This is a genomic window from Elizabethkingia miricola (genome assembly GCF_001675285.1).
GTDB classification, from domain to species: Bacteria; Bacteroidota; Bacteroidia; order Flavobacteriales; family Weeksellaceae; genus Elizabethkingia; species Elizabethkingia miricola.
Map to the genome: position 1 here is coordinate 230,685 of NZ_LSGQ01000007.1, position 57,671 is coordinate 288,355.

Annotated in this window: 59 protein-coding genes (2 of these 59 cut by a window edge); 37 read left to right on the forward strand and 22 right to left on the reverse strand. The window is 36.1% G+C overall.

Annotated features, from left to right (window positions below):
* From ATE49_RS09255 to ATE49_RS09275, 5 genes are all read right to left on the reverse strand, one after another.
* Nucleotides 1–1,398 carry the 5' portion of a YfhO family protein gene (locus ATE49_RS09255; RefSeq protein ID WP_065081935.1) on the reverse strand. 1,134 nt of this gene lie to the left of the window's left edge, so 1,398 of the gene's 2,532 nt are visible here — the first part of the coding sequence; the start codon lies at nt 1,396–1,398; the stop codon falls past the left edge of the window.
* 68 nt (nt 1,399–1,466) lie between these two features.
* Nucleotides 1,467–1,697: a hypothetical protein gene (locus ATE49_RS09260; protein ID WP_065081936.1), complete on the reverse strand. Its 231-nt coding sequence runs from the start codon at nt 1,695–1,697 to the stop codon at nt 1,467–1,469.
* Between the two features lie 10 nt (nt 1,698–1,707).
* Nucleotides 1,708–2,739 (reverse strand): DUF6263 family protein, encoded by a 1,032-nt coding sequence (locus tag ATE49_RS09265; RefSeq protein ID WP_065081937.1) that lies wholly within the window; start codon nt 2,737–2,739, stop codon nt 1,708–1,710.
* Between the two features lie 13 nt (nt 2,740–2,752).
* Nucleotides 2,753–3,511: a 23S rRNA (guanosine(2251)-2'-O)-methyltransferase RlmB gene (gene rlmB, locus ATE49_RS09270; RefSeq protein ID WP_059155223.1), complete on the reverse strand. Its 759-nt coding sequence runs from the start codon at nt 3,509–3,511 to the stop codon at nt 2,753–2,755.
* Nucleotides 3,512–3,592: 81 nt separating this feature from the next.
* Nucleotides 3,593–4,063, reverse strand: coding sequence for a DinB family protein (locus ATE49_RS09275; protein ID WP_021348233.1), 471 nt, complete (start codon nt 4,061–4,063; stop codon nt 3,593–3,595).
* Nucleotides 4,064–4,225: 162 nt separating this feature from the next.
* On the opposite strand from ATE49_RS09275, the gene ATE49_RS09280 reads away from it, so the two are divergent.
* The 10 genes from ATE49_RS09280 to ATE49_RS09325 are packed head-to-tail and all read left to right on the forward strand — an operon-like array spanning nt 4,226 to nt 13,195.
* Entirely contained in the window at nt 4,226–5,230 is a 1,005-nt protein-coding gene (locus ATE49_RS09280) for an AAA family ATPase (RefSeq protein WP_059155224.1), read from the forward strand.
* 12 nt (nt 5,231–5,242) lie between these two features.
* Entirely contained in the window at nt 5,243–6,049 is an 807-nt protein-coding gene (gene dapB, locus ATE49_RS09285) for a 4-hydroxy-tetrahydrodipicolinate reductase (RefSeq protein WP_065081938.1), read from the forward strand.
* Between the two features lie 2 nt (nt 6,050–6,051).
* On the forward strand, nt 6,052–6,915 hold the full coding sequence (locus ATE49_RS09290; protein WP_059345105.1) for a DUF58 domain-containing protein: 864 nt from the start codon (nt 6,052–6,054) through the stop codon (nt 6,913–6,915).
* Nucleotides 6,916–6,920: 5 nt separating this feature from the next.
* Nucleotides 6,921–7,820, forward strand: coding sequence for a BatD family protein (locus ATE49_RS09295; protein WP_081278447.1), 900 nt, complete (start codon nt 6,921–6,923; stop codon nt 7,818–7,820).
* Nucleotides 7,813–8,832, forward strand: coding sequence for a VWA domain-containing protein (locus ATE49_RS09300; RefSeq protein WP_065081939.1), 1,020 nt, complete (start codon nt 7,813–7,815; stop codon nt 8,830–8,832). The genes ATE49_RS09295 and ATE49_RS09300 overlap by 8 nt, the downstream gene beginning before the upstream one ends.
* A complete protein-coding gene (locus tag ATE49_RS09305; RefSeq protein ID WP_065081940.1) occupies nt 8,832–9,839 on the forward strand; it encodes a VWA domain-containing protein in 1,008 nt (335 codons plus the stop codon). Before ATE49_RS09300 ends, ATE49_RS09305 begins: the two co-directional genes overlap by 1 nt.
* A 25-nt stretch (nt 9,840–9,864) precedes the next feature.
* The gene (locus tag ATE49_RS09310) at nt 9,865–10,593 is read left to right on the forward strand and encodes a tetratricopeptide repeat protein (protein ID WP_065081941.1); all 729 of its coding nucleotides are present in this window, start codon (nt 9,865–9,867) and stop codon (nt 10,591–10,593) included.
* Complete coding sequence (locus tag ATE49_RS09315; protein ID WP_065081942.1) at nt 10,593–12,350, forward strand: BatD family protein; 1,758 nt, start codon at nt 10,593–10,595, stop codon at nt 12,348–12,350. Before ATE49_RS09310 ends, ATE49_RS09315 begins: the two co-directional genes overlap by 1 nt.
* 39 nt (nt 12,351–12,389) lie before the next feature.
* Nucleotides 12,390–12,986, forward strand: a complete 597-nt coding sequence (locus ATE49_RS09320; protein ID WP_034866300.1) for a MarC family protein — start codon at nt 12,390–12,392, stop codon at nt 12,984–12,986.
* Between the two features lie 11 nt (nt 12,987–12,997).
* Complete coding sequence (locus tag ATE49_RS09325; protein ID WP_059155231.1) at nt 12,998–13,195, forward strand: hypothetical protein; 198 nt, start codon at nt 12,998–13,000, stop codon at nt 13,193–13,195.
* On the opposite strand, the gene ATE49_RS09330 is transcribed toward ATE49_RS09325, so the two are convergent.
* The 5 genes from ATE49_RS09330 to ATE49_RS09350 all read right to left on the reverse strand — a co-directional run bounded on the left by ATE49_RS09330 (nt 13,175) and on the right by ATE49_RS09350 (nt 17,494).
* Nucleotides 13,175–14,155, reverse strand: coding sequence for a chorismate-binding protein (locus tag ATE49_RS09330; RefSeq protein ID WP_065081943.1), 981 nt, complete (start codon nt 14,153–14,155; stop codon nt 13,175–13,177). The two genes, ATE49_RS09325 and ATE49_RS09330, sit on opposite strands and share 21 nt — an antisense overlap.
* Nucleotides 14,156–14,276: 121 nt before the next feature.
* Nucleotides 14,277–14,693 carry a PaaI family thioesterase gene (locus tag ATE49_RS09335; protein ID WP_065081944.1) on the reverse strand — a complete coding sequence of 139 codons (417 nt, stop codon included), beginning with the start codon at nt 14,691–14,693 and terminating at the stop codon, nt 14,277–14,279.
* Nucleotide 14,694: 1 nt separating this feature from the next.
* Nucleotides 14,695–15,261: a 1-acyl-sn-glycerol-3-phosphate acyltransferase gene (locus tag ATE49_RS09340; protein WP_034866225.1), complete on the reverse strand. Its 567-nt coding sequence runs from the start codon at nt 15,259–15,261 to the stop codon at nt 14,695–14,697.
* Between the two features lie 246 nt (nt 15,262–15,507).
* The gene (locus ATE49_RS09345; protein ID WP_065081945.1) at nt 15,508–17,163 is read right to left on the reverse strand and encodes a PspC domain-containing protein; all 1,656 of its coding nucleotides are present in this window, start codon (nt 17,161–17,163) and stop codon (nt 15,508–15,510) included.
* Nucleotides 17,156–17,494 carry a PadR family transcriptional regulator gene (locus tag ATE49_RS09350; protein ID WP_021348241.1) on the reverse strand — a complete coding sequence of 113 codons (339 nt, stop codon included), beginning with the start codon at nt 17,492–17,494 and terminating at the stop codon, nt 17,156–17,158. Before ATE49_RS09350 ends, ATE49_RS09345 begins: the two co-directional genes overlap by 8 nt.
* A 342-nt stretch (nt 17,495–17,836) precedes the next feature.
* Between ATE49_RS09350 and ATE49_RS09355 the strand changes: the two genes are divergently transcribed.
* The 4 genes from ATE49_RS09355 to ATE49_RS09370 all read left to right on the forward strand — a co-directional run bounded on the left by ATE49_RS09355 (nt 17,837) and on the right by ATE49_RS09370 (nt 20,455).
* A complete protein-coding gene (locus ATE49_RS09355; protein WP_035591154.1) occupies nt 17,837–18,316 on the forward strand; it encodes a hypothetical protein in 480 nt (159 codons plus the stop codon).
* Between the two features lie 71 nt (nt 18,317–18,387).
* Complete coding sequence (locus ATE49_RS09360; protein ID WP_065081946.1) at nt 18,388–18,978, forward strand: HD domain-containing protein; 591 nt, start codon at nt 18,388–18,390, stop codon at nt 18,976–18,978.
* An 18-nt stretch (nt 18,979–18,996) separates the two neighbouring features.
* Nucleotides 18,997–19,569, forward strand: a complete 573-nt coding sequence (locus tag ATE49_RS09365) for a Crp/Fnr family transcriptional regulator (protein ID WP_065081947.1) — start codon at nt 18,997–18,999, stop codon at nt 19,567–19,569.
* A 73-nt stretch (nt 19,570–19,642) separates the two neighbouring features.
* Nucleotides 19,643–20,455, forward strand: coding sequence for an alpha/beta hydrolase (locus tag ATE49_RS09370; RefSeq protein ID WP_065081948.1), 813 nt, complete (start codon nt 19,643–19,645; stop codon nt 20,453–20,455).
* A gap of 47 nt (nt 20,456–20,502) precedes the next feature.
* Here the strand turns inward: ATE49_RS09370 and ATE49_RS09375 are convergent, their stop codons facing one another.
* The 4 genes from ATE49_RS09375 to ATE49_RS09385 form a co-directional block, all read right to left on the reverse strand.
* Nucleotides 20,503–21,615, reverse strand: coding sequence for a hypothetical protein (locus ATE49_RS09375; RefSeq protein ID WP_065081949.1), 1,113 nt, complete (start codon nt 21,613–21,615; stop codon nt 20,503–20,505).
* A 272-nt stretch (nt 21,616–21,887) separates the two neighbouring features.
* Nucleotides 21,888–22,064 (reverse strand): bacteriocin-like protein, encoded by a 177-nt coding sequence (locus ATE49_RS20340; RefSeq protein ID WP_164474825.1) that lies wholly within the window; start codon nt 22,062–22,064, stop codon nt 21,888–21,890.
* Nucleotides 22,065–22,172: 108 nt separating this feature from the next.
* Nucleotides 22,173–22,808, reverse strand: coding sequence for a hypothetical protein (locus ATE49_RS09380; RefSeq protein WP_065081950.1), 636 nt, complete (start codon nt 22,806–22,808; stop codon nt 22,173–22,175).
* Between the two features lie 106 nt (nt 22,809–22,914).
* Complete coding sequence (locus tag ATE49_RS09385; protein ID WP_059345113.1) at nt 22,915–25,062, reverse strand: endonuclease MutS2; 2,148 nt, start codon at nt 25,060–25,062, stop codon at nt 22,915–22,917.
* 71 nt (nt 25,063–25,133) lie between these two features.
* Here ATE49_RS09385 and ATE49_RS09390 point away from each other — a divergent pair, with 71 nt between their 5' ends.
* Genes ATE49_RS09390 through ATE49_RS09400 form a run of 3 tightly spaced genes read left to right on the forward strand, consistent with a single transcriptional unit; the run spans nt 25,134 to nt 29,974 of the window.
* Nucleotides 25,134–27,227 (forward strand): polysaccharide lyase family 8 super-sandwich domain-containing protein, encoded by a 2,094-nt coding sequence (locus ATE49_RS09390; RefSeq protein ID WP_065081951.1) that lies wholly within the window; start codon nt 25,134–25,136, stop codon nt 27,225–27,227.
* Between the two features lie 12 nt (nt 27,228–27,239).
* Entirely contained in the window at nt 27,240–29,324 is a 2,085-nt protein-coding gene (locus ATE49_RS09395) for a polysaccharide lyase family 8 super-sandwich domain-containing protein (protein ID WP_065081952.1), read from the forward strand.
* Between the two features lie 5 nt (nt 29,325–29,329).
* Nucleotides 29,330–29,974 carry a uracil-DNA glycosylase gene (locus ATE49_RS09400; RefSeq protein ID WP_065081953.1) on the forward strand — a complete coding sequence of 215 codons (645 nt, stop codon included), beginning with the start codon at nt 29,330–29,332 and terminating at the stop codon, nt 29,972–29,974.
* Between the two features lie 76 nt (nt 29,975–30,050).
* On the opposite strand, the gene ATE49_RS09405 is transcribed toward ATE49_RS09400, so the two are convergent.
* From ATE49_RS09405 to ATE49_RS09425, 5 genes are all read right to left on the reverse strand, one after another.
* Nucleotides 30,051–31,925, reverse strand: a complete 1,875-nt coding sequence (locus tag ATE49_RS09405; protein ID WP_065081954.1) for a heparinase II/III domain-containing protein — start codon at nt 31,923–31,925, stop codon at nt 30,051–30,053.
* 92 nt (nt 31,926–32,017) lie between these two features.
* Complete coding sequence (locus ATE49_RS09410) at nt 32,018–32,572, reverse strand: DinB family protein (RefSeq protein WP_065081955.1); 555 nt, start codon at nt 32,570–32,572, stop codon at nt 32,018–32,020.
* A 219-nt stretch (nt 32,573–32,791) separates the two neighbouring features.
* Nucleotides 32,792–33,328 (reverse strand): Crp/Fnr family transcriptional regulator, encoded by a 537-nt coding sequence (locus ATE49_RS09415; protein WP_065081956.1) that lies wholly within the window; start codon nt 33,326–33,328, stop codon nt 32,792–32,794.
* Nucleotides 33,329–33,336: 8 nt separating this feature from the next.
* The gene (locus tag ATE49_RS09420) at nt 33,337–33,756 is read right to left on the reverse strand and encodes a hypothetical protein (RefSeq protein ID WP_065082020.1); all 420 of its coding nucleotides are present in this window, start codon (nt 33,754–33,756) and stop codon (nt 33,337–33,339) included.
* A 19-nt stretch (nt 33,757–33,775) separates the two neighbouring features.
* The gene (locus tag ATE49_RS09425) at nt 33,776–34,261 is read right to left on the reverse strand and encodes a DUF456 domain-containing protein (RefSeq protein ID WP_024567824.1); all 486 of its coding nucleotides are present in this window, start codon (nt 34,259–34,261) and stop codon (nt 33,776–33,778) included.
* 93 nt (nt 34,262–34,354) lie between these two features.
* On the opposite strand from ATE49_RS09425, the gene ATE49_RS09430 reads away from it, so the two are divergent.
* Genes ATE49_RS09430 through ATE49_RS09470 form a run of 9 tightly spaced genes read left to right on the forward strand, consistent with a single transcriptional unit; the run spans nt 34,355 to nt 43,015 of the window.
* Nucleotides 34,355–35,617, forward strand: coding sequence for a mechanosensitive ion channel family protein (locus ATE49_RS09430; RefSeq protein ID WP_059155250.1), 1,263 nt, complete (start codon nt 34,355–34,357; stop codon nt 35,615–35,617).
* A 30-nt stretch (nt 35,618–35,647) separates the two neighbouring features.
* Complete coding sequence (locus ATE49_RS09435) at nt 35,648–36,388, forward strand: pyridoxine 5'-phosphate synthase (RefSeq protein WP_065081957.1); 741 nt, start codon at nt 35,648–35,650, stop codon at nt 36,386–36,388.
* Between the two features lie 43 nt (nt 36,389–36,431).
* Complete coding sequence (locus ATE49_RS09440; RefSeq protein ID WP_065081958.1) at nt 36,432–37,208, forward strand: alpha/beta fold hydrolase; 777 nt, start codon at nt 36,432–36,434, stop codon at nt 37,206–37,208.
* 1 nt (nt 37,209) lies between these two features.
* The gene (locus ATE49_RS09445) at nt 37,210–38,220 is read left to right on the forward strand and encodes an NAD-dependent epimerase/dehydratase family protein (protein ID WP_059155254.1); all 1,011 of its coding nucleotides are present in this window, start codon (nt 37,210–37,212) and stop codon (nt 38,218–38,220) included.
* A 3-nt stretch (nt 38,221–38,223) separates the two neighbouring features.
* Nucleotides 38,224–39,987, forward strand: a complete 1,764-nt coding sequence (locus tag ATE49_RS09450; RefSeq protein ID WP_065081959.1) for an AMP-dependent synthetase/ligase — start codon at nt 38,224–38,226, stop codon at nt 39,985–39,987.
* A 12-nt stretch (nt 39,988–39,999) separates the two neighbouring features.
* Nucleotides 40,000–41,055 carry a diphosphomevalonate decarboxylase gene (locus tag ATE49_RS09455; RefSeq protein WP_065081960.1) on the forward strand — a complete coding sequence of 352 codons (1,056 nt, stop codon included), beginning with the start codon at nt 40,000–40,002 and terminating at the stop codon, nt 41,053–41,055.
* An 11-nt stretch (nt 41,056–41,066) separates the two neighbouring features.
* Nucleotides 41,067–41,945, forward strand: coding sequence for a subclass B3 metallo-beta-lactamase GOB-32 (locus ATE49_RS09460; RefSeq protein ID WP_065081961.1), 879 nt, complete (start codon nt 41,067–41,069; stop codon nt 41,943–41,945).
* Nucleotide 41,946: 1 nt separating this feature from the next.
* Nucleotides 41,947–42,444 (forward strand): DUF2867 domain-containing protein, encoded by a 498-nt coding sequence (locus ATE49_RS09465; RefSeq protein WP_065081962.1) that lies wholly within the window; start codon nt 41,947–41,949, stop codon nt 42,442–42,444.
* Nucleotides 42,437–43,015, forward strand: a complete 579-nt coding sequence (locus ATE49_RS09470) for an ABC transporter (protein ID WP_065081963.1) — start codon at nt 42,437–42,439, stop codon at nt 43,013–43,015. Before ATE49_RS09465 ends, ATE49_RS09470 begins: the two co-directional genes overlap by 8 nt.
* 80 nt (nt 43,016–43,095) lie before the next feature.
* Here ATE49_RS09470 and endOF1 read toward each other — a convergent pair whose 3' ends face one another.
* A complete protein-coding gene (gene endOF1, locus ATE49_RS09475) occupies nt 43,096–44,112 on the reverse strand; it encodes an endo-beta-N-acetylglucosaminidase F1 (protein ID WP_065081964.1) in 1,017 nt (338 codons plus the stop codon).
* A gap of 240 nt (nt 44,113–44,352) precedes the next feature.
* Here endOF1 and gloA2 point away from each other — a divergent pair, with 240 nt between their 5' ends.
* From gloA2 to rluF, 5 genes are read left to right on the forward strand one after another with little or no spacing between them, the layout of a single operon-like run.
* Nucleotides 44,353–44,730: an SMU1112c/YaeR family gloxylase I-like metalloprotein gene (gene gloA2 / locus ATE49_RS09480; protein ID WP_065081965.1), complete on the forward strand. Its 378-nt coding sequence runs from the start codon at nt 44,353–44,355 to the stop codon at nt 44,728–44,730.
* A 46-nt stretch (nt 44,731–44,776) separates the two neighbouring features.
* Nucleotides 44,777–45,313, forward strand: coding sequence for a DUF1543 domain-containing protein (locus ATE49_RS09485; RefSeq protein WP_059155260.1), 537 nt, complete (start codon nt 44,777–44,779; stop codon nt 45,311–45,313).
* A gap of 4 nt (nt 45,314–45,317) precedes the next feature.
* On the forward strand, nt 45,318–45,785 hold the full coding sequence (locus ATE49_RS09490; protein ID WP_065081966.1) for a nuclear transport factor 2 family protein: 468 nt from the start codon (nt 45,318–45,320) through the stop codon (nt 45,783–45,785).
* Nucleotides 45,786–45,843: 58 nt separating this feature from the next.
* Entirely contained in the window at nt 45,844–46,953 is a 1,110-nt protein-coding gene (locus ATE49_RS09495) for a 5-(carboxyamino)imidazole ribonucleotide synthase (RefSeq protein ID WP_065081967.1), read from the forward strand.
* Between the two features lie 17 nt (nt 46,954–46,970).
* On the forward strand, nt 46,971–47,693 hold the full coding sequence (gene rluF, locus ATE49_RS09500; RefSeq protein ID WP_065081968.1) for a 23S rRNA pseudouridine(2604) synthase RluF: 723 nt from the start codon (nt 46,971–46,973) through the stop codon (nt 47,691–47,693).
* A gap of 137 nt (nt 47,694–47,830) precedes the next feature.
* Here the strand turns inward: rluF and ATE49_RS09505 are convergent, their stop codons facing one another.
* The gene (locus tag ATE49_RS09505; RefSeq protein WP_065081969.1) at nt 47,831–48,730 is read right to left on the reverse strand and encodes a DMT family transporter; all 900 of its coding nucleotides are present in this window, start codon (nt 48,728–48,730) and stop codon (nt 47,831–47,833) included.
* Nucleotides 48,731–48,961: 231 nt separating this feature from the next.
* Between ATE49_RS09505 and purE the strand changes: the two genes are divergently transcribed.
* The 5 genes from purE (at nt 48,962) to ATE49_RS09530 (ending at nt 55,669) form a co-directional block, all read left to right on the forward strand.
* Nucleotides 48,962–49,465, forward strand: a complete 504-nt coding sequence (purE, locus tag ATE49_RS09510; RefSeq protein ID WP_065081970.1) for a 5-(carboxyamino)imidazole ribonucleotide mutase — start codon at nt 48,962–48,964, stop codon at nt 49,463–49,465.
* An 83-nt stretch (nt 49,466–49,548) separates the two neighbouring features.
* Nucleotides 49,549–49,917 (forward strand): DUF4377 domain-containing protein, encoded by a 369-nt coding sequence (locus ATE49_RS09515; RefSeq protein ID WP_065081971.1) that lies wholly within the window; start codon nt 49,549–49,551, stop codon nt 49,915–49,917.
* 115 nt (nt 49,918–50,032) lie between these two features.
* Nucleotides 50,033–51,364 carry a hydroxymethylglutaryl-CoA synthase family protein gene (locus tag ATE49_RS09520; RefSeq protein WP_065081972.1) on the forward strand — a complete coding sequence of 444 codons (1,332 nt, stop codon included), beginning with the start codon at nt 50,033–50,035 and terminating at the stop codon, nt 51,362–51,364.
* A 137-nt stretch (nt 51,365–51,501) separates the two neighbouring features.
* Nucleotides 51,502–54,351 carry a M16 family metallopeptidase gene (locus tag ATE49_RS09525; RefSeq protein ID WP_065081973.1) on the forward strand — a complete coding sequence of 950 codons (2,850 nt, stop codon included), beginning with the start codon at nt 51,502–51,504 and terminating at the stop codon, nt 54,349–54,351.
* Nucleotides 54,352–54,466: 115 nt separating this feature from the next.
* Nucleotides 54,467–55,669: an acyltransferase family protein gene (locus ATE49_RS09530; RefSeq protein ID WP_065081974.1), complete on the forward strand. Its 1,203-nt coding sequence runs from the start codon at nt 54,467–54,469 to the stop codon at nt 55,667–55,669.
* Between the two features lie 4 nt (nt 55,670–55,673).
* Here ATE49_RS09530 and ATE49_RS09535 read toward each other — a convergent pair whose 3' ends face one another.
* Complete coding sequence (locus ATE49_RS09535) at nt 55,674–56,600, reverse strand: AraC family transcriptional regulator (protein ID WP_065081975.1); 927 nt, start codon at nt 56,598–56,600, stop codon at nt 55,674–55,676.
* 185 nt (nt 56,601–56,785) lie between these two features.
* Here ATE49_RS09535 and ATE49_RS09540 point away from each other — a divergent pair, with 185 nt between their 5' ends.
* On the forward strand, nt 56,786–57,671 hold the 5' portion of the coding sequence (locus ATE49_RS09540; RefSeq protein ID WP_065081976.1) for an aldehyde dehydrogenase family protein. The gene runs 647 nt beyond the window's last position; 886 of the gene's 1,533 nt are visible here — the first part of the coding sequence; the start codon lies at nt 56,786–56,788; its stop codon lies beyond the right edge, outside the window.

Consider the following 57,671-nt stretch of genomic DNA (forward strand, 5'->3'; position numbering starts at 1 on the left):
ACCAAAAAGAATTAAAATTAAGGTAATCCCGACAACACCTCCAGTCGTGTAGGTAAGAACTTTCTGTTTATATTCGGCTGTTAATTTTTCATCTGTAAAGAAACGGTACAGTCCGATAATAGCGATAAAAGGGAAGAGTAATTCCACAACAACCAGAATTGAAGATGGAGCTCTGAATTTATTATATACCGGTACATAGTCTATAAAGAAATCAGTTAACGGCATAAAATTGCTTCCCCATGCCAGCATAATGGTAAGCGCAGAAGCACCAAGAATCCACCATCTGTATTTTGGCCATGCAAAGAAAAATCCTAATATTGCAAGAAATACAACAACAGCACCCTGATATGCAGGTCCTGACGTTCCAGGCTGATCTCCCCAATAAGTAAGACTTCCGGTAAGACCTTTCATCATATTATTTACTTCCTGTTGAGAAGTTGCATTTTCCTGTACCAGCTGCTGAAGCTTTTCGGTCATTTTATCGCTGCCTTCTTCCTGACTTGCTCCACCCATTAATCTCGGAATAAACAAGTTTAAGGTTTCCAGTTTTCCATAGCTCCACATGGTAATGTTTTCTTTATCCATTCCATGTGTATCTTTCTTTCCTACGGAAGAGGACAAGATTTGCTTTCCACGAACTGTTTCTTTAACATATTCCGCATTTGAAAGCATTCTCTGACTGTTCATGCCTAATCCTAAGACCATAGCAACACCGACAATAGCTGTGGAAATAAAGAAATGTTTATAATCTTTGGTTTTCAGTATAGCACGCAGCAATTCCGAAAGGAAAAAGAAGCCCAGACCTATAAACAGATAATACGTCATCTGCGGGTGATTGGCCATAATCTGTAAGGCCATAAACACCGTTGTGGAGACAAATCCCCAGAAATAATTTCTTCGGATGTATACCAAAATTATTGAGGCTACCAGAGGAGCGAGATAAGCAATGGTATGAACTTTACCATTGTGCCCTGCTGCTATGATAATAAAGAAATAAGTGGACATCCCGAAGAATGTAGCGCCCAAAAGTGCATATTTCCAATTTCGGAGTGCAACCATTCCCAAAAAGAAAAATCCTGAAAATAATAAGAACAGATAATTGGCAGGTTTGGGTAAAAACATCAGCACATCATCTAATTTTTTGATGATATCACCCCGAAACTGAGCCCCGGTCTGGTAGGTAGGCATACCTCCAAACATTGCATCACTCCAGTATGTTTCACTGCCACCTTTGGCACGATATTCAAGCATTTCCTGTGCACCACCGCGATATTGAACAATATCGTGCTGAATAAGCTCTTTACCTGTTAAAACAGGATTGGCATAGAAAATGGCCAAAAGCACGAATAACACAAGGCTGACGCCAATAAAAATACTATTTCTGTTGCTTATTTTCATTCGTATATTTTTGTTTATGGCTTTACCACTGATTCTTTTGGGAACATAAATAATTTATTGAATATAGATTATTTATTTTTTTCCTCTTTAATTTCTTCGTATTCTACAGTTTCTGCATCCCAGTTAAGATTTTGTTTGTTCTTTTGCTGAGACTGGTTTTCTTGTTTTTTTTGTTTTTCGGACGCTTGTTGTCCGGTCATCCCCTGATAAAATGGCTGAAAAAATATTCTTTTCAGGATATTCCATACAAAGAAGATGATGATTACAATTAGAATGAATTCAAACAAATATTTGAACATTGCTTTTTGCTTAAGGGTTTATTTTAGTTGTTGAAACATTTTTCTGCGTTGCAGATTGCGTTTGTTTTCCGTCGCTTAAAGTTTGCGATTGGGTAGAGGTCATTGTAAGAGCAGATGATTTCATCCATCCTGTCTGTGTATCAAGCTTCAAAGATCCGTTTTGTATTCCCTGAAGACTGATTGTTTGGGTAACCCCGTTTTGCGATTGTTTGTCAGTTTTCTTAGGAATTCCACCGGCTACTGTAATTTCAGCAATACCATTTTCTACTTTTGCTAAAGTAAAAGTTGTAGAGCTTTTTAGTTTTCCGTCCGGGCTTAGATTATTGCTTTCAGTAAAACTCTGGCCAATTTTTAATCCTTTTTCAGGAAAAAGATTGATATTGGTTTTAAATTGTGCCTTCAAAGCTTCCTGATTAAATCCTTGTTTAAATCCTTCATTCAGTGCTTTACGCTGATTAGCATCTTTTACAGCACTATTTACTGCTGTATTCACTTTAGCATAAATAGGATCGAAGCCTTCGAAAGAAATAATTTTTCCGGTTTCACTCATTTTCATTTTCAGAGTGTTCCCCATCAATGCTTTATTTACTTTCCAAAAGATTTTCAGATTTTCATTTTTAGGCTCAGCTCCGTTTGTGTCAACACTAAGCGTTTGTCCCTGAACTGATCCTGTTTGCTTTTTAGAGATGAAATGTACGTCCACATCATAAACTCCTTTGTCGAAGTTTGTCACGGTGAAAGTCATATCATCCGTTGTCTCATTGGTATTAGATTGAGTTTTGTCACCCATTGTCATGCTCTGAACATCTTTCTGTGACAAAACAAAAGGATAAGCTTTTCCTTTCTCTAATTTATATTTAAGGGTATAAACGCCAGCAGAATCAGAAATAGCAGGCTTTACTTCTGCTTTCGCTTCTGGTGAAGTTTCTGTCGTTGTTGTTTCTGTTTTATTACCCTCGGTTTTTGTTTCAGTCGTTTTTCCTTCCTTTTTACATGCAATCAGTGATAAACTTATTGCTGCAAAAGCTAATACTTTCTTCATTTCTTTGTAGTTTTTAGTGATTGATAATTCTCTGTCTTACGGCTTCATATAGAATAGCACCACATGCGACAGATACATTAAGTGATTGTGTTTTTCCTTCAATAGGTAGTTTTATTTTTTCATCAGCATGATGAAGGACCTCTTTGGAGATTCCTGTTTCTTCATTCCCCATAACAATGCATACAGGTTCTGTAAAGTTTTCTTCGTAAATAAGCTTCTGAGCTTTCTCTGTAGCTGCAAAAACTTTTATACCCGACTGTTGAAGAAAATCTACGGCATGAGCAAGGTTCTTCTCTTTGCAAATTTTCACATTATAAAGAGCTCCTGCTGAAGTTTTAATAGCATCCGAATTAATAGGAGCAGCTCCCTTTTCCGGAATAATGATAGCATCTACACCTACACATTCTGCAGTACGGCTTATTGCACCAAAGTTTCTTACATCGGTTAAACGATCCAATATCAGAATGAAAGGAGTCTTGCCTTCTTCAAAAAGCTGTGGCAAAACATCTTCTATTTTATAAAAAGGGATATCTGATATAAATGCAACAACACCCTGGTGATTCTTCCGCGTAAAACGGTTTAACTTTTCCACAGGAACATAATTGGCACGGAGATTATGCTCAGCCAAAAGTTTTTTTAGTTCAGCAACGATAGGTCCCTGTAATCCGTTTTGTACAAATACTTTATCTACAGTTTTACCTGCTTCTATTGCTTCTATTACAGGTCTTAACCCAAATATGAAATCGTCTTTTTTATCTTTATTTTCTTGCATTCAATATTCTTTTAAATATTATTCTCCTGCAAAGAGGAGACCTATTTTTCAAAATTAACCGTTTTTTATGGTACTTTTATATTAATACATTTCTCCTATAATAGCTCTTTTCTGTGCCATTATATATCCAAGGTGCTGACCTTCATGTATATTATTGAAGAGTACTGCATCTTCAATATTTTTAAGATCCATTCCCAGACTCGTGGAGTAATGCGTGTAATCCAGAAAGAAATTTTCGTCATAGTCATTTGCCATAATTCTGGAAGTTTCAGAAAGCAGAAAATTAAGATCTTCTATTTCTTCCTGCGATACATCCAGATTTGGTAATGTCCCCTTTTTATAAGTTTCAATCCAATATTTGTCTATTCTGAAAGGATTTCCGCTCAGGTAGTATATTAATAGTTGCTGTGTTGCCACACAATGTGCAATATTCCAATAGATATTGTTATTAAAGCCATCGGGAATCATCATTAAATCCTGGTGACTGGTTTTCTGAAGGACATCGGCAAGGTTTCTTCTAATAACACGATGTGCTTTGAAAAGGTTATTCACTATTTATTCAGATTAATTTGCTCCAAAAGTAATCTAAATCGTGCAAATTGCCTAATTTTAAACGCTTAACTTTAACAAACTTTAACGATAAATAACGTTTAATTATGGTGGTTTTTGCAATGTTTTTGCAGAAATTTACCCACTAAAATTGAATTTAAGTCTATGTCAGAATATAATCAAGCAGAGGATATTAAAATTTTAATGGAAAAGGTGAAGGAGAAGAATTATTTTTTCTCACTTTTGAAGTCAGAAGTCAACAAAGTTATTATAGGTCAGGAATATATGATCGACAGACTTCTAATAGGACTTTTAGGAAACGGACACGTTCTGTTGGAGGGAGTTCCGGGACTGGCGAAGACGTTGGCGATAAAAACATTAGCCGATGCTGTACAGGGGCAGTACTCCAGAATTCAGTTTACACCGGACTTATTGCCTGCTGATGTAGTTGGGACTATGATCTACAATGTAAAAGACAACGACTTTTCAATTAAAAAAGGACCTGTATTTGCAAATTTTGTACTGGCTGATGAGATTAACCGTGCACCTGCAAAAGTACAGTCAGCATTATTGGAAGTAATGCAGGAAAAGCAAGTAACGATAGGAGATACAACAATGAAGTTACCAAAACCATTTTTGGTATTGGCTACCCAAAACCCGATTGATCAGGAAGGTACCTATCTGTTGCCGGAAGCGCAATCCGACCGTTTTATGATGAAGTGTAGTATAGATTATCCTACATTTGAAGATGAGCGTAAAGTAATGCGTATGGTTTCTACATCAGATATCCCACAAATTAATCCTATTATATCGCTGGAACAGATTGTTGAAGCTAAAGAACTTATCAACAAAATCTATTTGGACGAGAAGATAGAAAAATACATTCTGGATATGGTTTTTGCAACCCGTTATCCGGAACAATATGGATTATCAGATCTTAAAAACTACATTACTTTCGGAGCATCACCAAGGGCATCTATCAACCTTGCAATTGCTTCCAGAGCATTAGCATTTATCAGAGGGCGTGCATTCGTTATTCCGGAAGATGTGAAAGAAATATCGAAAGATGTACTACGCCACAGAATTGGATTAAGTTTTGAGGCTGAAGCTGAAGAAATGACGGCTGAGAAAATTATTGATGCTGTTTTGTCTAAAGTACAGGCTCCGTAATTATTTTGTAAAATGAGTATTAAAATATGTATTGCTGGAGCAACAGGCTGGGCAGGTTCGGCGCTTAGTAAAGGAGTATTAAAAGATCAGGATATCACTTTGATCTCGGGGATATCAAGAAGTAATGCAGGAGGTAATCTTGCAGACATCCTTGATATTACAACTCCTAAAATTCCGGTTTTTAAAGATATTGAAGAAGCTTTGGAAGGACCTTCTTTTGATCTTCTTTTTGAGTTTACAAAACCAGTAATTGCCAAACATAACATTATACAGGCTATAAAAGCCGGAAAAGATGTTATTGTAGGAACATCCGGATTGTCAGATAATGACTATGCAGAAATTGAAGTGTTGGCGAATCAATACGGAGTTTCGGTTTTAGCGGTTGGAAATTTTGCAATTACAGCTGTATTGCTGCAGAAATTTTCAGTAATGGCAGCAAAGTATATTCCTAATTTCGAAATTATAGATTATGCCAGCCACTCAAAGCCGGATGCTCCAAGCGGAACGACTTTGGAATTGGCAAAGAAAATATCGGAAGTACAAACCTCTACTGATATTGTAAAAGATGAAGATGTAATTGGTTATGCCAAGACAAGGGGTGAGAAAATAAACGGAGTCAGAGTTCATTCAGTAAGACTTCCTAATTATATGATTTCTGTAGAATCTATATTTGGATTAAATGATGAACGCTTAACGATTCGCCATGATTCCGGTATGGGAGCTGAACCTTATGTACAGGGGGCAATTCTGGCGATTAAAAAGATAAACACTTTTAAAGGCTTCAGAAGAGGTCTGGACAGTGTTTTGGATGAAGCATAATAATGGATATAAAAGATATTGTAAAAAAAGTAAAGCAGATAGAAATCCGGACTAAGAGAAGTACGGATGCTATGCTCATGGGGCAATATCACAGCGCTTTCAAAGGACAGGGGATGACTTTTTCTGAAGTCAGACAATACCAGTTCGGAGATGATATCCGAAGAATTGACTGGAACAAAACAGCGCGTTTCCGGGAGCCTTATGTAAAAGTAATGGAGGAGGAACGAGAGTTGACTGTAATGCTGATGGTTGATATCTCAGCTTCTATGAATTATGGTACTCATGCCTCGCTGAAAAGAGAATATGTGGCCGAAATTTGTGCGACACTTGGATTTTCTGCGGTAACTAATAATGATAAAGTAGGACTTATTCTGTTCGCAGATAAAGTATATAAAGTTATTCCCCCAAAGAAGGGAAGACCACATGTGTTGGCTATTATCAGCAGTATTCTGAATGCCGATTATATTCCGTCAGCAACCAATCTGGACGGTGCACTGGGCTATCTGATGAAAGCTTTTAAAAAGAAGAGCTATGTTTTTCTTCTTTCAGATTTCAACGATAAGTTTGATGTAAAGAGCCTTCGGGTCGTAGGAAATAAACATCAGCTTCTGGGTTTCGGGGTGTACGATGAAAAGGATCTACAGATTCCGGATATCGGATATGCTTTACTAAATGATGCTGAGACCGGAGAAAAAAAATGGGTGAATACATCCAGCGCAAGATGGCGGTATCAGTTTGCAGAGCAGCAAAAACAAAAAATTAAAAATACAGAAGAAGCGTTTGATAAAAGTGCTTCAGTATTCTTGAAACTCAATACAGGGCAGGATTATACCAAGCCATTGTATAATTATTTTCAGACACGATAAAATTGATGATGAAAAGAATTTTTTTATTCTGTTTTATAGCAATTAGCCTTTTAGGTTTCGGACAGACACTCTCCTCGCAATTGTCCGACAATACCCTGGTTTTGGGAGAGCAGGGAGAATTTAAGATTAATATCAGTAATGTTACAGGACTAGATGTTCAGGCGGCTCCGAAAAATGAGATATTGCCTTTTCATTTCGAAATCCTTAGTGATAGCATTCAGCGTACCCCTAATCTATATACCAGAACCATAAAATTTCAGGTTTTTGAAGAAGGAAAATTTAAGATTCCACCAATTGAAATTAAAGCCGGAGATAAAGTACTGACGACAATACCCTATGAGGTAGAAGTTATAAACACTGCTAAAAAAGGGGAACAGATTAACGATATTATGAACAATAAAGACGTTGAACTGGGCTGGCAGGATTACTGGAGTCTGTATAAATTCTATATATGGATTGCATTAGTAGTTATCGCTATTATTGTTCTGATCTGGATGCTTGTTAAATGGGGAAGAGCCAAGAAAACTTCACCAACTGTAAAGACTAACTTCACACTTCAGGAACTGGAAAAGCTAAGGGGTAAAAAATATATTGAAAACAATGACTTCCGTAGCTTCTATATAGAGCTTATTGATATTACAAGAAATTTCCTGTCCGGCCAATATGGTTTCCCGGCAAAGGAATTGTTGACTGATGATCTTTTGGATTACATGAAGGGACAGAACAAAATATCAGAAGCCAATGAAAAAATTCTTGCTGAAGTCTTTGAACGTGGAGATTTAGCTAAATTTGCAAAGGTTATTCCTTCGCATACAGAAATGGAAGCCGATTTCAATAATATTAAAGAATTTGTGAAGAGGTCTTATAAAGACATAGAATTTGAAAATCTGAGAAAACATGTCTGATCTTTTTGCTCCTTTGGGTTTAAACTTCGAGTTTGAAAGCCCGTGGCTTTTACTTTTATTTCTCTTATTTATTCCGCTGCTGATAAGGGATCTTATCAGGGGAAAAAATGAAGGAATTAAAGTTCCGACTACCGAAGGAATGTCCCGTCCCTCCGGGATTGGTTTCTTATTTTTTATACTGAAGTGCACCAAATATATCATTCTTTCATGTATTATACTGGCATTGGCCCGTCCAAGGACTTTTACTGTAGCACAAGATCAGAATGATGGAAAAGGTATCGATATTATGCTTTCGGTAGACGTCTCTTTTAGTATGTTATCTAAAGATCTGGAGCCGGACAGACTGCGTGCCTTATCCAAAATAGCACAGAAATTTGTAGGTGACAGGCCTGGGGACCGAATAGGATTAGTGGCTTATGCCGGAGAAGGATTTTTGAAGGTGCCGCTTACGACGGACCATGAAGCCGTTAAGCAGGAAATTGCAAGTCTGAACCCAAATGAATTATCGGCAGGTACTGCAATAGGAGAAGGATTGGCGGTTGCGGTTAATCACCTTAAAGACAGTAAAGCCAAAAGTAAGATTATTATTCTGATGACAGATGGGGTACAGACTATCAAAAATAGCCTGGAGCCTGCTATTGCTGCAGAATTGGCGGCGAATAATCATATAAAGGTTTACACAATCGGAATCGGAACAAATGGTTATGCGCTAACGCCTACGGGGATTGATCCTTTTTTCGGTGATCTTATTTATACAGAGCAGAAAGTAGAAATTGATGAGCTGGCATTGCAAAATATAGCATCAGTTACTGGTGGTAAATATTTCCGGGCAACTTCTAATGAAAGTCTTCAGCAGATTTATGAAGAGATTAATCAGCTGGAGAAATCGGATATCAAAGTGGCCAAGATGTATGATTATAAAGAGTATTTCAGGTATTTTCTTTGGATAGCGCTTATCGTATTACTTTTAGATGCTTTATGGAGATGGATAATGTATAAAATTTTGACGTAATGGACTGGACTTTTGAAAATTATAATTATCTGTTTCTGTTACTATTGGTGCCGCTGATGTGGCTGCTGATTGCTAATTTTATACGCTGGCGCGAAAAACGCAGAAAACTGTTTGCAGATTCTGGTTTTCATTCTATTTTATTTGCTTCTAAAAGCAAGTATAAATATGTTTTTATTCCTCTTTATATTCTTGCTTTTTCCTTTTTAATTCTTGCTTTTGCAGACTTGTTAGGGGGTAAAGAGGAAATGAAGGTAAGTCATAAGATTGCGAATGTAGTCCTGCTGATGGATGTATCCAACTCGATGAATGCAGAAGATGTTCAGCCGGACAGCAGATTAGGTCGTGAGAAAAAGATTGTTCTGGAGACGCTGAAGAACATGAAAGATGAAAGAGTTGGTATTGTAGTCTTTGCAGGAAATGCTGTATCTATTATGCCGCTGACTACCGATTATACAGCCGTAGAAACTTATATTAATTCAATAGAAACAAGCATTATCGGACAGCAGGGAACAGATTTTCTGGTGGCTATGCGTGAAGCAGCGAAAATGTATAAGAATACGGGAAAGAATGGCAGAAATGTAGTATTGATTAGTGATGGTGAAGATAACGAGGGGCATGATAAGGAAGCTGCTGCTTTGGCCAAGAATCAGAATATTAAGATTACAGCTGTCGGAGTAGGGACGGAACAGGGAGCTCCGGTTCCGGATTATATGTATGGACAGCTAATGGGCTATAAAAATACACCTTATGGTGAACCTGTGATTTCGAAACGGGAAACTCAGGCTTTGGTACAGATGTCCAACGGAACAGGAGGAACGTATATAGACGGAAACAACGATAATGCAGCAACACAACTAATTAGTGCTCTGGATAAATTGAAAAGTGACACTGAAATTACAACCAATTCTCAGTCTTCAATCCATTATTATCAGTGGTTTTTGGGGATTTCGTTTATTCTGTTTTTTATAATATATTTAACAAATCCAAAAAGAGATTTTAACATATAAAAGGCTAATTTTGTAGCGTATTAAAATGTTGAAAAAAAGCACTTTATTCATATTATTCGTATTTGCAACAGGGATTTTTTATGCTCAGGACTATAATGCTTTAGTTTATAAAGGAAATAGGAATTTTGAGAATAAGAAGTACGATGATGCTTCGGCTAAATATTTAGACGCCATAAAAAAGAATCCACAAGACTTTACGGCCCATTATAATCTGGGAAATTCATTGTACAAACAAAAGATGTACAAAGAGGCTCATGCTGAATATAAAAAGGCTGCGGAGTTAAGTAAAAATACGAATGATAAAATGGCCTCTCTGTATAATCAGGGAAATGCTATGATGCAGCAGAACAACCATGAAGAGGCCGCAAAATATTATAAGGAAGCTCTGAAATTATCCCCTGCAGATTCTTCACTCCGCAAAAACTATGAAATTGCGATGCTGAAAGATAAAGAGAAAAAGCAGAAGAACGGCGGTGGTGGAAATGACCAGAATAATAAAAATCAACAAGGTAATCAAGGTCAGAAAGACAATAATCAGGGCGATAAAAAAGATCAGCAAGGCGGCAATGACCAAAAGAATAAAGGTCAGGGCGACGGGCAGGATCAGAATAAAAATGAAGGAAAAAATAAACTGCCTAAAGACGTGGAAAAAGAAATTCTTCGTCAGATGGGAGATAAAGAAAAAAATACATCTAAAAGAATACTTAACCAAAAAGCAAATAGTAGCCCTATAAGCAACGAAAAAGACTGGTAATGAACCGGGTGTTTCTATACATATTATTTCTGTTAACTGGCCTGCAGATTCATGCACAGGTCGAGGTTGACGTGGTTATGGATGAGAAACCTAGCTATAAAATTGGTCAGGAAATTCCTATTGTATTTATTGCAACTTCCAAATCTTCCCTTGATGTCCGGATGAAGTTGCCATATTTTGACCCTAAAAAGTACGATGTATCACTTCCTGCTACCAATACAGAATATTTTCTGGATGACAAGGGGGTATCTCTAACGAGGTTTTCTGCTTTGGTTGTTGTAAAGCCTAAGGTACCTGGTGCACTGAAAATAGGTAGTGCCTTGGCCAGAGTGGATAATGTAATGTATAAAAGTGATGCAAAAGATATTTTTGTTAAGAACGAAAAATACGTAGAAAACAGACCTCCTGTCCGCAATAATAACGAAGTATATATCAGGACAAATGTTAGTGATAATGATGTCTATGTAAACCAGGCTACTATGGCTGTGGTAACTGCGTATAGCAGAAATATGAACAGTCTGGATAATGTTGAAGATGTTCAGCTTCCACCTGCGCAAGGTGTTCGTTACTACAGAGTAGGGGACAGCAATGGTGAGGTGAACGATCATGAAGAAGAATATTCCATGAGAATGGCTGTTTATCTTTTGTTTCCGGAAGAAGCGGGCAGAACTATTATTCCTCCTGCCAATGCTAAGGTAGTGCAGGGTGGTAGTACAACAAAGATTAAAGCGAACAGTGTAAGCCTTAATGTAAAACCGCTACCGGAAAATGCACCTGCAGATTTCCAGAATGCTGTTGGTAAATACGATGCAAAGGTAGCTGTGAAAACGCCGGGAGATCTTGAAATAAACAAACCTGTTAGTGTTGAAGTAAAGCTTACTGGTGTAGGTAATCTGAAAGATGTACATTTGCCGAAATTTGCTAATTCTGAATATTACAGTGTATATAAACCAAAAGTAAATTACAACGTAAAGCCTTCGGGTAGCAAAGGATTTAAGGGAGAGCTTACAGCCAACTATATTATAGTACCTAAAAAGCAGGGGAATTTTCCGATTGCTTTAGAAGGCTTCTCTTACTTTGATCCGGAAGAAAAGAAATATAAACAAGTAGCTTTATCTACAATACCATTATTTGTTCAGACACCAGAACAAATGGCATCTGACAGATCTACTGTGGAAAAAGTTATGGAAAATACTGCAAGTGTGCTCAACCAGAAAGTAAAATTACCAGTTATCGCTCAGGTAGATGCTGATCATAGTTTCGTACCGAAAAGCTCAGAAAATATTCCTGTATGGTTATTATTTGTAGCGTTAGCATTTGTAGCATTCTTCCTTTATTTCTTCTATAAAATATACAGTTCCAACAAAACAGCTTCTCCAACCGGGAAAAACTATTCTCCACACTTTAAACCTGTAACTAATGTTGAAGATTCTGAAAGACAGATTCGCGAAGAAATGTCTGTAGATATTCCTGCACATCTTCAATATCTGGATACACTGATTAAGCAGAAAGATTACTCTGGTTTCTTTAATGCCTATGCTGAAATGAATGCTGATCTGGAACACGATATTGATATCCATCACAACATGACGGTATTGGACTATATTGAAGATACCTTCGGGAGAACTGATATGGAGACTTTCAAAGATGTACAAAGTCGTGTTGAACTGATGAAGTTTTCTCCATTTAAGGAGGAAGATTCTATGAATGATCTGCTACAGCAGATCTACTCCGTATATTCGAAAATTGAAAAATAAATAATTTTATTTTATAATTTTGTACCATTAATTTTCTGTATGCTCGAAGATATTTCAATTAAAGAGATAATGACCTCCTTTATGGTTTTGTTTGCCGTAATAGATATTATTGGCTCAATTCCCGTTATTGTAGGTCTGAAACAAAAGTTTGGAAAGATTGAAGCGGAAAAAGCATCCATCGTAGCCGGATGTATTATGATTTCCTTCTTATTTATAGGTGATAAAATACTTAAGCTGATCGGAGTGGATGTAAACTCATTTGCAATAGCCGGAGCTTTTGTTATTTTTATTATCGCCGTGGAAATGATTCTTGGAATAGAGATCAATAAACCCGGAAAAGTAAATTCGGCTTCTATTGTTCCGATTGCTTTTCCTTTAATTGCCGGAGCGGGTTCTCTAACGACAATTCTTTCACTTAGATCGGGCTTTCACGATATTAATATTATCCTGGGAATTATCCTGAATATTATTCTTATCTATGTGGTATTGAGGTCTGCAAACTGGATGGAGCAGAAGCTTGGAGATGCATCTTTGCAGGTTTTGCAAAAAATATTCGGAATTATTCTTTTAGCTATCTCTATTAAATTATTTACAGCTAACTTTGCACAGTTGATCAAGAGCTATATCAACTTTTAAATTTTTATTTTATGAAGACGTTTTATAAGGTGTTTTTAGTATTGTTTATTGTTTTTATCGGTATCAATTTTTACGCAGTTCAGTGGAATCTGGGTGCTTTTAACGAAGAAAACGATAAGTTCTGGTTTTCAATCGCTGCTGCAGTTGTAGGGATAATTGTTGTTTTTATCATGGACTTCTGGAGTCGCCTAAGCACCAAGAAAGGTTAGTCGCTGCAATACAGCGTCAGCTTTCATCTCGGTTTCCTTCCATTCTTTTTCAGGCTCACTCAGAGCTGTAATTCCACCACCGGCATAAAGTAAAATGCCGTTGCGGAAAAGTTGTGCGCAACGAAGATTTACATAGCAAGTTGTTTCATTATCTTGTTCTATCTGTATATAGCCGGCATAAAATGCTCTGTTATACTTTTCAGTATTTTTGATAATCTCAGAACACAAATCTTTAGGAACACCACATACTGCAGGAGTAGGGTGTAACTCTTTTATAAGAGTAGAAATATCCTGTCTGCTGACTACTGCTTTAAAATCGTTTCGCAGGTGTTTTATATTACCTGATATGTGATCATATACTGGGCTTATTTCTACTTGTTGAGAATATCGGCTGAGTACAGATTGTATATAAGTACTTACAGGTTTCTGTTCCTCTATTTCTTTTTCAGACCAGTCCTCGGATACAGGAAGGGTTCCTGCGAGGCTCATTGTTTCAAAGTCCTCTGTATTTTTATTGTATTGTCCCAGTACTTCAGGTGTAGCACCTATCCATGCCTCATTCCTATCCACAAAAAGGTGTATAAAAGCATTTGGATAATCCTTGCACAATTCAAGGAAAGTTTTACCCAGATCTATTGTTTCATGCTCCGGAGTATCAACCCATTTTTGTCTGGATATTACAACTTTAGGTAGCTGGTTTTCTTTAATAATAGCGATTACATTTTCTATCCGGGCTAGATATTCATCCTTGGTTTCAGGTGTACCCTGGTATTCCTGCTGAATGTTTTGGCTGGTAATATTCAGATTTAGAATTTCCTGTTCAGTAATTGGCTGAAAAGAACCATCGAATGTGATCTCCTTCAGATTGTCAAAAGAATGAAATTTGATTGTATTTTTAAGAGGAGTATCGCTGTTAAGAGTATAAAAATTCTCTTTAAAAGGAAATTTAAAAAGTATCACTTTTGTATTTTATGTTAGTAAAGAATGTAAAGATATAGTCAGTAAAATAGAATAAACAACATACTTATTGCAGTACAAATCCGGAATAAGCATGTGTGTTTGTTATTTTATTATTCTACCATCACCTGACATTAATTACCACATTGGTCATCGTAGAATGGCAGATAAGGTCTCCTTTCTCGTCTCTTATTTCTATTTCGGTAAAGTGTTGTGTTCTTCCTTTGCGGATAAGTCTTGCAGTCCCGGTAACCATTCCTTCTTTTTTAGATTTCAGGTGGTTACAGTTAAGATTAGTTCCTACAGCTGCATTTACTGATCTGTCCAGGACAATATTGGACAGACAAGAACCTAAACTCTCCGCCAATGCAGCACTGGCTCCGCCATGCAGCATACCTAATGGCTGATGTACAACAGGTGTTACAGGCATTTTTGCTACCAGAAAATCATCACCAACATCTGTAAATTTTATGTCCAGTGTCTGTAATAATGTATTTCTATTCCAATCGTTTAATGCTTGTAGCTGCTCTTCCTTGGTCATCTTAGTAGATCTTAGGGTTGTAGTTTTCAGGATATTTAGCATTTATATCCTTGAAGTAGTTTTCAATTTCATCCATAACGCTCTCAAAAGTTCTTGTAGTAAGATCTTCATAAGATATCATATGGCCTATTTTAATCGTTTTGTATTTGTAGTCTCCTGAGGCCAGTACAATTGGTACTTTAGCCTGTAATGCCATGTGGTAGAAACCAAGTTTCCACTTTTTTGCATAAGAACGGGAACCTTCCGGAGTAATTACAAGACTGAAGTCTTCTTTCTCAAATTCTCTTGCAATAACATTAATAAGGTCATTTTTCTGAGAACGGTCTATACCGATAGCTCCGATAGATTTAATAATACCTCCGTAGAAAGCTTTGGTATGAGAGTCTTTAATGATTACTTTCAGGCGTTTGCCATATTTCCAGTATACCATAATTCCCAACAGATAATCCCAGTTGGAGGTGTGTGGTGCTTCTACCAGAATACAACGGTCCAGATTTTTAAGATCACCATCTAACTGAACTTTCCATCCAAGTAATTTAAGAAGAGTACTACCAATAAGTTTTTTCATTCCGGTTTGAATAAATAATTAAAACGATTGCAATAGCTGCAATCGTTTTACAAATATAAAGATTATGCTTATACTTTTAAAATAAGGTTGAAACAAAGTCCATAATTTTAAGGACTATTTCGAAAACAAACTGGATCATGACTGTGGGTTTTGGTGTTAAATTTCTTTAAAACTAACACCACAAATTTAGAATTTTTTTTGAAAATTACCCAAAAAGTGGTGTTAATTTTTTTACAATAATTTAGATTATCTGGTTTTTATTTTAACCTCTTTTTTGCCGTTGCTGATGCTTACGTTCACTTCTTTAATAGAATCTTTGTCTATTTTAATTTTGTTGTTGTCGTCAGATTTTCCGATTTTAATATCGTCAACAGCTACTTTTTTGCCGTTTACAATAATACTGTCCGGAGCATCTTCATTACCAGTGGTACTGATAGAGATGTTACCATTGAAGCTGTCATCGTCGTCGTTATCCTTTTCGTTCAGGCTAACGTCAGCACCCGGTGCAGTTACTACTTTCATTTTCTTTGGTACTACAAGCTTGTATTCTATTCTGTAGTGACGGAATCTGTTGTCGTAGTTATAAGAGAAGTAATTTGGTAACAAAATTTTGTTATCGATAACTTCTACTGGAAGCTTCATTTGCAATGGTTTGTTATAACCATTTGCGGATTTTTCTACAATCAGATATGGTGCAGCAACATCTTTTCTTTCAACATGTATGTATGGATAAGTTTTTTCGAAGATTGTTTTCTTATCAGAATAGATATCGCTGATGTATGATTTGAAATTCTCCGGAATAATAACCTTCTTGTTATCCAGTATTATACTGTCAGACTTAGTATTGATCGAGATATTCTCTGTTTCTTCATTGTGTCCGTTGAATCTGAAATTAGTTTTAGATGCGGAGTAGCCAATAAATCCGATAAGTACAATCCAGCATAATACAAGTGTCCCGATAAGGTATCCCATATATTTTATCTTCAGATTCGGACTGAATAATTTCAGTGAAATCAGAGTAAAGATAATAGCCGGAATGAACATGCTCAGGAATCCGAAGAAGATAATTGCACTACCTGTTACACCATCATTAAAGTAAAAATTGATGTTTTCAGGAATATCTATAGCTCCATCTCCAAAGGATAACCCTCCGAATAATACTGCAATACTTCCTAAGAAAAATGATACTGCAATTGCTGAAGTAAATAATCCAAAGATTATAGAAAGAGCTTTTAGAAAAGCATTTCCTACATCGTTTGCCTGCCCCTTATTGCTTTGATAAAACTGATTTACTTTTTCAGAAGAATCTGTTGCAAACTGTACAACTTTGTTGCTTTGTTCTTTCAGGTTGTCAAAATTTAGAGGTTTACCTCTCATTTTTAAGAAATCACCTGCAGTTTTTGCTTTAGGAACTACTATCCATAAGATAATATAAATAAGAGCTCCGAAACCTTTAGCGAAAAGTAATAGTACAAAAGCCAAACGAATCCATACAATGTCTACTCCAAGGTAGCCGGCTAATCCACCGGATACACCACCGATCATTTTTGTTTCAGGATCACGGAATAGTTGTTTGTCTCTGCTGAAGCCACTTCCGCTGGCTCTGGAGCTTCCGCTCTTTTCTTTGGAAGTATACTCCTGCTCTTGCTCGTCAATCTGCTCTGGCGTACCGATAAGGGCAATTATAGCCTCTACGTCTTCATCGTTAACCACTTCACGTTTACCAAGTCTGGTTTTGAAGATCTCTACAATACGCATTTCTATATCCTGCATTACCTCATTAGCTTCTTCCGGTTCCATAGAACGACGAAGGGCAGCAAGGTAATCATTAAGCTTTATATAGGCATGTTCCTCGATTGTGAAAGAGAAACCTGCAAGTCCTATTGATAGTGTTTTATTCATTGTCTTGGCTTTTTGTTATTTGGTTAACAGAATCTGTTAATTCCGTCCATGTGTTTTGTAATTCGTTCAGGAATAATTTTCCTTTCTCAGTTATTTCATAATATTTTCGTGGGGGGCCGCTTGTAGACTCTTCCCAACGGTAGGAGAGAAATTCTCCGTTTTTCAGACGGGTTAGCAACGGGTAAAGTGTGCCTTCCACAACATCTAGTTTTCCTTTTTTCAGCTCATCAATAAGATCAGATACATACATTTCTTTTTTATTGATAAGACTTAAAATACAGAACTCTAAGATGCCTTTTCGCATTTGCGCTTTGGTATTCTCTGTATTCATCTGTGTAATGGTTTGATTTTAAATTAATATTCGGAATAAACTCTCAGCTGATTTTAAGCCTATTCCAATTTTACATTACAAAGATATATAAACTAAATGGTATTATGCAATACAAAGTAGTAAAATAATTTCAATACTAAGTATAAGTAACTGTAAATCAGTGATAAAAATTTCAGCTGTGTTTTTGGGGTTATTTTAGATAAAGCAATTTTTAGTGAAAATTGATGCTAAATAATGAAGCTTGATTAAAAATAAATGTGAAATTTGATTGACTTTACTATATGAAATTGTAATAATAATACGTTTAAGTTTAAAATAATATTAAATTTGATAAAAAGAATTATGAAAAAAATGTTTTATTTAGCTTCCTTGCTAATAGGAGGGGCAGCTTTTGCACAAATCACAACAAACGAAATTAACGGAATAAAGGTGAATATGCCTTTAACAGAACTAAATGCTAAGTTCAAACAGAATATTAAACCAAAAGTAGTAGAAAACTTTACAGATGAACCAGAGAACTTTACTCCGGTAACTATTAATGGAACAAAGTATAGTATCATCTTTGTGAAGGACTTCTACAGTCCTGAGAAAACTTTGGTTTATTCTGTTGCAACAACTGATCCGAAGAGTAAAGGTAAAAATCCGGTTGGAATCGGAAGTACACTGGCAGAACTAAAGAAAGTCTATGCTAAAGAATCAACAGATACTACTGGAGATACTTTTACAGTATATCAGAAAGACAAAGGCGAAAGAATCCTTATCTTCAAATTGAAAAACAATAAAGTTACCCGAATCTTTGCTTCTGTATTCGCAGCGGGTTAATACTACAAATATTCCTGTAATTTAACAGGTAATCATCCAAAGGTACTAAATAAGTTTAGTACCTTTGATAGATGAAATTAGAGAAAGAAATCCAGTTTATACTGGCTGTAGATGCACTGAAAAATGTGCAGCGCAGAAACTACAATGCAGATGATTCCCGCAGAGAAAATACAGCAGAACACAGCTGGCAAATCGTAATACTGGCACAAATCCTTTATCCGTACGCTAAAAACAAAGAGCAGGTTGATTTACTAAGAGTCATCCGTATGCTTTCTATTCATGATCTTGTAGAGATAAACGCCGGAGATACATTCCTTTTTGATGAAGAAATGATGAAAGGTAAGTTTGAACGTGAGAAAATTGCAGCAAAACAGATTTTCGGAATTTTAGATGAACCTTTGCAATCCGAGTTTTATAATCTGTGGATAGAGTTTGAAGGTGAAGAAACTCCTGATGCTATATTTGCTTGTGCTATAGACAGAATTATGCCTTTTATTCTTAATTCTAATACCAGCGGGAAAAGTTGGACAGAAGCCGGAATTACAGAAAATCAGGTGCGCAATATGTTGGAAAATGCAATTAAGCGTGCTTCAGATGAAATGGGAGAAGCCTTCGATATCCTGCTCCAGAAAAGTATTGATGGGGGCATGTTGAAAAATTAATCTTCAATTTCACAGGTTATGCAGGAATTTATAAAACAGATTAACTCTTATTATCCTTTGTCGGCAGAAACAACTGATGCTCTTCTGGGGATATGTAAAGAGGACTATTTTAAAAAGAATGAATTGCTGCAAAAGTCCGGTGAAATTGCCAGATATTATTATTTTATAAAATCCGGTCTGGTGGGTTATTATACAATAGATGAAGATGGAGAGCAGGTTTACAAGTTGTTTTTTGCAGAAAAAAGCTTTCCCGCGGCTACAGTTTCTATTATTAAAAATGAGCCCGGAGATTTTAGTATTATAGCACTTGAAGATTGTACTGTTATAAAATACCCGGCGAAAGAATATCGGGATTTGCTTACTAAACACCATGACCTGGCCATGTTTCATATCCGCTATCTGGAACAAAATTGGGTGGTAAATAAAGAACCGCTGGAGATTTCCTTAAAGCACGAAACAGCAAAACAGCGTTATCTGAAGCTATTGAAAGAGCCAGATTTGTACAACAGACTGAAACAGCATCATATTGCATCTTATTTGGGGGTGACACCAACCCAGCTCAGTCGCATAAGAAAAGAAATAAAAGATTAAAAGCATTTACATATGTAGATGCTTTTGTTCTTTTTACATCTCAATTTTGTCTCATCAATTAATAATAAAAATTATGAAGACATTATTTAATCTCACCCTTTTACTGGTATTCTCACATCCACTTTTTGCACAAAAAGTTATTCGTGAAAAGATCTTTAGCGCAAAGATGAAAAAAGAGATCAGTACCATTATTGTAACACCAGATATTAAACCTCATCAGCAATACAAAACGGTGTATATTCTGCATGGTTATAGCGGGAATCCGGAAAGAACTTTGAAGCAGGATATTCCGGATTTACAAGCTAAAGCAAAAGCCTATAATACTATTTATATTTTACCTGATGGTAATTACAATAGCTGGTATGTGGATAGTCCGGTGGATCAGAAATCACAATACAAAACTTTTATAGGTTCAGAATTGGTACGGTATATCGATGAGCACTATCCAACAAAAGCCGAAAAAACATCCAGAGGAATTTTAGGATGGAGCATGGGTGGTTTTGGATCTCTGTATATCGGGACTTCTTTTCCGGAAGCATTCGGGATTGTGGGCAGCTCTTGTGGAGCTTTGGATTTCCGGACATTCAATGAAGATTACAACAATTATCAGGTGGATAAAGTTTTAGGTCCGCTGTCTTCTTTAGGTTCAGAATATATTTTGTCGGATAATACTGATAAAATGCTGAACACAGGACAATACTATATTCTGGACTGTGGAATAAATGATTTTTTTATCAGTAAAAATCAGAGTTTTCATCAGGATTTGCTCACTAAAAAAGTTGAGCATCTTTACATAGAATCCTTAGGAGAACATAACACTGAATACTGGAGTCGTGCTTTATCTAATCAATTATCGTTGTTTGAAAACTATTTTAATCATCGGTAAAAAATAAACCCTGTCAGGATTATATATCATTGATCCTGACAGGGTTTTTAATTAGTCTGTTGATTGATTTTTATTTTATACCAGAAATCGATAATCCATGCAAAGAGGGTGTAGAAAATCAGGATACATGGGAAAATAACGAATATGGCAAGAAGAACATAACCTTGCTTCATGCCTTGTTCGTCGACAACCCATTGGATAAAGTTGAAAGAGAATATGAAAACAAGGGATGTAAGGATAGCAATAATTAAAGAACCTAAAAGCACAGTATAATTAAACTTTTTAGGCTGTTTTCTTCTGCGGTTAATTATCCATCTGATATGAAAATAGACCATAATCAGAAATCCAATTGCCATAATACCGATAGGCTGCAGAAAAAGTAAGATCTTTCCAAACAGAGAGACTTTCTTCGAAAATGTAATTTCCAGCTCTTCCTGTGTTATCTCATTAATCTGTATTTTGTAATTTCCGTTTTGTACTTCCTGGAGTGTGTTAATATTGGTGCTATTTACTTCCAGACCGGGAGGAATGTGTAAATTAATTTCTATTGGTCCAAAGGACTTCCAGTAATTGGAAGGGTATAGGGCATAGGAGATTTTGAATTCTCTTAATAGCCCATATATATTGTATTCCGGGACGCCTTCGTATTCTACAACAATATTGTTTTCCCCTTTTTGAAGGTCGGTCTCAAAATAGATGAGTTCATTCAGATTAACATATTTTGGAGAATTCTTCTCAAATCTAATATCATATGAATCTTCATTATTCTGATTTTTGTGGATAAATGAAAACTGAGAAATGTTCTGGTTAGTGATTTTCGGAGTATTTATCTTTTTACCGTTGACAGATACCGTGCTTTCAGAAGCCATGTTTTGTGCAATAAAGAGCAAAGGAAGTTTGGCTTCTTTTTCGGAATATATCTGGTAAGATACTTTGTACTTTACTCTGTAAAATTCAAAATAGTCATCATATTTATCTGAAGAGACTACTGTTAAATCCATTTTTTCACTCAGTACTTTACAATCTTTACTACCGAATATAAGCGAACTCGTTGTCCCGTCAGAATAGGGTTTTGCCATATTTCCGTAAACATGGATACATGTGATTAACATGAAAAGCAACAGAAAGTATTTTGTAAGTATTGTGGAGTGGTGTTTCATAAAATTATTTCAAAACTGAAAAATAGGCAGAATTTTTATATTTTTTGAAAAGTTACTGAACAAAGAAAAACTAGCAAATAAGAAAGCCCTTAAAAAGGGCTTTCTGTTTTTAATATTACTGTTAGAGCCTGTTTAAATTTTAATTAAAAAAATATTAGACTTCGACAGGCTCAGTCTGACACTCCTAAAAGTAAGATATCTTGAATGAGCAATGTCACTCTGAGCCTGTCGAAGAGTATTAACAATAGAATTTTCACAGGCTCTTATTACTTCTACTGTGGGCAGATTACCGCAGGGCATTTGTATCCCGGGCAAAGAGGCTTAGGTATTTCCGGACAACACTCATAGGTGCACCAGTTACCAGCACTACCGTTAATACTTTTCATCTGTTCTCTGGACAATGCTTTTTGGTTTTTAAGCTTTAAAGCGTTTACTTTTAATGTTTTCATTTTTCAGTGATTTTGGTTAAAAAAAATATTATAAAAGTTTAGTACATGATTGTACAATAGCAAGTTAAATATTTTTTCTCAAATGAAAATATGACTTAAATATGCCCGTTACAGTGTTGTTTTTGGCTTTTTTGGGCCATATATTGCCTCCGGATTATTACGCAGGAAATAAACAAATATGCAATGGAATAATAACAATATGGCAAAAAGAAGGGAACATATATAAAATGCACCTCCAAAACCTAGTGTAATAGATAAATCGCTTCCAAAGCCAACTTTATAATCTCCCAATCCATCCATTTGAGATTGAAAAGTCCAATAAAAGACGGATAAACAGATTAATGCTATTGCAGAAAGTACAATATGATAAATATACTTTTTCTTTATACTTCGAATAGCATGCAGAATGATTCCTAAAGCCGCAGACACCAACGGAATAATAATAAATGGGTTTGGCGGAATATTGCCTTTGGAATTATCCGACTTATCCATTGGGGTGTATCCATTTTCATCAGAAGAGTTGTCATTTCCGAAAGAACCGAAAGGAGAATCTTTCTTCAACGTTTCTTTCATCTGTCTGTTCATTTTTTCTTTGGAAATACCTGTTACCAAATCGGTTCCTTTAACAGATACTAGTGTTGTGCTGCCACACTTTACAAGAAAAAACGGAAAGAAGAAACATATAATAATTATACTGTAACTGGGAATAGGTAATAGATCTGAAATGACTTTTAATGGTTTCATAATTGGTATTTTGGTAAAAATAGGAATTTAGCTCAAATAATAAAGAATCCCTTAACACAGCTGCTAAGGGATTGATATAGATTCTATTTGATTTCGGAAATCCGAATTAGATTCTTTCTAACTCGTCTGCATTTATGGTAGTCTTAAATGTTCCGTAATTTACAATCACTTTATTTTTAGAGATTTTTTCGATCGTACCCACACTTGTACTTCCGGAGATCCGTACACGCTGACCCTCTTTTAGCCACAGGGCACGTTCTTTTTGTTTTTTCTCTTCCAGCTTTTCATTTGTTTCAGCGATTTTTTCCTTCACATCATCCTTTTTCAGCTGTTGGGTAATTTTCCGCTTTACTACTTTTAGTCTGTCATTGGTTGTCTTGTCAGTTTCCTTGCGGCGGTATTTTTCCTGTTCCAGAATTTTCACAAAATCCTTTACAATGTCTTTTCGGGACTTTCCATTTACATAACCATCTATAAAAGATTCTACACGATTTCCAAACTGTAACTTCCGGTGCTCCTCTTCATATAGCTTCTGAAAGTTGAAGAGCTTTTGCTGAAGCTGCTCGTTTAGTTTTTGCAGATTATCGCGTTTGTCTTCTACAGATTCCTTTCTTTCGGTAAGATCAGATTTCAGTTTTTCAACCTCATATTTCTCTTGCTGCAGTTTGACAATTGTCTTATCAAGATTTACAATATCATGTTCTACCTTTTTCTGGGCATTTTTAATAATAAATCTTGGTATTTTATTTTTCTCGGCAACTTCGAATGTAAATGAACTTCCGGCCTGGCCAATTTCCAGTTTGTACATCGGCTCCAGAGTCTCTTCATCAAAAAGCATAGCTGCATTAATAGCATTTGGAAGCTGTTCCACAACCAGCTTTATGTTGGTATAGTGGGTTGTAATAATGGCAAAGCTATTTTTGTCATAGAAGAATTCCAGAAAAGCCTCTGCCAAAGCACCACCAAGTTCAGGATCGGATCCCGTTCCGAATTCATCAATTAACAATAACGTATTATCATCTGCCTCACGGATAATACCAGCCATTTTCTTCAGACGTGAAGAATAGGTAGATAAGTGATTTTCGATAGACTGGTTATCGCCAATATCCGTACGTATTTTGTCGAAGAAGAACATTTCTGATTTAGGATGTACGGGTACCAGAATTCCGCTCTGAATCATTAATTGTAGTAATCCAACAGTTTTCAATGTAATGGATTTTCCTCCTGCATTGGGTCCGGAGATACAGATAATTCTGTTTCTTTCGGAAAGCTCCAGCGTCTGCGAGTAGATAGGCTTTTGCTCTTCCTGGTTTCTCATCCATAGTAACGGATGGTAAGCATTGATAAGTTTTAGTCTTTTCTTCTCATTGATTTCAGGAAGTACACCATTCACTTTATGTGCGAATCTGGCTTTAGCCTGTGTAAGGTCAGTATCAAAAATATAAGCCTGATATTCCTCCAGCAGAGGTTGGAATATAGCGATCTCTGCAGTAAGCTGGCGCAGAATTCTGTCTATTTCTTTTTTCTCTTCTTCTTCATTCTCACGAAGACGGAACTGGTGTTTTACAACACTTTCCGGTTGTATATAAGTAATGGAACCCGTTTTGGATACTCCAAGTGTTCTGCCTGGTATTCTTTTCTTAAATCCTGACTTTACGGCTAATACTCTTTGATCGTCTATAATAGTTTCACGAATGTCATCCAAAAGATCCGATTGTCCGTACATTGTTAATGCCCGGTTGAAATTTTCCTGAATAGCTTTTCTTGCATGGCTGATCTCCTTACGGATAATTTCCAGATCCGGAGAAGCATCAGACTTTACCTCACCATAGCGGTTGAATACATTATTAATCTTCTCGATAATTTCTTTAGTCAGTTCAATTTCCTGAGACTCACTAAAAAGGACAGGGTAATATTCATTGAACTTTTTGAAGTAAACCACCAGTTTTCCTACCATCATGGAGATATTCTTTATCTTCATGAAAGATGCTGCATCCAGGCGATAGTTTTCTATAGCCATTACCTTTAGCTCAGCTTCTATATCCTCATATTCATTGAAGGGGATTGCGTTGTCATTCTCGTATGACGATGCATATTCCGATACCTTGGTAAGACTTATTCTGGCCTCATCCAAAGGCATAGGTAGTATATGGGTAATCTGTTCTGCTATTTTCGGAGAAAATGCAAAAGGAACGATTTGTTCTAAGAGTTGCGGAAATTCTAATTCCGATAAATTGTCTTTTGTTACTTGCACAATGCAAAGATAATCAATGATAAAAGAAATTTCACTAACTTGCTTCAAACTAATTAACCGAAAACCTCAATATGAGAAAATTATTTTTTTTCATAGCCTGTGTTGTATGTATCAGCATAAGTAAGGCCAATGAAATAGATCTTATTAAACACAGGATTGCCGAATGGCACTGGGAAAAGGGAGTAGATAAAGCTGCCACAGTACTGAATGCACAAAAATGGGAGCAGACATTACAAAGTAACCAACAATGGAAAGATGTGGATTATATTGATCCGGCTCCAAATGTATGGAAAGGTTTTGAGCATTTGAAGCGTGTCCATGAAATGACGGTTGCTTATACTGCACCATGGAGCAGTCTGAAGAATAATCCAAAAGTTTTCAAAGCCATTGAAAATGCTCTTGTCTACTGGAACAGAAATAAGCCTAAAAACAACAACTGGTGGTGGAACGAAATAGAAGCGCCAAGAGTATTGGGCGTTATCCTTATTATGCTTAGTGAGAAGGATAACCAAAATAGGCTTTCCGGCGAGCTATTTGGAAATCTGGTAAAGCAAATGGAATATAAACGCTATAAAGGTGATACAGGAGTAAATATGGCGGATTACGATACGCATATTTTCTACAGTGGATTAATCAATAATGATGAATCTCAAATCCAAAGCGGACTGAATAATATTTTTTCTATTAGTAAACCAACGGTAAAAGAAGGAATTCAGTTCGATAATTCCTACGCACAGCACGATATCATGTTGCACATCTTTGGTTATGGAACAGAATATCTGAAAGTAGAAACCTATATCGGTGCCATGGTGGCCGATACAAAGTTTGCCATGAAAGGAGAACAGTTACAGGTATTCACAGACTTTATTACCAAAACTCTGATTCCTCAGATCAGAGGTCGTTATACCAATTCAACATCTTTTGGCAGGCAGATCTCACGGGAAAGCTTTACCGATCTGGAATGGCTGGTTCCTTATCTGGAAAGTCTTATTGTAATGGACAAAATCAATACTCGAATTTATAAAGATGCTATATTACGTCTTGAAGGCAAGAAGAAACCGAATTATCGTATTGCAGAATTTCAGAAACATTATTGGAATACAGATTTTTCGTTTTATCAGGATAAAAAATATCAGTTCTCAGTTCGGATGTCTTCTAAATTTACAGAACAGGCAGAGACCAATCTAAACGGAGAAAACAAACTTGGCGGTTACCGTTCTATAGGCTCTTATTCAATATTACAGGACGGCACGGAGTATTTCAACATATACCCCGTATGGGACTGGAAGAAAATTCCGGGAACAACTACTTTGGATCAGTTACCGATTCCTGATACTTATTGTCTTACTCCCGGAGTGTCTGGTTTTGCTGGCGGAGTAAGTAACGGTAAGATAGGTGCATCTGCATTTATGCAAAATCAGTTTGGGGTAAAAGCTGAAAAATCATGGTTTATGTTTGAAGGTGCGGTTATTTGCTTGGGCAATAATATTTCAGCTGAAAGAGAAGGGAAAGTCTTCACAACTGTAGAGCAAAGTTTTTTCAAAGACCAAATGGCTTATCAGAATAATGAAGAAACTAAAAATATTGCAGCCGGACAGCTTATGAATAATACCGGAGAGCAGATGCTTATTCACAATAATACGGCTTATATTTTTCCGCAAAAGACAAATCTGAATATTAGTACACAGATTCAAAAAGGTCGCTGGAAAGATATTAATGACGTAGGCAGTGTTGAAGAAAAGAAAAATGCAGTATTTAAAGTGTGGATAGATCATGGAGAAAAAGTGGATAAAGCATCTTATCAGTATATCATTATTCCGGGGGTACACCAACCTGCAAAAGCTAGAAAACTGGCAGATAATTTTATAATACAAAATCAGGAAAATGTGCAGTCTGTATATAATAAATCTGCTAATAAATTAATGGTGGTTTTCTTCAGACCTTCGGAAACAGAGATCAAAGGAATAAGAATAAAAGCAGATCAGGCCTGTGTTATATTAATTGAAAATCCGGGATCCAATAATCCGGAACTATATATAGCAGATCCCTCCCGAAAGGCCAGGGAAATTAATCTACAGTTAGGCGGAGATAAGATTAATCTACAGCTCCCTGTAGCCCTAGATTATGCAGGATCATCCGTTCACTATAAAAAAACTAATCCATAATTATAACTCAACATGAAAAAACTCTTACTAATACTATGCTGCTTTATTTTTGTGGGATTTTATAAAGCTGATGAAATAGAGGTGATAAAACAAAGAATTGCGGAATGGAACTGGTCTAATGATATCAATAGAACTGAAATTATTAAGAATGCACAGAAATGGGAGCAGATGTTACAGGCGGATCAACAATGGCAGGATGTAGATTATAAAAATCCTACCCGTACAACATGGACTGCATTTCAGCATCTGAAAAGAGTAAAAGAGATGACCATTGCCTATACAGCTCCCTGGAGCTCGTTAAGAAATAATGAAAAAGTTTTTAAAGCTATTCAAAATGGATTACAATTCTGGAATACGGCTAAACTAAAAAATATCAATTGGTGGTGGAACGAGATAGAGGCTCCTAGAACCATTGGTGTAATATTGATTATGCTGGAAAGCAATAATGGAAAACAATTGCCTGGAGAGCTTTTTAGCGGTTTGGTAAAACAGATGGATTACAAGCGCACGAACGGGGTTACTGGTGTTAACCTTGCCGATTTTGATACTCATATTTTTTATAGTGGCTTGTTGAATAAGAATGAAGAAGAAATTCGGAAAGGATTAGAAAATATATTCTCTATTAATAAAGCAACGGTAAAAGAAGGAGTACAGTTTGATAACTCGTATGCCCAGCACGAAATTATGCTGCATATTTTTGGTTATGGAACAGAATACCTGAAAGTGGAAACTTACATTGGTGCTATGGTGACTGATACCAAATTCGCGATGAAAGGCGAACAGTTAAAAACCTTTACCAATTTCATTACAAAAACATTGATTCCGCAAATCAGAGGACGTTATACCAACTGGACATCATTTGGGCGGCAGATTGCCCGTGAAGATTTTACAGATATGAAATGGCTGGTTCCTTATTTTGAAAAGCTTATCTTAATGGATACGATGAATACAGGTGTTTATCAGGATGCTATTGAGAGAATTAACCAAAAGAAAAAATCAGATTTCCATATCACAGAACTTCAAAAGCACTATTGGAATACCGATTTTACCTTTTATCAGAACCCTGTTTATCAGTTTTCTGTAAGAATGTCATCCAGATATACCCAGCAAGCGGAAACAGATCTGAATGGTGAAAATAAAAAGGGAGGGAACCGTTCCATTGGTTCTTATGCATTATTGCAGGATGGTACAGAATACTATAATATCTATCCGGTATGGGACTGGAAAAAAATCCCGGGAACGACTACACTGGAAAATTCCCCTTTACCGGATACTAAATATTTAACTCCCGGAAAATCTGTATTTGCAGGCGGGGTAAGTGATGGTAAAACCGGAGTGTCTGCATTTATGCAGGATCAGTTTGAAGTAAAAGCCCAGAAATCGTGGTTTATGTTTGGAAGAGAAGTTGTTTGCGTAGGTAGCCAGATTTCTACGGATAAAGATGATGAGGTACTAACAACAGTAGAACAGAATTTCTTTAAAGATAAAGTTACTTACCGGAACTCTGTTGATAAATACGAAGTAAAAGAAGGACAGTTGGTAAATAGCAATGATCAACAGATTCTTTTACATCGGAATACAGCTTATATATTCCCGGAGAAAACTAATCTTACTATTTCTTCTCAGATACAGAAAGGAACCTGGAAAGAGCTGACTGAACTGGGGAGTACAGAAGAGAAACAATCAGCCGTATTCAAATTATGGATTAATCATGGCAAAAAAATAAATAATGGCAGTTATCAGTATTTTATTATACCTGGCATTCGTAATATGAACAGAGCTAAGAAGACTGCTGCTGATTTTAACATATGGAACCAGAAAGATGTACATGCTGTGTATCAGGCATCGTCTAAAAAGCTAATGTTAGTTTTCTTCAGGCCGGCAGAGATTGATGTGATGGGAAAGGTGATTAAGGCTGACCGTGCTTGTACATTACTGATCGAAAATTTGGAAGCACAAAACCCTGAAGTTTTCGTTTCCGACCCTTCAAGAAAAGAAAAAGAAGTAAATTTGGGGATCGGAAAAGAGAATATTCATATTAATCTGCCTACCGACAGAGCTTTTGCAGGCTCTTCGGTACATTATAAAAATAAATAAGAAAAATGACGTGGTCTGAGGTTTTAGCTCCTATTAAAAGTTCTGAATACTTTGAAGCCTTATGGAAAAAGGTTAACGAACAGTATAAAACACAAAAATGCTTTCCGCCAAAGAACCAGATCTTCCGGGCGTTGGAGCTTACTCCGTTCGATGATGTAGAAGTGGTAATTATAGGGCAGGATCCTTATCATAATGATGGTCAGGCAAATGGTTTGTGCTTTTCTGTATCCGAAAGTGTAACGGCACCTCCCTCTCTAAAAAATATATTTACGGAGCTGAAAGATGATCTTAGTATTACCAGAACTAAAAAAGAACTGGATGACTGGGGGCAGCAAGGTGTTTTATTGCTCAATGCAACACTTACTGTACAAGCTCATCAGCCTAACTCGCATAAAGATTTAGGATGGGAGAAATTCACAGACTATGTAATCCGTCAGATTTCTGAGAAAAAAGAAAATGTGGTTTTTGTACTCTGGGGAGCATTTGCACAGAAAAAAGCCGCGCTGATAGATACTTCAAAACATCATATTCTGGCATCGGCACACCCTTCGCCTTTTTCAGTATACAGAGGTTTTTACGGAAGCAAGCCTTTTTCTAAAATCAATGAATATCTGGAGACAAAAGGAAAGAAACCTATTGTTTGGGGATAATAATCCGTAATTTTCTGAACTTGATATATAAACCTCATAGATTTCTAAGATCTATGAGGTTTTTTAATGTTTGAATTTATTTCCACTCTTCTAATGGTTGTACTTTCATTTCGAAGCGTTTTTTCATTTTACCTCTCGGAATGAGTTGTACGGCAAAAGTACTTTTAGTATTAGCAGGCAACTCGGTTTCAAATCCTACAAGCACAGTTCCCGGATTAGGTGCGTCGTATGAATTTGTTGGAGCTGTACTCCATGTTTTAAGTGTAACAGGAGTGGCGGAATTAATCTTTAAGAGTAATTTCTTATTGTCTTTTTTTAATAAAATTTCAGTTGGAGAAATAATTTCTGCATTGGCAGGAGTCAGCATTCTCCAGCGTACTATTGTAGGTACGCTTCCTGTCTGAACTTCATCCTGAATAAGGGCATAGGCCTGATCTTTGAGTGCAATACCCCGGACAACTTTTGGGACTTTGGTTTTGTACAGGTCAGAAAGATCTGAGGTTGCAAAGCTGAAGTCCTTATTATCTGATTTTTTTAGAAATGTAGCTTTTCCTTTTGAATATTGTTGATCGTTGTCAAACGTAAGCATGTTATGTGACAGACTGTTGTAACGGAAGACTGTCCAGCGTTGTGCATTCTGGCCATAACTCCAGAGATCAATGTTTTTAGATTCAAGGGATTCATACTCCTGTTGTCCAAAATCCATAGCCCATCTTACACCATCGGCATCAAAAACAAAAGAACCAACATCCATATGACCATGTTCAACACTTGGAGATCCTAATTTGAAACCTACAAATAAAGCATTGGGATCTGTCCAGCTGCTGCGCATCATAGCTACAGGATTATCGCCCTCTCCGGACCAGAATAATTTTTCAGGACACTGAGGTGACAGTTTTTGAATGTCTTTTCCCCATATAGGAATAAGAGGAAGAAAACGATCAGAAGAAAGTTGTTTAGCTTTATCAGGATTTCTTATGTATTGAAGATCGTTCCATACCAGTGAAGGATTGTTAAGATTTTTAGCGAACCAGAAAGTTGCGGAGCTCATTTCCGGAGAAGACATGCTGTCGGAATAATTGAAAGATAATCCGGATGTACCCATTAAATGCTGGAAATATTCTGCTGTAGCTGTAAAGCCGGGAGTGTGTCCTAAGCCAAAATCGTTGTTGGTTAATTTTTTCAGAGCATCCAGAAATATAACATTGTATGTCGTTCCGTAAGCCCAATAAGAATAACCTTCGGGATAAGTTCCGTTAGGTTCATATCTTTTCATCGGAACCTTGATAGATTCTATTGCCCTTGAAATAATTTGAGAAGCCATTGCCGGATCATTTTCATATACTGCCATAGCACCTAAAGAAACTCCGGCATTGCAAACCTGATTCCAATTGTTTTGTACTTTTAACCAACTGTTATATTTTTTATCCAGTGAAGGATTTAATCCTTTTTCAATAATTGCAGTTCTGATTTTCTCACGCGAGCTGTCCGACAATTTATCATACAACCAGTCATAGCCTATAGATACAGCAAGTGTCATTTCTGCTACATCCAGAAAATGAGTAGGATTCCAATCTGTAAATGATGATAACTGTAACAACTCTTTTTCAGCAGCATCAAAATACTTTTGTTCTTTAGTTGTACGGTATAAATAAGAAAGAACAAAAACCCTTCTCAATGCTTCTCTGGAAATATGTAATAGCCTTTTTCCTATTTTTTTGTGTTCCAGAAGGGGAAGGTTTATTATTGAATTTCCGGATTTTTTCAGGGCAAGATCTACTGTTCTTAAATCGGAATTGTGAGTAATAGCGCTGATTAATGTTTTTTCTTCATCCTTTTGCATAAATAGCCGTGGATGAGAAACAGAAGCAATTGCGTCAAAGCTTTGTTGTGCATTTACACAGCTAAAAGACATTAACAATGTAAATACAATGGAAGTAATATATTTCATGATTAATTAGTTTAAAGTAAAAATAATTAAAAAGAAAATTGATACTCATTTTTAACGGAAACTATAGCGAAAACGTTTTCACTGATAAGCATTTATACTCTAATATTGCCGGTAGCTTTTATCGCTTGCTGAAGATGTCTTTCGTTATGGTAAATAAAAAAGCGAAAAGTGTCACCCAGTTTTAATCTTAAATATTTGGAGATACTGATAGAAACCCTGGTTTTGTTTAAGCTTACTGCTTTTGATTGCTCCAGCAAGGTTAATGTTTGATGAAGTTGTTTAAGAAAAGTTTCCAGAGTAAAACTATCCAGCTTACTATCCAATGGGTTCATATTTTTAGGAGATTTCATTTTATTAAGCTTCTCCTTAGGTTTTATAAGATTAGTAAAATAGTTGCCTAATTTTCCACTTTTGAATGTGTCTTCAGGAGGATATGAAGCGTTTTTTACTCTATTCTCAATTTCAAGTAAATAGAAGTTACCATAACGATTCAGATGTTCAATACATTCCAGGGCACTCCAGCTGTCAGCAGAAGCTTTCTGATTTAGCTTCGTTTCTGTTTTCGATTTTAGCTCTTCTGTAATCTTGATATGCGACTGTACCAATGTGGTTAATTCATTGTAAAACTGATCAAACTGAATTTTCATTTCTTATTTTTTTTAACGCGATTTTAGATTAACACAAAGCCACAAAATAATGTATATTATACGGACTGTTTTTAAGCCACGAAAGGATTAATTTTCTATACTAACTGTACCATTGTGCTAATTGATTTAACGGCAGTATGTAGAAAAAAAAGATCTTATCAGGGCTTCGATACTTTTAGCAAAATTCAGCAATTGGTTCTTTTAAACCCTTGATTGAGATCAAGATTTTTTAATGCGGGAGAGCGTCTCCGGGGTCATGCGCAAATAATTGGCAATATGCTTATTCGGAATTTGTTGGAAAACCTGTGGACTTCTTTTTAATAGGCGATGATAACGCTCGCGGGGTGATTGGGTGAGAAGATCTATTTCTCTTTCAAACTGCTGTAGGTTCAAATCTTCCAGAATACTATTCCATAGTTGAAGGTGTTGCGGATCTTTATTCATTAACTGCATAAAAGAGCCCTTGGAAGCGACAAGGATTTTAGTTTTTTTTAGAGCCTGAATATAGAGTTGTGAAGGTTTATTGCTTAAAAAAGAATCAAGGGAAACCATAATATTTCCCGAATAACCAAAACGAATGTTGCGTTCTTCGGTATTGTCAGAGATAAAGATTCTTACACTGCCTTCCTGTATGAAGTATATATTGGTGTCGGTACTGCCTGCCTCTTTCAGGTACTCATTTCTGTTTAGAATAATAGCCTTCTCAAACAGATTTTCATCTTTGAGAAGGCTATTAATATCTGGTCGGGATGACATTTATATCGTTAGTTTTTTTTAGAAACTTTTTCGACTCTTACGCTAATGCTATAATCACTCTTTTTAAGTTCAATATTGGTTACTCTGTCGGGCTGAATGCTCTCCAATGTGTACTGATACCCACCCAAAATCTGTGTTTTCGCATATTTTCTGTCCGGCATATCCTGAGTGTCCAGTATAAGAGTCTGATTATTGACTTTCAGCTTTATTCTGGCATTGCCAATCCATACACATCTGGCATTCATAGGGCAGCGGGAATCTTCCGGAACGTCCACAAATTTTATTTTTAATTTCTCCTTTTGCAGAGATTTTTCCTCACCCATTTTCAGAGTGATAACCGGCCCTTCTGTATAGCTGGTATTAGATGTTGCTTTACAGGATGACAATGCACTTAGCCCTAATAAAGCGGTGAAAAGATAAGCTTTCATATAATGTAATTTGGTTTGTTTAAAATAAATCAATTATTACTACAATAAGCATAGCGCAGCCTACTACAAAATTAAACCCGGTTCCGTAAAGAAAACCGATTAAAGCTCCTTTAGTAGAGTTCCATGCTTTTTTATGATCTTTACGATCGTGGAGTAATTCACCAACAAAAACACCGATTAGCATTCCTATTAAAAATCCGAATATTACCGGTATAAAAAACATACCCAATATAGTGCCAATAAATGAGCCAATGCTTCCCCAGCGGGTACCGCCATATTTTTTATTGGTTTTGGCAGGAATGACATAGTTCAGTATAGCAGATAGAAGGGTTAGTATCCCGAAAATCCAGATATATCCCATGGACATATCAGAATTGGTGCCGAATTTATAAATCAGAAGTCCGGCATAACTAACAATAAGTCCGGGTAATACCGGAAGGAATGTACCCAATATTCCTATGATCAGTAAAATAATGCAAACAAGCGTTACAAGCCCCTCTTCCATATTGTAAATATCTGGTTTAAATGTAAGGAATTTAAAGAAAGTGAAGAATAAATTGTTAATTTTGTGTATTAAACGAAATTTACATCCCGCTACATGAATAATGATTTACAGGAAACAAGAGATTTTCTACAGCAAATCAGTTATGACATTAATGTATTCTTTGCAAAGTACTTTGATGGCAGTATTGCGTGGATATTTCAGGTCACCAGTAAGATTTTAGTTCTTCTTGCATTTTACTTTATTGTAGACTTGGGGATAAGACTTTTCTTCAACTTTCTCTATAAGATTATAAAGAAAGATAAGTATCCGTTTGTAGAAGCACTTTATCAGTCAAAGTTTCCCCGTGCTATGGCACATGTTATTGCATTAGGTTTATGCAGTTTTGCTTTGGATTCTATTTTCTATAAAAATATGCATCCGGCAACCAAATCTATACTGGATGTAATTGTTCAGATAGGGCAGTTAATTGTAATAGGGAGTGCCGGACTTCGATTGTATAAATCTGTGGAGATTTACTACATTCTGATTAAAGAAAATTATAAGCTTATTGCTTTCAAAGCAGTATCCCAGACGCTGAAAATATTTGGTGGTGTTATTCTGTTTTTTATCGCCATTAAAATTGTTTTTAAAATCAATAGTGGTACTATTCTGGGTAGTTTAGGAGCCATAACTGCCGTGATGGTATTGGTTTTCAGGGATACCATTTTGGGATTTGTTACCGGAATTCATGTGGCTACATCCAAGAATCTGAAAGTAGGCGACTGGATTGGTATTCCAAAGTATAACATAGAAGGAAACATTACCGATATTAGCTTGTTGACAACAAAAATTGTAAATTTTGATAAAACGGTATCCACAATTCCTACCTATGATCTGATGTCTACAGAAATCAGGAACTATCAGGTGATGACGGAAGGCAATCTAAGGAGAATAAAGCGTTCCATGATTTTCAATATCAAATCCTTCAGATTTTTAAACAAGGAGGATTATGAAAAGTTAGAAAAGGTAAATCTGATATCGGATTACATCATTACCAAAAAGAATGAAATTGATTCCGAGAAGCTGGAACTTCACAATGCAGATAATATGCTGAATGGTCAGCAGTTAACCAATATTGGAGTTTTTCGGAAATATGCTGAAAACTATCTGCGCAACAATCCTAATATCGAACAAAAAGAGATTATACTGGTTCGTCAACTAGAGATCACACCACAGGGAATGCCTCTGGAAATTTATTGTTTTACCATCTATTCTAATCTTGGTGATTATGAAAGAGTACAGTCCGATATTTTTGACCATTTGCTTGTAGCAACACAAGATTTTGGACTGGAAGTAATACAGGTAAACAAAGTTTAATAAAGTAAATTATATACAATAATAAAGAACATGACTAAATTAAGTGTCAATATTAATAAAATAGCAACATTACGAAACGCAAGAGGGGGAGATGTACCGAGTGTAACACAAATAGCTATTGATGCACAAAAATTTGGAGCGCAGGGAATAACAATACATCCGAGACCGGATGAAAGGCATATTACCAGAAAAGATGTTTATGATCTGAAACCTTTGGTAACCACAGAATTTAATATAGAAGGAAACCCACACCGTTCATTTATCGATATGGTACTGGATGTAAAGCCCGAGCAGGTAACATTAGTACCGGATGCTGATAATGCTATAACTTCTAATGCTGGCTGGGATTGTAAAACCTATCTGGATAAACTAACAGATATTATTGCTGAATTTAAAAATGCCGGTATCAGAACTTCTATCTTCTTAGATCCTGATCCTGCAATGGTAGAATATGCTGCTAAAACAGGAACAGACAGAATAGAGTTGTATACCGAAGCTTATGCTACAAACTATCCTAAAGATAAAGATGCAGCTATAAAACCTTACTATGAAACGGCATTAAAAGCTACAGAATTTGGTTTAGGCATCAATGCCGGACACGATCTTAGTTTGGATAATCTGAAATATTTTGCAGACAAGATTCCTAATTTACTGGAAGTTTCTATTGGGCATGCACTAATTTCTGAAGCCTTATATTTGGGACTGGAAAATACTATTCAGTCTTACCTGAAGCGCTTAGCACAGTGGCAGGTTTTGAATACTGAAGGTTAGAATAATGTTGAGAATTTAAATTTTATTATTTAAAATTAAAGAAGTGGAAATTTTACATTCAAAAATATACGGACAAGATAAAACCGGAACACCATTATTGGTGTTTCATGGTTTATTTGGAATGCTGGACAATTGGGGATCTTTCGGACGTGAATTTGGCGAATTAATGCCGGTACACCTTATCGATCTTCGTAATCATGGAAAAAGCTTCCATTCCGATGAGATGACCATAGATGCAATGGTGAATGATATTCAGGCTTATATGGATCATTACGGACTAGGGAAAGTATACCTGCTAGGTCATTCTCTTGGTGGGAAAGTGGTAATGCAGTATGCTATTACCAATCCTGAAAAAGTAGAAAAACTTATCGTAGCCGATATGGCACCAAAAGCATACCCGCCACATCACCAGGGAATTTTTAAAGCTCTGAATACTGTAGATTTGAATCAGGTAACCAGCAGACAGGAAGTAGAAGAAGAACTGAAAAAGTATATTCCGGAAATCGGCGTTATACAGTTCCTTCTGAAAAACTTATACTGGACAGAAGATAAGAAGTTAAGCTGGAAATTTAATCTTCCTGTACTTACAGATAAGTACACTACTTTTGTAACAAATGCAGTAAAATACGGAGTCTATAACGGACCTGTTTTATTTTTAGCAGGAGCAAATTCCAATTATATATTACCACAGGATGGGCTTCTGATCAGACAGCAATTCCCGAACTCTGAGGTTAAGAAAATTGTAAATGCCGGACATTGGGTGCAAGCAGAAAATCCAAAAGATTTTAACGCGGCTGTCAAAGAATTTTTAACACAATAAGATGGTTTTAGTTACCGGAGCAACAGGAATATTAGGAAGAGTCATTGCACTGAAACTTTTAGAAAAGGGTTTCAATGTAAAGGCTACAAAACGTCCGTCGAGTAATATCAACGATGTGAAACATTCCTGGCATGCCTATACAGATAAAGCGGAAGAGTATTTTAATAAAATAGAATGGGTAGATGCTGATTTTGATGATACAGATTCCTTGCAACGAGCATTGGAAGGTGTTACAGAAGTATATCATTGTGCCGCAAGAGTAAGCTTTAATCCCAAATTCAGAAAAGAATTGTACCATACCAATATTGATGGTACCAAAAATTTGCTTTATGCCTGTGAAGGATCTTCGGTAAATAAATTCTGCTTTATAAGTTCTATAGCTGTTTTAGACGGATTTAACGAAAGCGGAGAATTGGATGAAGATTCCGATTTCAAGCATGCCTTAGAGCATTCAGCGTATGCCAAGTCCAAACATTTTTCAGAAATGGAGGTTTGGCGTGCTTCTGCAGAAGGACTTAATACTGTAATTGTACTTCCGGGGATTATTCTGGGAACAGGAAATTGGGAGGCAAGTAGCGGTAAGTTGTTCAATTCTTTTGAAGTAACACCTTATACATTTTCCGGTAGTTCTGCTTATGTAGATGCAAGAGATGTAGCCGATATATCCATAGCCCTTATGGAAAAGAATATTTTTGGAGAACGTTTTATTACGATAAGCGAAACCCGAACTTATAAAAGCTTTTCCGAGAAAGTACGCAGCAAATTAGGACTTTCTGTTCCTAAGATTATTCCGGATGGTTTGTTACATTTTTCCAGGATTTTCGGAAAATTAGGGTTCCTTATTCCTCCTCTTAAAATGCTTAACAAAGCCAATATAGAGGCTATAACGGCACATAATAAAATATCTAATAAAAAGATAAAAGATCAGCTGGGTTATCAGTTTATCCCGCTTGACGAAAGTATAGACTTTCACCTGAACAATTATATTAAAGACAAAAAACTGAAGTCTTAACGAATGAATTTAGCACAATCAATTATAACCCGAAACCTGGAAAAGCATGCGCTGAAAGCTGCTGTTGGTTTTAAAAAAGAAAACCAGTGGAAAGAACTTAGCTGGAAAAAATTTAGCGAAATGATTGCTAAAACAGCTAATGCACTTAAAGCAGCCGGGATTCAGGAAAATGACAGAGTAGCTATTTATTCAGAAAATTCCGCTGAATGGATAACTTTTGATCTGGCTATTTTATCCTTAGGTGCTATTACCGTTCCTATTTACTCTACGAATAATGCCGAACAGGCCGAATATATTATCAACGACTCACAATCCAAAATAATTCTGGCAGGTAATCAGGAGCAGTATAACACTTGTTATGAGTTATTACAGCGCAATGAATATTTGAAAACCATTGTTGTTGCTAAGAATAAAGTAATAGGGAAAAAGGAAAATACAGTTTTTCTTCGCGAATTTATTGCAAATCAGCCTTCAACATTTGAATTCTGTCCAAAGGAAGATGATGATACAGCAACATTGATATATACTTCCGGAACAACAGGAATACCAAAAGGTGTAATGATTACACACGGAAATTTCCGTAAGGAGTTCGATGCTCATTTTGAGTTTTTTAAATTTAAAAACTTTGAAGACGAACTTTCACTAGCCTTTCTTCCACTGACGCACGTTTTTGAAAGAAGCTGGTCGCTTCTGAGTTTATACGGAGGTGCAAAAGTTTATTTTCTGGAAGACCCTAAAAATATTGCACATGCACTAATCGAGGTAAAGCCTACGATGATGTGTACCGTTCCAAGATTTTTCCAGAAAGTATATGCCGGTATCCACGACGTAGTAGAGAAAAGTTCTCCGACCAAGAAAAAAATATTTAATTGGTCATTGGGAATAGGGAAACAATATGCGGAACTGAAGAGAACTGAAAAAGAAATTCCTTTTGGATTAAAAGCTAAGCACGGATTAGCAGACCTTCTGGTATTTAGTAAAATGAAAGAAAAATTAGGCGGTAGACTATGGTTTACACCTTGTGGTGGAGCTTCAATTTCACCGGAGGTTACAGAATTTTTCGATGCTATAGGACTTCACCTTACCGTAGGTTATGGTCTTACAGAGACTACAGCTACGCTCTCGCTTTTCCCTTTTACAAAATACAAGTATGGAAGCTGTGGTAAAATATTACCAGGAGTAGAGATAAGAATCGGAGCCGATAATGAAATACAGGCCAGAGGAAGTGGCATTATGAAAGGCTATTTCAACAAGCCGGAAGAAACAAAAGCTGTTTTTACGGAAGATGGCTGGTTCAAAACTGGTGATGCCGGAAATATTGATGATCAGGGTAACCTGACTATTACAGAAAGAATAAAGGATTTATTAAAAACGTCAAACGGAAAATATATAGCGCCCCAGCAAGTGGAAAATATATTGTCCAATAACAATTACATCCAACAGGTAATGGTTGTGGCAGAAGGAAGACAGTTTGTTTCTGCTTTAATTGTACCCAATTTTGAATTCCTGAAAGGAGAACTGGGTAAAATGAATATTCCTTTTACAAGTTGGAATGAAATCGTAAAAAATGAAGCAGTAAATAAACTGTACAAAACTAAAATAGAAGAATTTCAGACTTCTTTGGCATCATTTGAAAAAGTGAAGAAATTTATTCTGATGCCTGCAGAATTTGAAATCGGAAGTGGTGAGATTACACCAACTTTAAAAATTAAAAGAAAGGTTGTTTCCGAGAAATACAAAGACCTTATTGAACAGATGTACAGTTAAAATGTAGTAATTATGGAAAAAGAATTTTTAGGAAATATAAATTTTAATATCAGCAGTCAGACGGTTGCAGAAAGCTGTCCGTCTAATATTGCTCTGATTAAGTATTGGGGGAAATATGAGAATCAGATTCCTGCCAATCCAAGTATCAGTTATACGCTGAACCATTGCAGAACAAATACGACAATGGAGTTTTCAGAAGGAGAAAACTTCTCTGTACAAACATTTCTGGCCGGAAATGAAGAGTTGAAGTTTGCTGAGAAAATTGAAAAATATTTCAAAAATATAGAACAATATTTACCATGGATTCTGAAAGGTAAATATGTAATCAGAACCGAAAATACTTTTCCACACAGTTCTGGTATTGCAAGCTCAGCTTCAGGATTTGGTGCTATTGCAAAATGCCTGATGCAACTGGATGCAATTTTTTTGGGAAATACAAGTGAAGAAGAATCATTGAAAAAAGCTTCATTCCTGGCAAGGCTGGGAAGTGGAAGCGCTTGCCGCAGTCTGTACAATGGATTAGTGGTATGGGGTAATACAAGAGAAGTAGAAGGAAGTTCAGATTTATATGCTGTACAATATCCAAATGATGAAATTCATCCGGTATTCAAAAATTTTAACGACTGGGTGCTATTGATCCATGAAGGAGAGAAAAGTGTTTCTTCTACAGTAGGACATGGACTAATGAAAACAAACCCATATGCAGAAAGACGTTTTCAGGAAGCACATGAAAACTTTGCTAAGCTTAAAAATATTCTGAAAACCGGAGACCTGGAAGGTTTTATAAAACTTACGGAACACGAAGCACTTACACTGCATGCAATGATGATGATGAGTGATCCTGCTTTTATTCTAATGAAAACCGGAACTCTTGAAGTGATTAACAAAATATGGGATTTCCGTAGAATTACCGGATTACCTCTATTCTTTACACTGGACGCAGGGGCTAATGTCCATCTGTTGTTCCCGAATGATATTGAAAGTGATAAAATAAAAATATTTATTCAGCAGGAGCTTTTACCTTTCACCCAGAAAGGTGGAGTGGTAAAAGATGAAATGCGCTTCTAAAACGTATTGCTATGAGAAATTTTGCTACACTGTTTTTTCTGTCAGTTTGTTTGAGTTTGAATTTGAATGCTCAGATAGTAAAAGAACCTGAGAATATGCCTAAAGAATGGAATCAGGCTTATGAACCATTCAGAATTGCAGGTAACCTGTATTACGTAGGAACTTATGATTTGGCTTCTTACCTTATTGTGACGGACAAAGGCAATATTCTCATTAATACAGGAACGGCAGAATCGCTTCCAATAATAAAAGACAATATTCAAAAGCTGGGGTTTAATTATAAAGACATTAAGATCTTGCTGCTTACCCAGGCTCATTATGACCATACAGGTGCGTTAGAGGATTTTAAAACAGAAACCGGTGCAAAATTCTATGCAGATAAAGCAGATGCTGATGTCCTGAGAACAGGGGGTAAGTCCGATTATGAATTGGGAAAATATGGTGTGACATTTAAACCTATTACTCCGGATAGAACGTTAAAAGATCAGGATAAAATAACACTGGGAAATACAACCCTGACTTTGCTTCATCACCCGGGACATACAAAAGGTTCCTGCAGTTTTATTTTTGAAACAAAAGATGAGAAGAGAAAGTATAGAGTTCTGATAGCTAATATGCCCTCTATTATTGTTGATAAGAAATTTTCTGAAGTTACAGCATATCCGAATATTCAGTCCGATTATGCTTATACCTTTGGTGCAATGAAAAAGCTTGATTTTGACCTTTGGGTGGCATCGCATGCAAGTCAGTTCGATCTGCATGAAAAACGTAAAGAAGGAGATCCGTACAATCCACAATTGTTTATGGATAAGCAAAGCTATTTCCAAAACCTTAATGATTTGGAGAAAAGCTATCTCGACAAAATAAAAAAAGATTCACAAGATAAATAATATGAAAACAATACCTTCTTTCTCAGTATTAATTAAGCAGAAATTTGATTATACCGATGTTTATTTTCAGGAGGTGAAAACTGAAAGAAATATCCGCCCGGAAGATTTAGGAAAAGCTTTCTTTACGAGTAACATTCCATGGGTGAAAAAACTTTTTACATTACGCAATAAACTGGTTGCAATGTTCGGATTAAAAGGATCTGATAAAAAAAGTAAAATTATGAAGCAGGCTGAGCAATCAGATTTTGCTATAGGTGAAAGGTTTGGGTTGTTTAAAGTCCTGGATAAAAAAGAAAAAGAAATTATTCTGGGTGAAGATGATAAACATCTTGATTTTAAAGTATCCTTGCTCTATGCTCAACCAGAAAACAAAATTTATATTTCTACAGGTGTACAATACCATAACTTTTTTGGCAAACTGTATTTTTTCTTCGTTAAACCTTTCCATAGATTAGTAGTAAGATCCATGTTGAATTCTATGGTAGCAAGTTTTGCCTGATTTTAATAACATCTGTAATTATCCTCCGCTACCAGATAAAAAATGGAGGAAAGAAGCTATAACGGAAAGGAGGTTCTTACGTAAATTTAGATTTGGTTCAATAGATCAGATCCCAGAAAAAGCTATATTCAGAAAAACGAATATTCAAATATGGTTTATTTTGATTCTGGCTATAATTGTTGTTCCTGCTATAATAATGATGGAGAAGAACAACCAGAAATATATATTAACTCTAAGACTTTTTATGGCTGCTGTTTTTGTTATTGGAGCTCTTATAAAATTGATTCTTGGCTATATATTTCCTGAATTGACATTGAGTGATAAAGGTGTGAAAATCTTCGGCAGAGAACTAATTGTCTGGAATGATATCAAAAGAATTAAAACTGTCGGACTTTATGCTGGAGATGCACAGCTAATTATTGTAAAGAAAAATAATAAAAAAATTACGGAGGACTTTAAACGTCTTAATACAAATAGCTACAAGCTGGCATTGATAGTCCGTTCTTTTGCTAAGAAGTACAAAACAAGAGATATTCTTTTGCCACTAAATAATATTAAACAACCTGTCTGAAGACTTATAAGATGACACCAAAAAACATCTCATCGTTTCAGACAGGTTTTCTCATTTTATATTAGGCTTTGTATAGCTGTCTACCAGTCCTTAGAATAAGGTGTATTGGAATATACCAGTTCATCACCATATAGCTCTTTTGCAATAAGCTTAAGTGCAGGAAGCTGACCAGAAGTGAAATTACTGCGGTTAGGATCCATTGCAAATATCATATGACCTCCATAACCTTTTGTAACAATATTTCTCAGTGCCTGAGCTGTAGCATAGATACCACGATTAAATTCTTGGGAAGACATAACCATACCTGATTTTGCAAGCCCTGGATAATTTGTAGCCAAATCATAACTGCCGCCATAATCATGAATGGCATAGTCTACATAGCTGCCGGCATTTACACCATCAACAGCATTAGGGAAAGAAGACGTCCTGCTGTATACATAAACAGTTACCAGTTTATTTGGCATTGCTTGTTTGGTTTCGTAGGCCAGACGTGCAGCTGCATTATTGGATGGCGTTACAAAACCAGCTGGAGGTGGCGTTTGATAAGCAGAATATTCATCATCGAAAAATACACCATCCAGATTATACAGATCACAAGTATTTTTAAGCTCCTGCGCAAATGCTTTTGCACGTGTTGTTGAAAGATTAGCAATACCCGATCTGTCATGGTTTCCTAAAATGCTCAGTATAACTTTTATACCTTTATCCTGTAAAGGTTTCAGGTATTTAGCACGATTGGTCAGCAGATGTTGCACATTGGGATTATTGCTTACAAACACTTTATCATTAGCAGCGTCATAATTAATATTAGCAGAAAACAGAACAACCATATCTACCAAAGGTTTTCCACTGTTCTTTAGTGTAAAATTCAGATTGTTGAGCGGATTAGTATCATTAACCTCTGTAAAGCTGAATAATTTAATATTTGCTTTTGTTGTAGCTGCAGCTCTTGCGGTAGCCGCATTCGGTGAAATATTGTTATTTTCAGAAGCTATTGTGTTGTCTCTGGAACAGGATGTCCATAGAAAAGGAAAGGCCAGGAATACTAACAGATTATTCTTCAGGCTGGCTGAAAATTGGTGGATAAATTTTTTCATAGTGATATATTTTATGTTAATTTGGTTTTTATATTTTGACGGGTGTCATAATATTTATTCCCCTGTTTGGGAATTTTGATATAGATTCACAAGTGTTTCATGTAAAATTATAAATTAATCGTAATATTGAATATGAATCAGTGTTAATTTTTTAATCAAAATGAATCTTTATTGAATTTGTAGTATCTGTGTAGGATGTGGTTCCCGTAAATAAACAGAATAAATCATAAAAAATTTAAAATGTACATTCATCATATTGCTATTATTTGTTCGGACTATCAGGTTTCCAAAAAGTTTTATACCGAAATTTTAGGACTTAATATCATTCGTGAAGTTTATAGAGAGGAAAGACAATCTTATAAGTTGGATCTTGCAATCGGGGATCATTATGTTATAGAATTATTTTCCTTTCCGAATCCACCTGAACGTCCGTCCAGACCAGAGTCTTGTGGATTAAGACATTTGGCTTTCGCTGTAGAGGATATAAATTCCAAAAGAGAAGAATTGATAAAAAAAGGATTAGCGTGTGAAGACGTCCGTATTGACGAATTTACCGATAAAGAATTCTTTTTCACCCAAGATCCGGATCAGCTGCCGCTGGAATTTTATCAGATCTGATTTTCAGGGAAGCATAATATTTCACTATTTTTGCAAAGAAAGAGCTATGAAATTATTCTATGTAATCCTTGGTGCTACTCCTGAAGGAAGAAATATCGAACAACACGACGTATTTTTTGGAATTGCAGAGACGCTGGATGACCTTATTCCGGATATGAAAGAATTCTGGAAAGAAGCCAAAATTCATATTGACTGTCATCAGGAAGTGAAATTTGCAGATGGTTATGAAGTGAAAATTGTAGAAAGAGGAACACAGAAATCGGAAGACCAATTATATTTCATCAATCTGGGCGGTTATAAGCCTGGCTTCTTTGAAGAATTTCACGAACAGCATTTGATGGTAGGAACCTCAATGGGAGAAATTGTAAAAAGAGTAAAGCAAACAGAATTTTATCAGCAAATGGGATTTGAAGGAGCGGTAAGTCACATCGATGATAAGCATGGTGTGGATATCGACGATATCTTTAATGTCAGCGACATTCTTCCAAAGAAAATGAAAGAGAAATATACTATCGTTCTCGAAAAGAGTAATGTTGAGGTTCAGGAAAATGAAATGCATTTAGGCTATTTTAAACTTAAATAATATTATGCGAAGCAGCTTCATACTTATACTGGGATTAAGTTTTAATTTATTTTTCTCTCAGGTTTCAGAAACCGAAGCTGTAAAAGCAGGAGTTAACAAGCTCTTTACAGCGATGAAGGACTCCGATTCGGCAGGTATTAAATCAAGTTTTACCAAGCAGGCAATTTTGCAGACAATAATGAAGACCGGTGAAGTAAAGACAGAGAATATTCCTGCATTTACCAGAACTATTGCAAAAGCTGTAAAGAATACACTGGAAGAAAGAATTTCTTTTTCTGCTATTCATATTGATGGAAATCTGGCATCTGTATGGACACCGTACCAGTTTTATTTTCAGGGGAAATTTTCACATTGTGGTGTGAATAGTTTTCAAATGGTTAAAGAAAATGGAGAGTGGAAAATACAGTATATTATCGATACCCGCAGGAAAGATAACTGTGTTGATGATAGTAAAAATGAATTGGTAAAATAAAATAGTGGTCTTTACTTGCTGAAGGCTCGAAATAAAAATAAATCTAATAAAGTAAATAATGAAAATAGGAATTTTAGGAGGTGGACAGCTTGGAAGAATGTTGATCCAAAGTGCTCTGAAATACGATGACGAATTTTATACACTAGATCCGGCAGCCGATGCTCCATGCCATAATATATCCTACTTTACACAAGGAAATTTCAATGATTATCAGACAGTACTGGATTTTGGAAAAGATAAAGATGTTGTAACCATTGAAATTGAACATGTAAATGCAGATGCTCTAGAAACATTGGAGAATGAAGGTGTAAAAGTGGTTCCAAATTCCAGAATTATTAAAATTATTCAACAGAAAATTCTTCAGAAAGAATTTTACAAAGAAAATAATATCCCTAGTCCGGATTTTCAGACCGTACAAAGTAAATCGGAAATAAGCTTTCCTCTTCCTTTTGTACAAAAAATGAATACCGGCGGTTATGACGGAAAAGGAGTACAGGTAATCCGTACAGAAGATGATCTTCAAAAGCTGTGGGATGCTCCATCTGTATTGGAAAGTCTGGTAGATATAGATAAAGAGCTGGCAGTAATTGTAGCCAGAAATGAAGATGGTGAAACCAAAACTTTCCCGGTAACCGAAATGGTGGCAGATCCTAAACTTAATTTATTAGACTTTAATATTTGTCCGACGATACTAAGTGAAGATATACAAAATCAGATCTCAGCAATTACAGACAAGTTCTTGCAGACAGTTAATTCTCCTGGCTTATTTGCTATAGAATTATTTTTGGATAAAGAAGGTAAGGTTTGGGTAAACGAGACGGCTCCAAGGTTGCACAATTCCGGACACCAAAGTCAGGAAGGAAATGCTAACTCCCAGTTCGAGCAAATGTACAGAGTTGTAAAAAACTTACCATTAGCAGATACAGATGCTGTTATCTTTAGTGGAATGCTAAATTTGGTAGGAGCAGAAGGCTTTTCCGGAAAAGTAGTATATGCAGGGTTGGACGAAGTACTGAGGCTACCTAAAACATATATCCACCTGTATGGTAAAACTGAAACCAAACCAGGAAGAAAAATGGGACATATTAACGTATTAGCTGAATCCCGTGAGGAACTGATGGAGAAGTTGGTGAAGATAAAAGAAATGGTGCAGGTAATTGCAGAATAATACAGAAAACTAAAGATTTGGAAAAAACACGCATCAATAAATACCTGTCAGAAGTAGGTTATTGCTCCAGAAGAGCAGCAGATAAACTACTGGAAGAAGGCAGAATCACAATAAACGGAAAGCTTCCGGAGATGGGGACTAAGGTCTCGGATGAGGATGAAATCTTTGTGGATGGGGTTTCTATTCGCAAAACGGATGAAGAGCATGTTTATATAGCTTTCAATAAGCCTGTGGGTATTGTTTGTACAACCGATACCAAGCGTGAGAAGAATAATATTATTGATTATATCAACCACCCTAAACGTATTTTCCCAATTGGACGACTGGATAAGCCTAGTGAAGGATTAATCTTGCTGACATCGGACGGTGATATTGTTAATAAAATCCTCCGTTCCCGGAATAATCATGGTAAAGAATACCTGGTAAGAGTAAACCAGCCGATAACACCGAAGTTTCTGGATAAAATGAGAAACGGAGTGCCTATCCTGGATACGGTTACTAAGAAATGTGAAGTAGAACAGATTGATAATTTTACATTCAAAATTGTTCTTACACAGGGACTTAATCGTCAGATTAGGAGAATGTGCGAGTTTCTGGGGTATGAAGTGAAAAAACTGAAACGTATCCGTATTATGAATATCAGACTGGATTTACCAATTGGTAAATGGCGGGATCTAAGTATACAGGAATTGGCAGCACTCAATAACCTGCTGGAAGATTCACAAAAAACAACAGATTAATGATAAAAGAGCACTTGCGGAATTAGACGCAAGTGCTCTTTTTATTTTGCTCATACCGAAAGTATTAATATTGCGAAGAAATTTATGCCCTAAAACCAAAAGAAATTGAATATAATTTGTGTCTTGGTGTTAATATATTATGCCAATCTGCGTTCAGATTTTGGTTTGTAGTTCGTAATAAATACACCGCAGATAATAAGACATGCTGCTATAATAAATTTCACAGAAATTTCTTCGTCCAAAAGTAACCAGCCTAAAAATATGGCAATAATAGTATTGATATAAGCCAGTATGGAAACCTGTATCGGTGTGATTTTGGTGAGTGCATAGTGAAAAGCAAAAAAAGCAGTCACAGACCCAAAAACCGCAAGATAGATCATAGCCGATATACTTTTTAAGGTCCAGTTTCCAAAATTGTAATTGTCTGAAAATATAAAGGCCAGTATAATCTGCACAACTCCGGCAAAAGCAAATTGGTAAAATAAGTTCAATGAGATATTACCGCTTTGTATATTCATTTTTTTAGTAAAAATCGTTCCTGATGCCCATCCGGAAATGGCACAAAACATCAGAAGAATACCATTTCTGTAGTTAGGGTTAGCCAGGTCTTTTAATCCGTCCCAGAAAATGAAGATAATCCCAAAGAAACAAATCAGAATTCCTGTCATTGCCCGAAAACTGAACTTCTGTAATCCTACAGCCAAACTTCCCAGAAAAACCAGAATAGGGGCACAGGCACTAATCAGAGAAGCAAGACTACTTGTTACATTTTCCTCAGCAACTGTAGTTAATCCATTAGCACCTACAAGCATTAGGGTAGAGAAAATAATCTGATATCTTAAATTTTTCCAGCCAATCCATTTCAGTTCTTTACGGAATATAAGAATTGTACCCATAATAATTGCGGCCAGAAGCTGGCGTATGCCTGCTACAAACCATCCGGGAATGCTTTCCACTGCAACACGTATCCCCATAAAAGTGGTTCCCCAGACGATAGCCACCGTCAGAATAGCAAATAGTAATTTATAGTCTCTCAAAATGGATTGGAATAAAGTATTGCAAAGATATTATTAGTTTTTATATTTTAGCCTGTAGCAAGGAAATACAAGTGCTGAAAAAAAGATAATTTAATATGTGGAATCCTTTTCGAAAAAAGAAAGTGTAGCACCTCTGCTTAATCTTTCTGCTAAAATGGCTTTAGGAATAGAGCAATTACGATAGGCTTTCCTTTCAATTTCATTATCTTTGACCATCTAAAAAAAGTAAACATGATCGGAATTATTATGGGAAGTCAGAGCGACTTACCAATTATGGAACAGGCAGCCAATTTCCTTAATGACTTAGGTATTCCGTATGAACTCACGGTTGTTTCTGCACACAGAACACCAGAACGTATGTTCGAATATGCTAAGTCTGCAAAACAGAGAGGACTGAAAGTTATTATTGCCGGGGCAGGAGGAGCAGCTCACCTTCCGGGAATGGTAGCAAGTTGTACAACCCTTCCGGTAATTGGAGTTCCAATTTTATCCAGTAATTCTATAGACGGATGGGATTCAGTATTGTCTATTCTGCAAATGCCGGGTGGTATTCCGGTAGCAACTGTTGCATTGAATGGAGCTTTAAATGCGGGTATCTTAGCCGCTAAGATAATAGGGAGTGCAGATGAGCAGGTAGCAGAAAAATTACAGCAATATCAGGATACATTAAAAGATAAAGTTTTAGGAACTGTGGATGTGATTAAAGCACAGCATCCTAACCACTACGATCTGTAATTTTTTATCCTTTTTCGAAAAAAATAATCCAAATTAGACTTTTTAGCACGGTTCTTGTCTTTAAGGCCGGAAATATAAATTCTATGAAAAAAATACTTGCAGTTAGTAAACTATTTGTAGCCGGATTAGGACTTTTTGTACTTCAGCAGTGTAACGTACAAAAGACAGCTAAAGAAAACAATGCCGAAACATTTGTAGTGGCTTCAAAACAAATTGACTGTACTGGTGTAGGAAAGCAAAAATGCTATTTGGTAAAAGAAGGAGAAGCTAAAATCTGGAGTTATATGTATCAGTCTGTTGAAGGCTTTACTTATGAGCCTGGATACGAATATGTATTGAAAGTGAAAAAAGAAAAAGTAGCTAATCCACCTGCGGATGCTTCTTCTATAAGATATATTCTGGAGAAAGTAGTTTCGAAAAAACAGAAAATATCAGAGGATTTACCTCAATAAACAGAAAAACAACATCAATAATTATGGCGTACTGTGATAAAATAGTACGCCATATTTTTTTCTTTTTAAATTCAACTCCCTAACTTCGTAGGGTTTTTTACAAAAACTAATATTTATGAAAGTTGGAGTTGAGGCGGCTTCTTATTATGTGCCGCATTTGTATTTGGAAATTAAAGAGTTAGCAGAGAATAGAGGAATTGATCCGTTAAAATTAGAAAAAGGCTTAGGTCTCCATAAAATGGCTTTTCCAGATGTACATGAAGATGCCGCGACATTTGCCGCAGAAGCTTTGTTTAGATTGATCAATGATTACAATATCAATCCAAAAGAGATCAGCAGAGTATATCTGGGAACAGAAAGTGCTCTGGATGCTGCAAAACCTACAGCAACTCTTGCTGTACAAATGGTAGAACAGGCTTTAGAAGAAAAATATGGAAGCCGTAGTTTCAAAAACTGTGATGCTTTAGATATGACCTTTGCTTGTATTGGTGGGGTAGATGCTTTGCAAAATGCTATTGACTTTGTAAGAGTAAATCCTGGTAAGAAAGCAGTAGTTATAGCATCGGATTATGCGAAATATGAACTGGCTTCAGGTGGAGAGTATACACAGGGAGGCGGAGCTGTAGCTTTATTAGTCTCTTCTCAACCAAATTTACTGGAAATAGAAAATCATTGGGGAATAGGAATGGAAAGTGTTTTTGATTTCTTCAAACCAAGAAGACACTATAATAAAGCAGATCTGAATAATGCTCCGGCAAGTTTTCCTGATAAAATTGAAGTATTCTCCGATGAACCTGTTTTCGACGGACAATATTCAAATGAATGTTTTAAAGACAGGATCCGTGAAGCTTACCAGCACTTTAAAGAAGAGAAAGGTGTTTCCGGTAATGCATTTGCAGATTGGAGATTTTTGATATTTCACTTGCCTTATGCATTCCATGGTAAAAGAATTTTTAGTGAAATTTTCGCTATTGAAAACAACCTGCCTCATGCTACAAATGAGGATCTGAAAGCTATTGCCGGAAGTGATGCTTACAAGGCTCTGGTAAATGAAAAAATAGAAACTTCTCAGCGTGCATCTTCAGAAATTGGTAATATGTATACTGCTTCAGTATTTATGGCATTACTGTCTGCACTGCAGGTATCTGCTAATGAAGGTGAAGATCTTAGCGGAAAGAAAATAGGTTTCTTTGCTTACGGGAGCGGTTCTAAGTCAAAAGTTTTCGAAGCTACAATAGGCACTAACTGGAAAAGTGTTGTTGAAAAATGGAATCTCTTCGAAAATCTGAAGGAACGTCAATCCATTGATTTTGCTACTTATGAAAAGCTTCACCGCAAACAGGCAGAAAATTCAGTTGTAGCTGATAAGAAAGGTTTCGGACTGGATTATACAGAAACAGAAAATCCGGTTCTGAAAGGAGCTAGATATTATAAATATAATAATTAGTTAAAAAAACCGCGGTTTATCTGCGGTTTTTTTAATTTTATTACAATTAACTTTATTTTAACTATATTGTTTTGAAGTAAATTTTATGTAATTGAAAAATATTAATACTTTTAGTTTTCAAATTAAAAAGTATTTACATGAAAAAAAATTTACTATCATTTGCTGTCATTTTTTTAGCGGGAGCAAATATTTTTGCACAAAACATTCCGGTTGATCCTTCTGTAAGGACAGGAACGCTTCCGAACGGTATGAAGTATTATATTAAAAAGAATACAATGCCTGAGAAGAAAGTGGATTTCCGATTGGCAATTAATGCAGGTTCTATTCTTGAAGATGAAAATCAAAGAGGACTTGCTCACTTTATGGAACACATGAACTTCAACGGTACCAAAAATTTCCCAGATAACAAGCTGGTAGATTTCTTACAATCTATTGGAGTGAAATTTGGACAGCATCTTAATGCCTATACAAGTTTTGACGAAACAGTATACATGTTGCCTGTGCCGTTAGATAAACCCGGAAATCTGGATTCAGGTTTAAAAGTAATGGAAGACTGGGCATTTAATGCAACTCTTTCGGATGAACAGATCAATAAAGAAAGAGGAGTTGTATTAGAAGAGCTAAGACTAGGATTAGGAGCAGATAAGAGAATGATGGACAGGTATCTTCCTAAAATGCTTTACAAGTCCCAATACGCAGAAAGGCTGCCCATTGGTAAAAAAGAAGTTTTGGAAAACTTTAAGCCAGATGTAATCAGGAAGTTTCATAAAGACTGGTACAGACCAGATCTTATGGCTATAGTTGTAGTAGGGGATATTAACGTAGACGAAGTTGAACAAAAGATTAAAACAAACTTTGGTAAATATCCGAATCCTAAAAATGTAAGAGAAAGAAAATCTTTTGACCTTCCTAATCATGCAGAAACATTAGTAGCTATTGAAACAGATCCGGATGCTACAAGCTCCATGGTAAGATTTATCATAAAAGATAAAGAAACCTATAAGCCCGATGTTACTATAGAGCAGTATGACCAAAGTCTGGTTGAAAATATATCAGCTGCCATGCTGAATAACAGGTTGAGAGAGCTTGTAAACTCAACCAATCCTCCATTTACCTATGGTTCTGTTTACCACGGCGGAACATATGCAAGGAGTAAAGAAGCTTTTCAGGGGTTTGCAATGACAAAAGAAGGTGGTCAGGTTAGTGCGTTGAAAGTTCTTCTGGAAGAAGTAGAAAGAGCAAAAAGATTTGGTTTTACCCAATCGGAATTGGATAGGGCTAAAGCACAAACTCTATCCAACCTTGAAAGATCCTATAACAACCGTGATAAAACAGAAAGCGGAATGCTGGTTGATGAATATGTAAGAAATTTTCTGGAACATGAACCAATACCGGGAATTGTATGGGAATATGAATATACCAAGAAAAGCCTGCCTGCTGTAACACTTGCTCAGACAAATGAAGTTATCAAAAAACTTGTAAAGGATGACAGTCGTGTTATTGTGATTACCGGACCTAAAAAAGATAACGTTACAATGCCTACAGAAGCAATGGTGTTGAAAACTTTTGATGATGTAAAAGTTGCAGACCTTAAACCTTATGAAGAGAAGGCAACGATTAAAAACCTGGTAAAGCCATTTAAATCCGAAGGAAAAATAGCGAAAACTGACACTGATGCTAAGCTGGGGACGACTACATGGACACTGAGTAACGGTGCCAAGGTTACCTTTAAGAAGACAGATTTTAAAGATGACGAAATTGTATTTACAGCCAGAAGTTTAGGTGGAAGCTCTCTTATTCCGGACTCAGACTATAACAAAACCCAGTTTGCTTTTTCTGCATTGTCAGAGGCAGGAGTGAATGGGCTGAACAAAACAGAACTAACTAATTATCTGGCAGGCAAACAGGTGAGTGTAAACCCTTTTATTAGCAATTATACTGAAGGGATTTCAGGAAGAACAACCCAAAAGGATCTGGGCACCACAATGGAACTTATTTATGCTTATTTTACAGGACTAAACTATAATCCGGCAGCATTCAATGCATATAAAGAAAAGCAGTCTGCTATGCTGAATAACCTGCTGTCCAATCCCCAATTCTATTTTTCCAGCGAACATGCTAAGTTTATGAACCAGAAGAATCCAAGATTTATTGGTATAATTCCAATGGAAAAAGACTGGGCAAATACGGACTATAAGAAGGCTTATGATATTTATAAAGACAAGTTTTCGAATGCCGGTAATTTCCAATTCTATTTCGTAGGTAATATAGATGAAGCTAAATTCAAAAATGAAGTTTTACAATATATTGCAAGTCTTCCTTCTGCCGGAAAACCAACAACATATAAAGATTCCGGTTACAGACAGATTACTGGAGATTATAATAAAGTGTACAAAAAAGGAAAAGATCCTAAAAGTTTAGTAACAATCTCTTATAGTGGTGAGGCTCCATATAGCGAAAAAGATGCACTGGCATTATCTGCGCTGGGAGAAGTAGCAACGATAAAAGTAATTGAAAAATTAAGAGAGGATGAAAGTGGTATTTATGGTGGTGGTGCCAGAGGTGGGATGAGCAAAGTTCCATACGGGTCCTTTAACTTCAGTATAAGTTTCCCTTGTGGACCGGAAAATGCAGAGAAACTGACTAAAAGTGCTTTGACCGAACTTCAGAAACTTATAGATAACGGACCGGAGCAAAAAGATCTGGATAAGTATAAAGAAGGAGAGTATAACGATGATAAGACCAATATGAAAGACAATATGTACTGGATGAATGCTCTTACTAAAAACCAATATGATGGTAGTGATAAATATGAGATTCTGAACTATCAGGAGAAGGTAAAAGCACTGACTACAAAAGACCTGCAGGCTGTAGCTAAAAAATATCTTACAAAAGATAAAATTGTAGCAATGCTAATGCCGGAAGACGGATGGCAGGAAAATGTAAAAAAGAAAGATGAAAAACCGGCAACGGTTAAACAGAACTAATCAATGTAAGAAAAACCGCAGTTTATCTGCGGTTTTTTATTTGCCTATTCTGTAAAGTATTTAGCTATATTTGTTAGAATATAGAAATATTATAGTTAAATTTTATTACTTCTGAATGAAATCAGCCCGTTATTACTCCTTAGATGTATTTCGTGGTGCCACGGTAGCACTAATGATTTTAGTAAACAATCCCGGAACCTGGTCTGCTATATATCCACCTTTAGAACATGCTAAATGGAATGGCTGTACCCCTACGGATCTGGTTTTTCCGTTTTTTCTTTTTGCAGTAGGAAACGCTATGACTTTTGTGATACCTAAATTTCAACAACAGAATAGCTCCGTTTTTTGGAAAAAGGTGATTAAAAGAACATTATTAATCTTTGGTATAGGCCTGTTTCTTAATTGGTGTCCGTTTTTTAAATGGGATCATGATAATTTAAATTTCATAAGCTGGGAAAGCTCTGGTGAAAGCGGAGTCCGCATTATGGGAGTACTGCAAAGGATTGCCATTGCCTACTTTTTTGCATCGGTTATTGCTTATTATTTCAAAGAGAAAATGGTTTTGTGGATTAGCGGTGCATTATTGGTTGTTTACTGGTTGCTAACCCTGTTTCTTGGTGGAGCAGATCCATACAGTATAGAAGGTTTTATTGGTGTGCCAATAGACCACAGCATATTGGGAATTGCTCATGAATATAAAGGAGAAGGAGTTCCTTTTGATCCTGAAGGTCTGTTTAGCACTATTCCTGCAATTTCACAGGTTTTATTTGGTTATCTGATAGGTAATTATATTCAGAAAAAAGGCAATATTCAATGGTTTGGTAAATCCCTGAAAGAAAACAGTATCTACTCTATGTTGTCGGGGCTTTTTATTCTGGGGATTATAGCATTATTTATTTCTTATGTATGGCAATTAGACTTTCCATACAATAAGAAGATATGGAGTAGTTCCTATACTTTGCTGACTACAGGATTGGCAATAATGGTTCTGGGAGTGTTAATCTGGTTTATTGAAATTCTTGAAATAAGAAATAGATTAATGAAATTCTTTGATGTATTTGGGAAGAACCCTTTATTTATATATGTTATCAGTGGAGTAGTACCTAGATTATTCAGTCTCATCAGGCTTGAAAATGGAATGGATGATAAAGGAAAAATAAAATATTTCTCGCCATTGGGGTGGTTTCATAAGCATGTATGTGAGCCGATATCCTATTCACCAGAGTTTGGGTCTTTTCTATATGCACTTATTTTTCTTGGATTCTGTTGGCTATTGGCCTACTGTCTGGATAAAAAGAAGATCTATATTAAAGTGTAAAATATTAGTAAGCTCCTAATATCACAGAATCCTGAAATATTTTAGGAGTGATTCCTTCATGCTGTCGGAAAATTCGGGTAAAGTAATTAGTGTCCGAAAAACCAGTCTGGAAAGCAACCTCTTTTATGCTTTCGTGTCTCGCCAAAAGCTCTTTTGCTTTTTTTATACGCTCAGCCAGAATAAATCTGTTAGGTGAAATTCCCAACTCTTCTTTAAACATTTTGAAGAAGTTAGATTTGCTTACATAGGCCACATTTGCAATCTGATCTATTGTAAGTTTTTGGTGCAGATTCTTTTTTATAAATTCAATAGCAAATCCTATATGAGACTTGCTTTTCATAAGGCACTTTTCAACAAGGTTTCGGCCTTGCGTCTGCATTAACCGGATTAATAATTCTTTCAGTGCGAAATCAGCCATAACATCCTTCTGAGGATTGTCATCCATAGCTATACGGATAATATTATTGGTTGTAAGTGCCAAAGCGGGAGTATTAAAGAGATAGAATTCATCCATAGAAATATTCCAGTTAGAAGCTTCATCCACTTTTGGCGTCCGGAAGTTAAGCTCATTCAGAGAGTTTTCTACAAAGTCAGGATTAAAGCTTAGGGTAATACACTGCGATGGCGTCTCATCAGCTTCCGGAAAATCAATAATCATCGTTTCGCCAGGGGCTACCAAAACGCTTTCCCCCGGAAGATATTCAAAATAATCTGTTTTCCCGTCCAGTTTCATTCGTTTTTTTCCCTGAAGCATTCCGGTAAAAGTAAGATTTTCAAAATTCAACTTCACATCAGAAGCACTTCTATGGGTTTCATAAATACTAAACTCACAGTTTTGCATACCAAATGTTGTCTTATTTTCTATAAAATTAGAAAGCTGATCTTCTTGTAAGAGTGTAAGCGTATTTACTAAAGACTTTGCATTTTTCATGACTTCTTTTTTAACTGTGACTTATAAAAGTATTAAATAAAAATCAAACAGATCCATAAAGTACTGTTAATGAAATGATAAAATTATCCGGTGAAGATTATTTTGCTATAAAAATGGAATATTATGCTATGTGTTTGGTCTTAGAGTAGATAACTTCGGTTGAAGGAGATTTTAAAAAAATAATTATGAGTACTACAGAAGCTGTGCTTGCAGAAGATAAAGCACTAAAAAGACCTGAGTTCAAGGCAAAATATGATAATTATATCGGTGGTAAATTTACAGCCCCGGTATTAGGTGGTTATTTCGATGTGGTTTCACCAATAGATGGAAAAGTTTTTACTAAAGTAGCGCACTCTACTAAAGAAGATACTGCGCTGGCAGTTGATACAGCTTATGAAGCTTTTAAATCGTGGAAAAATACATCTGCTACAGAGCGCAGTATTATGCTGAACAAAATTGCAGATCGTATAGAACAAAATCTGGATTATATTGCCGCTGTGGAAACAGTAGATAATGGAAAAGCTGTTCGAGAAACACTGGCTGCAGATATTCCGTTGGCAATTGATCATTTCAGATATTTTGCAAGTGTTATAAGAGCGGAGGAAGGTTCGCATAACGAATTGGATAAAGATACCGTTTCATTAATAGTGAATGAACCTTTAGGAGTTATTGCTCAGATTATTCCGTGGAATTTTCCGATTCTTATGGCAGTGTGGAAATTGGCACCGGCATTGGCTGCAGGGAATTGTGTAGTTCTGAAACCTGCAGAAAGTACACCTGTATCTATTATGGTTTTAATGGAGCTAATCGGAGATCTTATTCCTGCCGGAGTGGTTAATATTGTCAATGGTTTCGGTGCAGAACTGGGCCGTGTACTGGTTACCAATCCTAAAGTATCTAAAGCCGCATTTACAGGATCTACAGCAACAGGCCGTATGGTAATGCAGTATGCTACGGAAAACATTATTCCTGTAACACTGGAATTAGGAGGTAAATCGCCAAATATATTCTTTAATTCAGTAATGGATGCGGATGATGAGTTCCTAGATAAAGCTATTGAAGGAGCTGTTC

Coding starts and splice junctions, on each gene's coding strand:
- ATE49_RS09260 (WP_065081936.1), bottom strand. CDS start 1,697: ATGTTCAAATATTTGTTTGAATTCATTCTAATTGTAATCATCATCTTC.
- ATE49_RS09265 (WP_065081937.1), bottom strand. CDS start 2,739: ATGAAGAAAGTATTAGCTTTTGCAGCAATAAGTTTATCACTGATTGCA.
- rlmB (WP_059155223.1), bottom strand. CDS start 3,511: ATGCAAGAAAATAAAGATAAAAAAGACGATTTCATATTTGGGTTAAGA.
- ATE49_RS09280 (WP_059155224.1), top strand. CDS start 4,226: ATGTCAGAATATAATCAAGCAGAGGATATTAAAATTTTAATGGAAAAG.
- dapB (WP_065081938.1), top strand. CDS start 5,243: ATGAGTATTAAAATATGTATTGCTGGAGCAACAGGCTGGGCAGGTTCG.
- ATE49_RS09290 (WP_059345105.1), top strand. CDS start 6,052: ATGGATATAAAAGATATTGTAAAAAAAGTAAAGCAGATAGAAATCCGG.
- ATE49_RS09295 (WP_081278447.1), top strand. CDS start 6,921: ATGATGAAAAGAATTTTTTTATTCTGTTTTATAGCAATTAGCCTTTTA.
- ATE49_RS09300 (WP_065081939.1), top strand. CDS start 7,813: ATGTCTGATCTTTTTGCTCCTTTGGGTTTAAACTTCGAGTTTGAAAGC.
- ATE49_RS09305 (WP_065081940.1), top strand. CDS start 8,832: ATGGACTGGACTTTTGAAAATTATAATTATCTGTTTCTGTTACTATTG.
- ATE49_RS09310 (WP_065081941.1), top strand. CDS start 9,865: ATGTTGAAAAAAAGCACTTTATTCATATTATTCGTATTTGCAACAGGG.
- ATE49_RS09315 (WP_065081942.1), top strand. CDS start 10,593: ATGAACCGGGTGTTTCTATACATATTATTTCTGTTAACTGGCCTGCAG.
- ATE49_RS09320 (WP_034866300.1), top strand. CDS start 12,390: ATGCTCGAAGATATTTCAATTAAAGAGATAATGACCTCCTTTATGGTT.
- ATE49_RS09325 (WP_059155231.1), top strand. CDS start 12,998: ATGAAGACGTTTTATAAGGTGTTTTTAGTATTGTTTATTGTTTTTATC.
- ATE49_RS09335 (WP_065081944.1), bottom strand. CDS start 14,693: ATGACCAAGGAAGAGCAGCTACAAGCATTAAACGATTGGAATAGAAAT.
- ATE49_RS09340 (WP_034866225.1), bottom strand. CDS start 15,261: ATGAAAAAACTTATTGGTAGTACTCTTCTTAAATTACTTGGATGGAAA.
- ATE49_RS09345 (WP_065081945.1), bottom strand. CDS start 17,163: ATGAATAAAACACTATCAATAGGACTTGCAGGTTTCTCTTTCACAATC.
- ATE49_RS09350 (WP_021348241.1), bottom strand. CDS start 17,494: ATGAATACAGAGAATACCAAAGCGCAAATGCGAAAAGGCATCTTAGAG.
- ATE49_RS09355 (WP_035591154.1), top strand. CDS start 17,837: ATGAAAAAAATGTTTTATTTAGCTTCCTTGCTAATAGGAGGGGCAGCT.
- ATE49_RS09360 (WP_065081946.1), top strand. CDS start 18,388: ATGAAATTAGAGAAAGAAATCCAGTTTATACTGGCTGTAGATGCACTG.
- ATE49_RS09365 (WP_065081947.1), top strand. CDS start 18,997: ATGCAGGAATTTATAAAACAGATTAACTCTTATTATCCTTTGTCGGCA.
- ATE49_RS09370 (WP_065081948.1), top strand. CDS start 19,643: ATGAAGACATTATTTAATCTCACCCTTTTACTGGTATTCTCACATCCA.
- ATE49_RS09375 (WP_065081949.1), bottom strand. CDS start 21,615: ATGAAACACCACTCCACAATACTTACAAAATACTTTCTGTTGCTTTTC.
- ATE49_RS20340 (WP_164474825.1), bottom strand. CDS start 22,064: ATGAAAACATTAAAAGTAAACGCTTTAAAGCTTAAAAACCAAAAAGCA.
- ATE49_RS09380 (WP_065081950.1), bottom strand. CDS start 22,808: ATGAAACCATTAAAAGTCATTTCAGATCTATTACCTATTCCCAGTTAC.
- ATE49_RS09390 (WP_065081951.1), top strand. CDS start 25,134: ATGAGAAAATTATTTTTTTTCATAGCCTGTGTTGTATGTATCAGCATA.
- ATE49_RS09395 (WP_065081952.1), top strand. CDS start 27,240: ATGAAAAAACTCTTACTAATACTATGCTGCTTTATTTTTGTGGGATTT.
- ATE49_RS09400 (WP_065081953.1), top strand. CDS start 29,330: ATGACGTGGTCTGAGGTTTTAGCTCCTATTAAAAGTTCTGAATACTTT.
- ATE49_RS09405 (WP_065081954.1), bottom strand. CDS start 31,925: ATGAAATATATTACTTCCATTGTATTTACATTGTTAATGTCTTTTAGC.
- ATE49_RS09410 (WP_065081955.1), bottom strand. CDS start 32,572: ATGAAAATTCAGTTTGATCAGTTTTACAATGAATTAACCACATTGGTA.
- ATE49_RS09415 (WP_065081956.1), bottom strand. CDS start 33,328: ATGTCATCCCGACCAGATATTAATAGCCTTCTCAAAGATGAAAATCTG.
- ATE49_RS09420 (WP_065082020.1), bottom strand. CDS start 33,756: ATGAAAGCTTATCTTTTCACCGCTTTATTAGGGCTAAGTGCATTGTCA.
- ATE49_RS09425 (WP_024567824.1), bottom strand. CDS start 34,261: ATGGAAGAGGGGCTTGTAACGCTTGTTTGCATTATTTTACTGATCATA.
- ATE49_RS09430 (WP_059155250.1), top strand. CDS start 34,355: ATGAATAATGATTTACAGGAAACAAGAGATTTTCTACAGCAAATCAGT.
- ATE49_RS09435 (WP_065081957.1), top strand. CDS start 35,648: ATGACTAAATTAAGTGTCAATATTAATAAAATAGCAACATTACGAAAC.
- ATE49_RS09445 (WP_059155254.1), top strand. CDS start 37,210: ATGGTTTTAGTTACCGGAGCAACAGGAATATTAGGAAGAGTCATTGCA.
- ATE49_RS09450 (WP_065081959.1), top strand. CDS start 38,224: ATGAATTTAGCACAATCAATTATAACCCGAAACCTGGAAAAGCATGCG.
- ATE49_RS09455 (WP_065081960.1), top strand. CDS start 40,000: ATGGAAAAAGAATTTTTAGGAAATATAAATTTTAATATCAGCAGTCAG.
- ATE49_RS09460 (WP_065081961.1), top strand. CDS start 41,067: ATGAGAAATTTTGCTACACTGTTTTTTCTGTCAGTTTGTTTGAGTTTG.
- ATE49_RS09465 (WP_065081962.1), top strand. CDS start 41,947: ATGAAAACAATACCTTCTTTCTCAGTATTAATTAAGCAGAAATTTGAT.
- endOF1 (WP_065081964.1), bottom strand. CDS start 44,112: ATGAAAAAATTTATCCACCAATTTTCAGCCAGCCTGAAGAATAATCTG.
- gloA2 (WP_065081965.1), top strand. CDS start 44,353: ATGTACATTCATCATATTGCTATTATTTGTTCGGACTATCAGGTTTCC.
- ATE49_RS09485 (WP_059155260.1), top strand. CDS start 44,777: ATGAAATTATTCTATGTAATCCTTGGTGCTACTCCTGAAGGAAGAAAT.
- ATE49_RS09490 (WP_065081966.1), top strand. CDS start 45,318: ATGCGAAGCAGCTTCATACTTATACTGGGATTAAGTTTTAATTTATTT.
- ATE49_RS09495 (WP_065081967.1), top strand. CDS start 45,844: ATGAAAATAGGAATTTTAGGAGGTGGACAGCTTGGAAGAATGTTGATC.
- purE (WP_065081970.1), top strand. CDS start 48,962: ATGATCGGAATTATTATGGGAAGTCAGAGCGACTTACCAATTATGGAA.
- ATE49_RS09515 (WP_065081971.1), top strand. CDS start 49,549: ATGAAAAAAATACTTGCAGTTAGTAAACTATTTGTAGCCGGATTAGGA.
- ATE49_RS09520 (WP_065081972.1), top strand. CDS start 50,033: ATGAAAGTTGGAGTTGAGGCGGCTTCTTATTATGTGCCGCATTTGTAT.
- ATE49_RS09525 (WP_065081973.1), top strand. CDS start 51,502: ATGAAAAAAAATTTACTATCATTTGCTGTCATTTTTTTAGCGGGAGCA.
- ATE49_RS09530 (WP_065081974.1), top strand. CDS start 54,467: ATGAAATCAGCCCGTTATTACTCCTTAGATGTATTTCGTGGTGCCACG.
- ATE49_RS09535 (WP_065081975.1), bottom strand. CDS start 56,600: ATGAAAAATGCAAAGTCTTTAGTAAATACGCTTACACTCTTACAAGAA.